Origin of the sequence: Sphingomonas turrisvirgatae, from assembly GCF_001721295.1 — a bacterium.
Taxonomy (GTDB): Bacteria; Pseudomonadota; Alphaproteobacteria; order Sphingomonadales; family Sphingomonadaceae; genus Sphingomonas; species Sphingomonas turrisvirgatae.
In genome coordinates, this window is record NZ_MDDS01000046.1 from 1 (window position 1) to 57,380 (window position 57,380).

52 protein-coding genes are annotated in these 57,380 nt (G+C 62.4%); 36 read left to right on the top strand and 16 right to left on the bottom strand.

Translation table 11 applies throughout. The features are described from left to right. The first annotated feature begins 211 nt into the window (after positions 1-211). The 3 genes from BFL28_RS14600 (at position 212) to BFL28_RS14610 (ending at position 4,246) form a co-directional block, all read left to right on the top strand. Positions 212-1,933, top strand: a complete 1,722-nt coding sequence (locus BFL28_RS14600) for a strawberry notch C-terminal domain-containing protein (RefSeq protein ID WP_479630671.1) — start codon at positions 212-214, stop codon at positions 1,931-1,933. A gap of 235 nt (positions 1,934-2,168) precedes the next feature. Further along, positions 2,169-2,984, top strand: a complete 816-nt coding sequence (locus tag BFL28_RS14605) for a DUF7146 domain-containing protein (RefSeq protein ID WP_479630670.1) — start codon at positions 2,169-2,171, stop codon at positions 2,982-2,984. 329 nt (positions 2,985-3,313) lie between these two features. After that, positions 3,314-4,246, top strand: coding sequence for a DUF2493 domain-containing protein (locus tag BFL28_RS14610; RefSeq protein WP_069321278.1), 933 nt, complete (start codon positions 3,314-3,316; stop codon positions 4,244-4,246). A gap of 20 nt (positions 4,247-4,266) precedes the next feature. Here the strand turns inward: BFL28_RS14610 and BFL28_RS14615 are convergent, their stop codons facing one another. Further along, on the bottom strand, positions 4,267-4,656 hold the full coding sequence (locus tag BFL28_RS14615; RefSeq protein ID WP_069321279.1) for a hypothetical protein: 390 nt from the start codon (positions 4,654-4,656) through the stop codon (positions 4,267-4,269). Between the two features lie 210 nt (positions 4,657-4,866). On the opposite strand from BFL28_RS14615, the gene BFL28_RS21180 reads away from it, so the two are divergent. The 3 genes from BFL28_RS21180 (at position 4,867) to BFL28_RS14625 (ending at position 6,557) form a co-directional block, all read left to right on the top strand. Then, complete coding sequence (locus tag BFL28_RS21180; protein ID WP_173655763.1) at positions 4,867-5,028, top strand: hypothetical protein; 162 nt, start codon at positions 4,867-4,869, stop codon at positions 5,026-5,028. Positions 5,029-5,154: 126 nt separating this feature from the next. After that, positions 5,155-5,607 carry a hypothetical protein gene (locus tag BFL28_RS14620; protein ID WP_206599124.1) on the top strand — a complete coding sequence of 151 codons (453 nt, stop codon included), beginning with the start codon at positions 5,155-5,157 and terminating at the stop codon, positions 5,605-5,607. Positions 5,608-6,233: 626 nt separating this feature from the next. Then, the gene (locus BFL28_RS14625) at positions 6,234-6,557 is read left to right on the top strand and encodes a DUF736 domain-containing protein (RefSeq protein ID WP_069321281.1); all 324 of its coding nucleotides are present in this window, start codon (positions 6,234-6,236) and stop codon (positions 6,555-6,557) included. Between the two features lie 68 nt (positions 6,558-6,625). Here BFL28_RS14625 and BFL28_RS14630 read toward each other — a convergent pair whose 3' ends face one another. Next, a complete protein-coding gene (locus BFL28_RS14630; protein ID WP_069321282.1) occupies positions 6,626-6,871 on the bottom strand; it encodes a helix-turn-helix domain-containing protein in 246 nt (81 codons plus the stop codon). A gap of 193 nt (positions 6,872-7,064) precedes the next feature. On the opposite strand from BFL28_RS14630, the gene BFL28_RS14635 reads away from it, so the two are divergent. The 24 genes from BFL28_RS14635 to BFL28_RS14740 all read left to right on the top strand — a co-directional run bounded on the left by BFL28_RS14635 (position 7,065) and on the right by BFL28_RS14740 (position 26,772). Next, a complete protein-coding gene (locus BFL28_RS14635) occupies positions 7,065-7,325 on the top strand; it encodes a DNA -binding domain-containing protein (RefSeq protein ID WP_069321283.1) in 261 nt (86 codons plus the stop codon). Between the two features lie 158 nt (positions 7,326-7,483). Continuing rightward, positions 7,484-7,726 carry a transcriptional regulator domain-containing protein gene (locus BFL28_RS21880; protein ID WP_420911768.1) on the top strand — a complete coding sequence of 81 codons (243 nt, stop codon included), beginning with the start codon at positions 7,484-7,486 and terminating at the stop codon, positions 7,724-7,726. Beyond that, positions 7,671-8,231: a DUF2285 domain-containing protein gene (locus BFL28_RS14640; protein ID WP_079247181.1), complete on the top strand. Its 561-nt coding sequence runs from the start codon at positions 7,671-7,673 to the stop codon at positions 8,229-8,231. The genes BFL28_RS21880 and BFL28_RS14640 overlap by 56 nt, the downstream gene beginning before the upstream one ends. Positions 8,232-8,385: 154 nt before the next feature. Beyond that, positions 8,386-8,664 carry a helix-turn-helix transcriptional regulator gene (locus tag BFL28_RS20275; protein ID WP_079247182.1) on the top strand — a complete coding sequence of 93 codons (279 nt, stop codon included), beginning with the start codon at positions 8,386-8,388 and terminating at the stop codon, positions 8,662-8,664. Further along, positions 8,661-9,563 (top strand): replication initiator protein A, encoded by a 903-nt coding sequence (locus tag BFL28_RS14645; RefSeq protein ID WP_069321284.1) that lies wholly within the window; start codon positions 8,661-8,663, stop codon positions 9,561-9,563. The genes BFL28_RS20275 and BFL28_RS14645 overlap by 4 nt, the downstream gene beginning before the upstream one ends. Before the next feature lie 202 nt (positions 9,564-9,765). Next, a complete protein-coding gene (gene parA, locus BFL28_RS14650; protein ID WP_069321285.1) occupies positions 9,766-10,404 on the top strand; it encodes a ParA family partition ATPase in 639 nt (212 codons plus the stop codon). Continuing rightward, the gene (locus tag BFL28_RS14655; protein ID WP_042441024.1) at positions 10,401-10,646 is read left to right on the top strand and encodes a hypothetical protein; all 246 of its coding nucleotides are present in this window, start codon (positions 10,401-10,403) and stop codon (positions 10,644-10,646) included. The genes parA and BFL28_RS14655 overlap by 4 nt, the downstream gene beginning before the upstream one ends. Beyond that, positions 10,643-11,116 (top strand): DUF2840 domain-containing protein, encoded by a 474-nt coding sequence (locus BFL28_RS14660; RefSeq protein WP_069321286.1) that lies wholly within the window; start codon positions 10,643-10,645, stop codon positions 11,114-11,116. The genes BFL28_RS14655 and BFL28_RS14660 overlap by 4 nt, the downstream gene beginning before the upstream one ends. Further along, on the top strand, positions 11,113-11,634 hold the full coding sequence (locus BFL28_RS14665; RefSeq protein WP_069321287.1) for a S26 family signal peptidase: 522 nt from the start codon (positions 11,113-11,115) through the stop codon (positions 11,632-11,634). The genes BFL28_RS14660 and BFL28_RS14665 overlap by 4 nt, the downstream gene beginning before the upstream one ends. Continuing rightward, positions 11,631-12,473: a lytic transglycosylase domain-containing protein gene (locus tag BFL28_RS14670; RefSeq protein WP_079247183.1), complete on the top strand. Its 843-nt coding sequence runs from the start codon at positions 11,631-11,633 to the stop codon at positions 12,471-12,473. Before BFL28_RS14665 ends, BFL28_RS14670 begins: the two co-directional genes overlap by 4 nt. 268 nt (positions 12,474-12,741) lie before the next feature. Continuing rightward, positions 12,742-14,496: a relaxase/mobilization nuclease domain-containing protein gene (locus BFL28_RS14675; RefSeq protein WP_069321289.1), complete on the top strand. Its 1,755-nt coding sequence runs from the start codon at positions 12,742-12,744 to the stop codon at positions 14,494-14,496. Positions 14,497-14,606: 110 nt separating this feature from the next. After that, positions 14,607-16,610, top strand: coding sequence for a conjugal transfer protein TraG (locus tag BFL28_RS14680; protein WP_069321290.1), 2,004 nt, complete (start codon positions 14,607-14,609; stop codon positions 16,608-16,610). After that, a complete protein-coding gene (locus tag BFL28_RS14685) occupies positions 16,607-17,050 on the top strand; it encodes a CopG family transcriptional regulator (protein ID WP_069321291.1) in 444 nt (147 codons plus the stop codon). The genes BFL28_RS14680 and BFL28_RS14685 overlap by 4 nt, the downstream gene beginning before the upstream one ends. A 184-nt stretch (positions 17,051-17,234) precedes the next feature. Then, the gene (gene trbB / locus BFL28_RS14690; protein WP_069321292.1) at positions 17,235-18,170 is read left to right on the top strand and encodes a P-type conjugative transfer ATPase TrbB; all 936 of its coding nucleotides are present in this window, start codon (positions 17,235-17,237) and stop codon (positions 18,168-18,170) included. Between the two features lie 2 nt (positions 18,171-18,172). After that, positions 18,173-18,484: a TrbC/VirB2 family type IV secretion system protein gene (locus BFL28_RS14695; RefSeq protein ID WP_234803422.1), complete on the top strand. Its 312-nt coding sequence runs from the start codon at positions 18,173-18,175 to the stop codon at positions 18,482-18,484. Continuing rightward, positions 18,484-18,756, top strand: coding sequence for a VirB3 family type IV secretion system protein (locus BFL28_RS14700; RefSeq protein ID WP_011157784.1), 273 nt, complete (start codon positions 18,484-18,486; stop codon positions 18,754-18,756). Before BFL28_RS14695 ends, BFL28_RS14700 begins: the two co-directional genes overlap by 1 nt. 8 nt (positions 18,757-18,764) lie before the next feature. Continuing rightward, entirely contained in the window at positions 18,765-21,200 is a 2,436-nt protein-coding gene (trbE, locus tag BFL28_RS14705; protein ID WP_069321293.1) for a conjugal transfer protein TrbE, read from the top strand. Beyond that, positions 21,197-21,940: a P-type conjugative transfer protein TrbJ gene (gene trbJ, locus BFL28_RS14710; protein WP_069321294.1), complete on the top strand. Its 744-nt coding sequence runs from the start codon at positions 21,197-21,199 to the stop codon at positions 21,938-21,940. The genes trbE and trbJ overlap by 4 nt, the downstream gene beginning before the upstream one ends. Before the next feature lie 8 nt (positions 21,941-21,948). Next, positions 21,949-22,296 carry a putative entry exclusion protein TrbK-alt gene (gene trbK-alt / locus BFL28_RS14715; protein WP_069321295.1) on the top strand — a complete coding sequence of 116 codons (348 nt, stop codon included), beginning with the start codon at positions 21,949-21,951 and terminating at the stop codon, positions 22,294-22,296. Continuing rightward, on the top strand, positions 22,296-23,594 hold the full coding sequence (trbL, locus tag BFL28_RS14720; protein WP_011157780.1) for a P-type conjugative transfer protein TrbL: 1,299 nt from the start codon (positions 22,296-22,298) through the stop codon (positions 23,592-23,594). Before trbK-alt ends, trbL begins: the two co-directional genes overlap by 1 nt. Then, a complete protein-coding gene (gene trbF / locus BFL28_RS14725; RefSeq protein WP_428842952.1) occupies positions 23,594-24,277 on the top strand; it encodes a conjugal transfer protein TrbF in 684 nt (227 codons plus the stop codon). Before trbL ends, trbF begins: the two co-directional genes overlap by 1 nt. Continuing rightward, complete coding sequence (gene trbG, locus BFL28_RS14730; RefSeq protein ID WP_069321296.1) at positions 24,277-25,278, top strand: P-type conjugative transfer protein TrbG; 1,002 nt, start codon at positions 24,277-24,279, stop codon at positions 25,276-25,278. The genes trbF and trbG overlap by 1 nt, the downstream gene beginning before the upstream one ends. Next, a complete protein-coding gene (locus BFL28_RS14735) occupies positions 25,275-26,519 on the top strand; it encodes a TraB/TrbI/VirB10 family type IV secretion system protein (protein ID WP_069321297.1) in 1,245 nt (414 codons plus the stop codon). Before trbG ends, BFL28_RS14735 begins: the two co-directional genes overlap by 4 nt. A gap of 4 nt (positions 26,520-26,523) precedes the next feature. Then, a complete protein-coding gene (locus BFL28_RS14740; RefSeq protein ID WP_069321298.1) occupies positions 26,524-26,772 on the top strand; it encodes a DUF2274 domain-containing protein in 249 nt (82 codons plus the stop codon). Here BFL28_RS14740 and BFL28_RS14745 read toward each other — a convergent pair. The 6 genes from BFL28_RS14745 to BFL28_RS14770 all read right to left on the bottom strand — a co-directional run bounded on the left by BFL28_RS14745 (position 26,739) and on the right by BFL28_RS14770 (position 42,585). After that, on the bottom strand, positions 26,739-27,686 hold the full coding sequence (locus BFL28_RS14745) for a LysR family transcriptional regulator (protein WP_079247184.1): 948 nt from the start codon (positions 27,684-27,686) through the stop codon (positions 26,739-26,741). The two genes, BFL28_RS14740 and BFL28_RS14745, sit on opposite strands and share 34 nt — an antisense overlap. Positions 27,687-27,773: 87 nt before the next feature. Further along, positions 27,774-31,073 (bottom strand): DUF499 domain-containing protein, encoded by a 3,300-nt coding sequence (locus tag BFL28_RS14750; RefSeq protein WP_069321300.1) that lies wholly within the window; start codon positions 31,071-31,073, stop codon positions 27,774-27,776. A 13-nt stretch (positions 31,074-31,086) separates the two neighbouring features. Next, entirely contained in the window at positions 31,087-33,927 is a 2,841-nt protein-coding gene (locus tag BFL28_RS14755) for a DUF1156 domain-containing protein (RefSeq protein ID WP_069321301.1), read from the bottom strand. Next, positions 33,911-38,152 (bottom strand): sacsin N-terminal ATP-binding-like domain-containing protein, encoded by a 4,242-nt coding sequence (locus BFL28_RS14760; RefSeq protein WP_069321302.1) that lies wholly within the window; start codon positions 38,150-38,152, stop codon positions 33,911-33,913. The genes BFL28_RS14755 and BFL28_RS14760 overlap by 17 nt, the downstream gene beginning before the upstream one ends. After that, positions 38,149-41,667, bottom strand: a complete 3,519-nt coding sequence (locus BFL28_RS14765; RefSeq protein ID WP_069321303.1) for a protein NO VEIN domain-containing protein — start codon at positions 41,665-41,667, stop codon at positions 38,149-38,151. Before BFL28_RS14765 ends, BFL28_RS14760 begins: the two co-directional genes overlap by 4 nt. A 33-nt stretch (positions 41,668-41,700) precedes the next feature. Then, positions 41,701-42,585, bottom strand: a complete 885-nt coding sequence (locus tag BFL28_RS14770; RefSeq protein WP_069321304.1) for a WYL domain-containing protein — start codon at positions 42,583-42,585, stop codon at positions 41,701-41,703. Between the two features lie 125 nt (positions 42,586-42,710). On the opposite strand from BFL28_RS14770, the gene BFL28_RS21185 reads away from it, so the two are divergent. Both BFL28_RS21185 and BFL28_RS14775 read left to right on the top strand, forming a co-directional pair. Beyond that, positions 42,711-42,854: a hypothetical protein gene (locus BFL28_RS21185; protein ID WP_173655764.1), complete on the top strand. Its 144-nt coding sequence runs from the start codon at positions 42,711-42,713 to the stop codon at positions 42,852-42,854. Positions 42,855-42,870: 16 nt separating this feature from the next. Beyond that, positions 42,871-43,161, top strand: a complete 291-nt coding sequence (locus tag BFL28_RS14775) for a hypothetical protein (RefSeq protein ID WP_241527350.1) — start codon at positions 42,871-42,873, stop codon at positions 43,159-43,161. A 109-nt stretch (positions 43,162-43,270) separates the two neighbouring features. Here the strand turns inward: BFL28_RS14775 and BFL28_RS14780 are convergent, their stop codons facing one another. The 3 genes from BFL28_RS14780 to BFL28_RS14785 all read right to left on the bottom strand — a co-directional run bounded on the left by BFL28_RS14780 (position 43,271) and on the right by BFL28_RS14785 (position 47,042). After that, the gene (locus tag BFL28_RS14780; protein ID WP_069321306.1) at positions 43,271-45,124 is read right to left on the bottom strand and encodes a type II toxin-antitoxin system HipA family toxin; all 1,854 of its coding nucleotides are present in this window, start codon (positions 45,122-45,124) and stop codon (positions 43,271-43,273) included. Between the two features lie 294 nt (positions 45,125-45,418). Then, on the bottom strand, positions 45,419-45,619 hold the full coding sequence (locus BFL28_RS20565) for a hypothetical protein (RefSeq protein WP_241527351.1): 201 nt from the start codon (positions 45,617-45,619) through the stop codon (positions 45,419-45,421). 253 nt (positions 45,620-45,872) lie between these two features. Then, positions 45,873-47,042, bottom strand: coding sequence for a cytochrome P450 (locus BFL28_RS14785; protein ID WP_206599125.1), 1,170 nt, complete (start codon positions 47,040-47,042; stop codon positions 45,873-45,875). Between the two features lie 121 nt (positions 47,043-47,163). Between BFL28_RS14785 and BFL28_RS14790 the strand changes: the two genes are divergently transcribed. Next, a complete protein-coding gene (locus BFL28_RS14790; protein ID WP_173655765.1) occupies positions 47,164-47,661 on the top strand; it encodes a TetR/AcrR family transcriptional regulator in 498 nt (165 codons plus the stop codon). Between the two features lie 102 nt (positions 47,662-47,763). Here the strand turns inward: BFL28_RS14790 and BFL28_RS14795 are convergent, their stop codons facing one another. The 5 genes from BFL28_RS14795 to BFL28_RS14810 form a co-directional block, all read right to left on the bottom strand. Continuing rightward, on the bottom strand, positions 47,764-48,726 hold the full coding sequence (locus tag BFL28_RS14795) for an alpha/beta fold hydrolase (protein ID WP_119184618.1): 963 nt from the start codon (positions 48,724-48,726) through the stop codon (positions 47,764-47,766). 90 nt (positions 48,727-48,816) lie between these two features. Then, on the bottom strand, positions 48,817-49,473 hold the full coding sequence (locus BFL28_RS20280) for an RNA polymerase sigma factor (RefSeq protein ID WP_079247185.1): 657 nt from the start codon (positions 49,471-49,473) through the stop codon (positions 48,817-48,819). Beyond that, positions 49,470-50,423, bottom strand: coding sequence for an MlaD family protein (locus BFL28_RS20285; protein WP_173655766.1), 954 nt, complete (start codon positions 50,421-50,423; stop codon positions 49,470-49,472). The genes BFL28_RS20280 and BFL28_RS20285 overlap by 4 nt, the downstream gene beginning before the upstream one ends. 98 nt (positions 50,424-50,521) lie before the next feature. Beyond that, positions 50,522-52,135, bottom strand: coding sequence for an ABC1 kinase family protein (locus BFL28_RS14805; RefSeq protein ID WP_069321311.1), 1,614 nt, complete (start codon positions 52,133-52,135; stop codon positions 50,522-50,524). Next, positions 52,128-52,559, bottom strand: coding sequence for a MarR family winged helix-turn-helix transcriptional regulator (locus BFL28_RS14810; protein WP_158011661.1), 432 nt, complete (start codon positions 52,557-52,559; stop codon positions 52,128-52,130). The genes BFL28_RS14805 and BFL28_RS14810 overlap by 8 nt, the downstream gene beginning before the upstream one ends. Before the next feature lie 140 nt (positions 52,560-52,699). Between BFL28_RS14810 and BFL28_RS14815 the strand changes: the two genes are divergently transcribed. From BFL28_RS14815 to BFL28_RS14825, 3 genes are read left to right on the top strand one after another with little or no spacing between them, the layout of a single operon-like run. After that, on the top strand, positions 52,700-53,848 hold the full coding sequence (locus BFL28_RS14815) for an HlyD family secretion protein (RefSeq protein ID WP_069321313.1): 1,149 nt from the start codon (positions 52,700-52,702) through the stop codon (positions 53,846-53,848). Between the two features lie 2 nt (positions 53,849-53,850). Beyond that, positions 53,851-55,407, top strand: coding sequence for an MDR family MFS transporter (locus BFL28_RS14820; RefSeq protein ID WP_069321314.1), 1,557 nt, complete (start codon positions 53,851-53,853; stop codon positions 55,405-55,407). 7 nt (positions 55,408-55,414) lie between these two features. After that, positions 55,415-56,911, top strand: coding sequence for an efflux transporter outer membrane subunit (locus tag BFL28_RS14825; RefSeq protein ID WP_069321315.1), 1,497 nt, complete (start codon positions 55,415-55,417; stop codon positions 56,909-56,911). The last annotated feature ends 469 nt before the right edge of the window (positions 56,912-57,380 follow it).

Below are 57,380 nucleotides of genomic sequence, written 5' to 3' on the forward strand. Positions count from 1 at the left end.
TAGATCCTCCAGCTTGTTGGGTCTGGGGTCACCTTAATTATCTGGAGTAGAATCGATGTCCTCATCTCGCAAATCTGCGCCTGCACGCGAACCGCTCGACATAAATCTCGACTGCAAAGAATATGTCCTGGACTATCTGGCGCACTCGTTCCCAACCCAGCTCTTCGAACCCTATACCGATGGCGAGGGTAACCTGTGCTCGCGGCCGGTGATGCGGGATGGCCAGCCCGTGCAATGCCGCGATGCGCTCGAACGCCGCGATCGTCTCATCGAGCATCTCGGCGCACTGGCCCCGGTGCAAGGCGCCCTCGATCAGATCGTCCAGCGGTTCGGCACCGAGCAGGTCGCCGAAGTCACCGGACGGTCCCGCCGCGTCGTCGCCCGCATCGGCGCGGACGGCGAACGGCGTCTGTGTGTGGAAAATCGCGCGGGCAGCGCCAACCTGGCGGAGACCGCTGCTTTTCAGGACGATGACAAGCGCGTCCTCGTGTTCTCCGACGCAGGTGGCACGGGCCGGAGCTATCATGCCGACCTTGGCGCCAGGAACAGGCGGCTGCGCATTCACTATTTGCTCGAGGCAGGCTGGAAGGCGGACACGGCCATCCAGGGGCTCGGGCGCACCAATCGCACCCACCAGGTTCAGCCGCCCATCTTCAGGCCGATCTCGACCGACGTGAAAGCAGAAAAGCGGTTTCTATCGACCATTGCGCGGCGGCTCGACACGTTGGGCGCGATTACCAAAGGACAGCGGCAGACCGGCGGACAGGGTCTCTTCCGTGCCGAAGACAACCTCGAAAGCGCCTATGCCAAAGCGGCACTGCGCCAGCTCTACACACTGCTCCTGCTCGGCAAGGTGCCGGGCTGTACGCTGCAACGGTTCGAGGACGCCACGGCCCTCAAACTGACCGATCGCGACGGCACCCTGCGCGAGGAACTGCCGCCAATCACGCAATTCCTCAACCGGATGCTGGCGCTGACCATCGACCTGCAAGGCACGATCTTTGACGTATTCGAAGGTCTGCTTCGCGCCAAGATCGAAGGCGCGGTCGCCGCCGGCGTCTATGATCGCGGCGTAGAGACCATCACGGCGCACTCGCTACGCGTCACCGAGCGCCGCACGCTCTATGCCCACCCTGCGACGGGCGCCGAGACCCAGGTCTTTACGGTCGTCGAGCGAAACCCGACCCGGCCGATTTCACTTGCCGAAGCGGTTGAGCGCGGTGCCGACCGCGACTGCCGCTTATTGATCAATCGCCGTTCGAAGCGGGCAGCGGTACAAATTCCGGCCCCCAGTCTGACGCTCGATGACGGCGAGGTGGAGCGCCGCGTCCGGCTGCTCCGCCCAGTCGAGCGCATGGCGATGGCGCAAAGCGCTCTTGAGGAATCGGCCTGGGAAGAGGTCGACGCGGAGCGCTTTGCCCACGCGTGGAGTGCGGAAATCGCCGAATTGCCGGCCTTTACCGAAGTCACCTCGCACATCGTCACCGGGCTGCTGTTGCCCATCTGGCGACGCCTTCCCGGAGAAGGATGTCGGGTTTACCGGCTTCAGACTGACGATGGCGAGCGCGTGATCGGCCGGCAAGTCGCGGCAGCATGGGTGGCTCAGGCCTTCGGAGAAGCGCCCGTAAGCATGGCTGCAGGTGATGCGTTTGCCGCCGTGCTGACCAAGGGGGATACACTTCACCTTACCGATGCGATGTCCCTGCGGCGTTCGCTCGTCATGGGCGTTCAACGGATCGAATTGGTGGGTTTCACCAGCGCGATGGTCGCGCGGCTGAAAGCCATCGGCTTAACCTCCGAAATCATCGCCTGGAAGCTGCGCCTGTTTATCCCGACGGGCAGCAACGGTCCTTCGATTACAGCGGGTTTGCTCAGTCGGCACCCTATCGAACGGATCGCCCCTCGGGCGGCAACCCGCCATGCCGCAGCGTGACCGGAGACCGGCAATGCACGGCCCTGCTGCTGAGCTGGCCGACCGTCTCGCGCGTAACGCCGAGGCGGTATGCCGACACTATTTGTCCAATGGACGCCGCGAAGGCCGATACTGGCTTGTCGGCGACATCAACAACAACCCAGGCCGCAGTCTCTATGTCCGGCTGCGCGGCGTCGAAACCGGCAGCGGCGCGACCGGCAAATGGACCGACGCCGCGACGGGCGATCATGGCGATTTGCTCGACCTGATCGCCGCCTGCCGAAATCTGCAAAGCCTGCGCGACACCTTGGACGAGGCTCGCCTGTTCCTCAGCCTGCCACGAACCGAGTCTCATGCCGACAGGCGACCGGCCGCGCCGGTGCCAACAGGGTCGCCCGAAGCGGCGCGTCGCCTATTTGCGATGTCGAAGCCGATCACGGGCACAGTCGCACAATCGTATTTGCGCCGACGCGGCATTACGGATGTGCGGCATGGCGACCCCCTGCGCTTTCATCCTCGCTGCTGGTATCGCGGTGATGACGAAGACCCGCGTGATCGCCTGCGCGACGCCTGGCCAGCCATTATTGCAGCGGTCACCGATCTCGACGGCACGATCACCGGAGCCCATCGGACCTGGCTCGATCCTTCAGGCTCGCACAAGGCCGACATCTCCACCCCCAGACGGGCCATGGGGCAGCTCTTGGGCAATGCAGTGCGGTTCGGTCATGCTGTGGATGTGCTCGTTGCCGGTGAGGGCATCGAAACAATGCTTTCGGTTCGTCAGATCCTGCCTACCCTACCGATGGCCGCCGCCCTGTCGGCCAACCACCTCGCGGCGTTGATCCTGCCCCCCACGCTCCGTCGGCTCTATATCGCTCACGATGCCGATCCGGCCGGTGATCGGGCGCAGGAAACGCTGGCCGAACGCGCGATCGCCCTGGGGATCCAAGTCATTCCACTGAAACCCAACCTCGGCGACTTCAACGAAGATCTGCAGCGGCTTGGACGCGATGCGGTCACGCGCGAGCTCCGCGATCAGCTCCTGCCCGACGATATTGTCCGATTTCCTTGATCGATGGTGATCGGCAGGAAGACGCTTGTTGTCCGTAAAGCGGGAGGAACGCTCGGTCTGGCCTTGTCCTTGAGGCGCGGCGCCCACGGCCTTCTGAGAGAGCGATCGGACCGGAGCCGGTTCGGGTCGGCAACGGCTGCGGCGGGCTATTTTCCGCCGGTCCTGCGGACCTTTGCATCGCGAGCCAAAATAGCCCGCCTTCGCCGTCCTACGCTGCGCTGCGGCCGCTCGGTCCTTCGGACCGGCGGTGCAGGCCCGCTCTGCCCCCGCTCTTCGTCGCCTGCGAAGGCCGCGATGGGCGCGGCCGGCAAACGGACAGGCAGGACACCATGAGCACCGATTCCGATTTCGAACCGCTGCACGAGCAATCCCCCACCTCCAGCCTCCTCGATGAGCTGCAACTCTTTGGACACAGGCCCTTCGAGGATGAACCCGATCCCAGGCCGTTGCCCGAAGAACGCCACGTCCGTGGCGCGATCGCCGACATCTTCGACGCACTGGCTTCCACATTCCAAGACACACGTCTTGAACCCGACCTCGACGACCTGCTGTGGTCGACCGTGAACCTCTTCCACCGCGCCGCCGAACGGATCGAACGCGAACTCGACGATAACGAGCAAGCCCAAAAGCGCGGACAGCGCGAGCAGGACGGCTCGGAGGTCAAATCCGTCGAGCTGGAGCGTAAGATCGCCGAAGGCATGACGCTCATTGAACGCCGCAACGCCTTTGAATTTATGCGTGATCAGGCAGCCGACCAGTTCGAGACCCACCTCCGGTCAACCTGGCGCCCGCGCTCAGGCTCGATGGTCAATCGCAAGGCGCTGACCTCGGCAATGATCGACAGCCGCGACTTCATTGCCGCCCGCAAGCGCGCCGAGAACAAGGTGATGCTCCCCGCCGGCGCCAAGGTCGCCTTTACGGGTGGCTCCGACTTCAACGATCATCAGGCGGTCTGGGCAGCACTTGATCGGGTCCGCGCCAAACACCCAGACATGGTGCTGTTGCACGGCGGGTCTCCCAAGGGGGCGGAGCGCATCGCGGCCTGCTGGGCCGACAATCGCAACGTTGCACAGGTCGCTTTCAAACCAGACTGGACCCGCCACGCCAAAGCCGCGCCCTTCAAGCGCAATGACCAACTCCTCGACATCCTGCCGATCGGGGTCGTCGTGTTCCCAGGATCGGGCATTTCCGACAATCTTGCGGACAAAGCTCGCAAACTCGGCATCCCGCTGTTCGATTTCCGGAAAGGCGGCGGTGCGTGAGCGCCGCCGACCAGCCAACGCTAGCGCCCGTTGTGGGGCGCCAGACCGAGAAAGGCCTCGATACTGCGTTCGGCAATCACCCATTTGCCGTCGAGAAATTCGGCGCTGTCGCTGACAATCGCAAATGACCACTTCCCGATCTGGCCCGTTGTCTTGTTCACGCGGTGGCCGCTCGCCGCCCAAAGGGTCGGGGCGCCCACCACCGGACCAAGTAGCTCTGCAGCAGACATGGCATGACCGACATGCTCGACCACACCCTCATAGGTCTTGCCGCCATCAACGATCATAACCGTGTCCCCGATCTGTAGTGGGCACTGAGCCACCGCGATCTTTTGTCGGAGGGTTTCGACGTCTTGCTGAGCGTCGAGGAAGCGCTGCTTTGCTTCGGAGAGAAGAACTTCGTCTGACATTCTTCCCTCTCCCGTCGTTGCCCACCCCGCTCTCATAGCCGCTTTCCTTGGTCCGGGCCCGGCCTTCCACGGTCAACCCGTAAAGGGTCCGCTAAGCGGAGCTTGCGGCCGCTGGGCTAACGCCTGGCGCGGTGACCGCGGCCATGTCCCGGACACTTCGGGCGCCTGTCGAGCGGGGATGGTCCCCGCCTCCAGACAGGAGCCGGAACGATGTCGCTTTCTCTCGCCCAACGTAGCGCCTGGAACCTCGCAAAGACCCTCATGGTCTGCGTCACCCTTTTCAAGGCAGGATCCGAGTTCGGCGTCATGCCCTCGGCCGAGTTTGACGGCGACCCTGACAGCGTCGTTCATGAATATGACCCCTGGTCGTGAGCCACACCAGTTGGGCGGAAGCGCAAAAACGCGCTCCCGCCCAGCCGACTTTTGGGCTATACTCGACGCTGCGCCGTGGTGGTGGTGGAGGCGCGACCGTTCCTGTTTGCAACGGAGTACACCGCCATGATCATTCTGGGCATCATCATGCTGATCATCGTACTGAGTGCGATGTGTTGGTTGCTGTTCAACCTCGCCGTTTTCGCTCTTCCGCTGTTCGCCGCTGTGTCCGTGGGGCTCGCGACGACCGATACCGGTGCCGGTCCAAACGGCGCTATTTTTCTCGGTCTTCTAGCTGGCATCGCCACGCTTACCGCAGGCCAAATGGTCTTTACGCTCGTCCCGTCTACGTTGGTCCGCGTCGCAGTCGCAGGTCTCTTCGCGATCCCCGCCGCGATTGCGGGCTATCATGCCACGCACGGGCTCGCCGCGCTGGCGATCCCGGCTGAGGGATGGCGCCAAGCCTTTGCCCTTTTCGGCGCTGGAGCGATCAGCCTCACTGCCCTGGCTCGGCTTGCTTTGCCCCGAGGGGCAGGCTTTCGAGCCACCCCTTCAGACGCGCGTCTATCAGGGCAATAACATCTCGCCAGAATGATTCCCCGCCCGGACCGACCCGAGCAGGTGCAGCAGCTCAGGTCATCACCATCACGCACCGGGCGCGACGGGGCTGGAGAGTATGGCCCCCTTCTGGTCAGAGATTGGCGATTAAGCGCGGTTGCCGGTTAAACGAGCCTGCCCATTGCCGCTTTCGTTCAGGGAGCATCCCACGGCGACTCGGCGAAGATCGACGATCCCCATGAGCATTTCACTTCTTTACTGCCATCCCGACAATCGGGCCGTGCGCGCCGTTTTGTACGCTGGACTATCCGACAATGCGCCGTCTGCGTTTTTGCCTTGCTTGGAGCCAAGGACATTCGCCAGGTCTCGGGTTGGATCGGCTATCAATGCACACACCCAAGCGGTCTCTTGATGGACTGATCTGGCCGAAGGCCGGCTTCGCCTCGATCGCCTCAGCCGCAACGCCTGTCGTCCGACTTTCTTCCCCGGCCCGGCGGGCCTCCTCGCGGGACAAGAAAGTCTCCCGACCGACATCCTCCGCTGCGCTGCGGCCCTGAAGGGTGCGGCGTCGATCACCTCCGGCCCCTTGATCACCATCGAGGCCGCGATGGGCGCGGTGCTCGAAATAGCATCCAAGGAGACTTAACATGGCGACCATCGGCACCTTCAAGAAGAGCGGCAACGAGTTCAGCGGCGAGATCGTAACGCTCAGCGTCCAGGCCAAGGGCGTCCGCATCGTCCCCGAGGCGAACCGCAGCGGCGACAACGCGCCGAGCCATCGGGTTTACGTCGGCCGTGCCGAGATCGGCGCCGCCTGGAGCAAGACCTCGAACGAGGGCCGCGAATATCTGGGCCTCAAGCTCGATGATCCCAGCTTCACCGCTCCGATCTACGCCAATCTCTTCGACGACGAAGAGGGCGACACCTTCAGCCTGATCTGGTCGCGCGCCGCCAAGCGCAACGGCGACTGAGCCTCTCACCCCGCCCGAGCCAGCCCGGGCGGGGACTCGCCCCGACGCGTATTCTTACCGGTCCTGGCTTAGGTCTCAGAAGCTGGCGCCGGTTCCGCTCCGGGGTCGGGCCGACGCAACAGATCGGCCGCTTCGACACCTAAAACGTGCGCCAACCGATCCAGCACATCGATGCTGGCGGCATAAACACACCGTTCCAATGAACTGATATACGTCCGGTCGATCTCGGCACGGTGCGCGAGCTCTTCCTGCGAAAGCTCTTGAGCCTGCCGGTAATTTCGCAGGTTAAGCGCGAGTACCTCTCGTATCTCCATGAACGAGACAGCACTGGCTTGTAGAGTATTTCACCACGGAGTATTCTCTACAGACCATTGGCTTGAAGGCTGTGAGCGTGCCACCGCGTCCCTTTTCCAGCAGTGCCGTAGTGCAAAAAACTGCTTGTGCGGCAACGCTTGGCGGTTTCATTAACCTCGTGATTCAGCCCCCTCTCAGCCGCGCTCGCCCGTGATGGCCAACTCGCCGATTTCAGATCTCGCCCCAGACGGTCCCGATCTCACCGCCTATGATCGTGACCAGATGCACACCTATTTGCGTCTGATTGATGCCGCCGACGAGGGGGCTGATTGGCGCGAGGCGGTGGAAATCATCTTTGGCGTCGATCCGAACGCCGACCTTGAGCGGGCGCGTGCCACCTACGACAGCCACTTGGCACGGGCGCGGTGGATCAGCGCGCGGGGGTATCAATCGCTTGTTTGGCCCAAAGCCTGACGTCCGTGCTGCCCGCCATCACGCAATAGAATATCCATTTTGGCGTGATCGGTTTTCACGAACACCATGCCTAGCTCACCGGGGTTCAACCTCAAGAATGCCATCCCGAATCCTATAGCGGCGCGCAACCGTGGCGCGTCCTGTGGAAGGAGTTCGCGATGTCGAGTAAGCGTAACTGGCGAGATTCTGGGCCTTATCTTCGGGCGAAGGAGCTTCCGGCAGCCGATCTGGCCTGGGAATTTCTGCGCCGCAATCCAGCGTATCAAAGGGCCTATGCGTCGGTGATGCGCTCCTCGGCAGATGCCGCTGACCTGATGGCGCAGCGCTGGGGCCTGCGATTTCGCGGTGGATCCTCGCCGGGCGGCGGCAGAGACCGAAGTCTATTGGCTTGCCAATTATGATCCCCGCCTGATCCAGCTCGTCGCCGATACTACCGGGCTAGGCGACGTGACGGCTGGGCAGCTCCCGCTGCGCCACGATATTGCCAGCGATGATGGCGCTTACGCAAAGATCGGTGCCTCCAAGGCCTCGGGCACGGCAAAGCTCGCGCCCGGCCTGCCGCTTGACGCGCCGCTGATGGCGATCGTTCCGCTCGATGCCAACATCCCAACGCGGATCGAGGCGATGGCTCGCCTATGGCGTGCGCTGACGGGCCAACAGAGCCTTCCCTATGCACGCGAGATCCCAGCGTCACGCCGAGAACGTCTGGCGATGAGCCTGCGCGCCGTTGACGCCCGCCATGCCGGGGCCACACGTCGTGACATCGCAGAGACCATATTTGGCCCGGAACAGGTGCCAGAGGGCGTCGCATTCGACGACCATCATCTGCGCAGCCGAACCGCCCGCCTGATCCGGGACGGCCTGGCCCTCATAGCCGGCGGATACCGCAAGCTCCTGAAATCCTGACACGGCGCCCGGCTGGGCCGCGAAAATGTCCGGCTGACGGGTCGGAAACAGGGGCGTCGTTTGCGACCCGCCTCGGCCTTTTCCTACTTCGCCACATTCGCCTTCGACCGTCGGCAGCTCGCCAGAGCCGCCGCAAGCTTTCGGAGGTTCGATCATGTCCTCACCCGCGACCGCGACATTACCACCCCGCTGCCTTCGTACACCCGAGGCCGCGCGCTTCCTCGGCCTTTCAGGCCGCACGCTCGAAAAGCACCGGACCTACGGAACTGGCCCGCGATACTCCAAGATCGGCGGCCGCGTGGTCTATCGCGTCGAGGACCTCCAGATCTGGGTTGATCGCGGCGCGAAGTCTTCCACGACAGACGAGACCGGAACCGTCGTCCTTCCCGCCAAACGGCACACGGAAGAAACATCCTTCGAGCGCCGTCGATGAGCGCGCGACCGAGCGCCCAGCCGGGGCGTCGCCACCCGACGCCCGAGCGCGACCAGCTTGAGCTTTTCCGCGCCATCCCTGGCGATCTGGCACCGCGTGATGCCCAGGACTTGATGGCCTACCCATTCTTCAGCCTGGCGAAATCCAAGCGGCTAAAGCCGATCGACTTTCAGGCAGGCTCCGTCGCTATCCGCGTCGAGGCCGTGCCCGAGCATGGTATGGCGACGATCTGGGACGCCGATGTACTGATCTGGGCAGCCAGTCAGTTGGTCGAAGCGCGCGACCACGGCTTTCGGACATCGAGGCTGGTTGCGGCGACGCCCTATGAGATCTTGACCTTCGTAGGCCGTGGCACGTCAGCGCGAGACTATGATCGCCTGAAGGCCGGTCTCGACCGTCTTCAGGCAACGACCGTCGCCACAACCATCCGCCAGCCCAGTGAACGGCGTCGGCACCGCTTCTCCTGGATCAACGAGTGGAAGGAAACGTCCGACAGCAAAGGCCGCCCCTACGGGGTCGAACTTATCCTGCCCGACTGGTTCTACTCGGCCGTCCTCGACGATGCTCTGATCCTGACGATCGACCGCGCCTATTTCGATCTGACCGGCGGGCTGGAGCGCTGGCTCTATCGGATCGTCCGCAAGCATGGCGGGCGCCAGCCAGGTGGCTGGAGTTTCGACCTCACCCATCTGCACGCAAAATCCGGCTCGCTGAGCCCGCTCAAGCACTTCGCTTATGACCTGCGCGACATCGTCCGCCGCCAGCCCCTGCCGGGTTACAAGCTGACGCTTGAACGTCCCTATGGCTTTGATCGCCTGGTCTTCGTCCCCACCACCGACCCGCTTGATTTTGCGATCCCGCGCCGGCTGCGCGGCGCTTTCGCTGGGGATAAGCTGTGAATTGCGTCGTGCTATCAAGGACCGGCGCTATCGTGCCATCGGGGACCGTCGCCTCGTGCTATCGAGGACCGGAATCGCCGATATTTATTGCGATTTCAACGCGATACTCCGCCCTTAACATCTCTAACCTAGAATCCTTCGGATTCTTTCTAACGCAGTTGGCGGCTCCGCGCGGCCTGCAGCGCGCGGATCGGAGCGGGCGATGATCGTCGCCTTCCTCAACCAGAAGGGCGGCGTTGGAAAGACGACGCTCGCCTTGCATCTGGCGGGCGCCTGGAGCACCCGCGGCCGGCGTGTTCTGGTCGTCGATGCGGACCCGCAAGCGTCGGCGCTCGACTGGGCAGATCAGCGGCTGCGCGAGGGTCTGCCACGACTTTTCGGCGTCCTCGGGCTTGCACGCGAAACACTCCACAAGGAGCTTCCCGACCTTGCCCGCGACACCGACCATCTGATCATTGATGGCCCACCGCGAGTCGCCGGCATCGCGCGTTCCGCACTCCTCGCAGCCGATCTGGTGCTCATTCCGGCTCAGCCTTCGCCATTCGATGGCTGGGCTTCCAGCGAGATGCTCAGGCTGCTCGACGAAGCCCGTATCTTCCGACCGGAACTGCGCGCCCGGATGCTCCTCAATCGCTGCGCGGCGCGCACCGTCATTGCCCGCGAAACCGCAGAGGCACTGGCTGACCAGGATCCGCCGATGCTCGCGAGCCGTGTCGGCCAGCGGGTCGCATTCGCCGACGCGGCACGCACCGGCCGCCTCGCGTCGGAGAGCGACACCGGACAAATGGCGACACGCGACATCGAGGCGCTGGCCGATGAACTCGATGGATTGGCGCAATGACCGATCCTCGCAAACCGGCCTTCGTCCGTCGTCCCAGCGACCCAGACGCCTGGGTGCGCGCGCCTGATCGACCGTCATCCGGGCTGCGTGACAGCTATACGGCGCGCCTCACCATCGACGTGACGCCGGCGATGCGCGGCCGACTCAAGATTATCGCCTTTCGGAACGGCCAAACCGTCGCCGATATGTTGCGCGCGCTGCTCGATCGCGAATTTCCGGACGACGAAAGTTCGCCCGGATGACCGATACCGTCCTCAGAACACGCGTTGAACTGCTCCATCTTGAGGGCAAGATCGAACGCTGGATCCGCTTCGGCCATGTCGCGGACGAAGAGATTCTCGATCGTCGGCGTCGGGCCTTTTGGTTCAGGCCCGACAGCGTGTTTGCCTTCATCCGGTGGGCCGCCGGGGACCACGGAACCCTCGTCTCCCGCATCGATATTCTGCGCGCCTGCCATGCGAACGAAGCCTACACGACCATCCCCGGCGTCGCGCCAGGGGGTGAGGTTCTGCTGCGCGCAAACGGTTGGGCCAAAGTCGAGCGCGTCCTGCAACTGATTGATCAGGTCGAGGCGCTTGGCGTGCAGCCCGCCGACGCCTGTCCGGACCACTGGCGACACATCCACAACCGCCTTGCCGCTGCCGAGGAGCCGCGTCCCTACACTGTTCGACGGCACGCGGCCTGGCTTTCACGGCGGAGTCTGAACCGATGAAATTAACATGGAAACCTCTCGCCGCAGCGACGGCGGCGATCGGCATTCTTGCCCTAACCACCGTCATCCACCCGCTCCCGCGCGTGATCTGGAATGCGAGCGCAAGCGTGCCGATCGGCCTGTATGCGGTTGATCCGCGCCGCTCACCCGAGCGCATGGATATCGCCGTTGTCCATCCGCCAGGACCACTCGCGCGATTTCTGTCGGAGGGCGGCTATCTGCCTGAAGGGGTGCCGCTTCTCAAGCATGTCGCGGCCCTTCCAGGGCAACGCGTCTGCCGGCGTGATCGCACCATCACCGTCGACGGCGTCATGATGGGTGAGGCCCTAAGGCGGGATCGGCGGGGTCGCCCGCTGCCCGTCTGGCATGGCTGCCAAACACTCGCCGCCGATCAGGTTTTTCTGCTCAATCCTGACAGCACCGGATCGCTGGACGGTCGGTACTTCGGGCCACTTCCTGCCAGTGCCATCGTCGGAGTCGCTCGACCGCTCTGGACCGCGGAGGATCGGCAATCATGACATTCCCACGCGCCAGCCGACTTAGTTTGACAACGCTCGCGGTTCTCCTGAGCGTAACAGTCGGCGCTAACGCAACGCCCTCCCAAGCGCCGGTGGCAGCACAGACTGCGGGCGACCCGATCGCGACGGCCATCGACGAAGCGTCCCGGCGGTTCGGCATTCCCGAAGCTTGGATCCGCGCCGTCATGCGCGTGGAAAGCAATGGCGATCGCCGCGCCGTATCGCGCGCTGGCGCGATGGGGCTGATGCAAGTCATGCCCGCGACCTACGCCGATTTGCGCCGGCAACTCGGGATTGGCGCGGACCCTTTCGACGTCCGCGACAACATTCTCGCGGGCACGGCATATCTGCGCCAGATGTACGATCGCTACGGAGCGCCCGGCTTTTTGGCGGCCTATAATGCTGGGCCAGGGCGCTGGGAAAGTCACCTCAACGGAAGCCGTCCCCTACCTAACGAGACCGTCAATTATCTGTCGAGGCTGGCCCCGGCGCTCGGATTCGCCGCCGTCGATAGCGCCAGCGAACCTGCTGCCAGGCGCACACCTTCCCCCTTCGAGGCCCCATTATTCGTGCGCGCTAATGGTGTTTCGATCGCGGGATCGACGCCCAACGACGCAAATCGAATTCTGGAAATTCTCGCCGCCAATCCAACGCGCGTGGGGCGTGATCAAATGCTACCCTCGGCCACCTCCGATGCACCGCCGGTGTCTCGCGACGATCCATCTGTCGCCACCCGGGCAGCACAGACTTCGTCATCGCCGGCATCTTCCCGTCGGTCGCTCCTCCCGGCGGAAAGCCCCCTTTTCGTTGCGCGGAACGAAGCCCGGGACGCGCAATGAGGCAACGCCTGCGAAATCGTGTGCTGGGCGGCCATCGGCGGCAATGGCGTATTGTCGGCGGTGACGGGCAAGTTGGTCGGCGTAGGAACTGTCGGAAACAGAGCAGAGGGCAAGATAAAAGCCCTGCCTGCGGCTTGGGTCTATGCGGTTGGTATTTTTGGATATTTTTGTATGGCACCCGCCGATACCCTGCCAGACATTCTCGGATTTTTCGATTTCATTTCATTTGCTTAGACGCCAGCAAGCGCTTGCCGCAGGACATGAGCCGATGAAGCGGGGTGACGACGACCTGCATATCCGGCCCGGTCGAAGCCGTGACGGTGGAACACCTGGGGGCAAAGCCAAAAGCTTCGTCGCCAAAGTCATGCGAGCGGCCAGCCGGGCCGGACATGGCGGACGACGGTTTTCCAGCGTCAGCGTCCGGCAATCTTCGTTCGGCCGTGGCCGCGCTGCGACCGCGCGAGCGGCGCTACGCAGTCCCTCACGCCGGGTGCTGATCAAGACGCGCGTCGCACGTCACCGTGGCAGTCACTTTCGCGCCGCCCCGCTTTCCACTCACCTGACCTACCTTCAACGCGACGGGACGGACCGCGACGGTCGTCCCGGTCAACTGTTCGATCGCGCAAGCGACCATGCTGATGGCCGAGCCTTTGCCGAGCGGTGCGAAGAGGATCGCCACCATTTTCGGTTCATCGTCTCACCCGAGGACGCGGCGCAGATGAGCGACCTCCGAGAATTCACGCGCGACCTCATGGTGCAGGCCGAAGCAGATCTGGCAACCAGGCTCGATTGGGTCGCGGTCACACATCACAACACCGACAACCCTCATGTCCATCTCTTGGTCCGTGGGCGTGATCAGGATGGCGCCGACCTCGTTATCAGCCGGGACTATATCAGTCGCGGTCTGCGGGGTCAGGCTGAGCGGCTCGTGTCACTGGAGCTTGGGCCGCGAAGCGACCAAGAGGTCAGCGTGACCCTGCGGCGTGAGGTCAGTGCGGAGCGGTGGACCCGCCTGGATCGAACCTTGCGCGACTATGCGGACGACACCGGCGGCGTCATCGATCTCCGTCCTGGTGGGCACGCTCACGGCGACAAAGACCTGCACGATCTATTGGTCGGCCGTGCCCAGCATCTGCAGCGCCTCGGCATCACCGATCAGATTGGCCCCGCGCAATGGACCATCGCACCCGACGCCGAGACGACTCTGCGGGCGTTAGGCGAACGCGGAGACATCATCAAAACGATGCATCGGGCGCTCAATCGGCAAGGTCAATCGCGCGGCGTCGCCGACTTCGCAATTCACGGCGAGGGCTCGCCGAACGTCCTCGGCCGCCTCGTTGATCGCGGCCTCCAGGATGAACTGGCAGGAACCGGCTATGTCGTCATCGATGGGATCGATGGCCGAACCCATCATGTCCGGCTACCGAGCATCGAAGCCACAGGCGATGCCAAGATCGGTGCAATCGTGGAGGTGCGTCCCTTCACCGGCGCGGACAATCAGCAGCGTCTCACCCTCTCGGTGCGATCGGATTACGATCTGGCCGAACAGGTGTCCGCCACCGGTGCGACCTGGCTCGATCGTCATCTCGTCGGCCGAGATCCGCCGCCAGTCGCCAGCACAGGGTTCGGCGCCGAAGTTCGCGAGGCGCTCGATCAGCGCACAGACACACTCGCCACAGTGGGTCTGGCCAATCGACGCCTCCAAGGCGCGGTCTTCGCACGCGACCTGATTGATACGCTGAGACAAAGCGAGCTGGCCAATGCCTCAGGTCATCTGGCAAGCGAGACCGGCCTTCCCTATCGGCCCTCGGAGCCGGGCAATCATGTCGCCGGCCTCTACCGCCAGCGCGTCAACCTCGCCTCAGGCCGCTTCGCCATGATCGACAACGGCCTGGGCTTTGAGCTCGTGCCCTGGAAGCCTGCCCTCGATCAGCATCTCGGCCGCCAAGTCACAGGCGTGATGCTTCCTGGCGGGGGCGTCGATTGGTCGATGGGTCGCAAGCGAGGGCTCGGCATCGGCTGACCCCGCCGTTCTGCACGACAGCCTAGCCGATCCTACGACGCGACTGACAATGCCCTTGCAACGCCAGACGCTCACCCCACCGTCAGCGCCTGCGCTGCGGGAGTTTCCTTATGTCCGCGACCAAAATCCTCTGGGGCCAGGTTCTGATTGTCGCCCTCATTGTGCTGGCCTCGGTCTGGGGGGCCACGCAATGGACCGCATGGCAGTTGGGTTACCAGCCCGAACTGGGACGACCATGGTTTGTCCTTATGGGGCATCCGATCTACGCGCCGCCCGCGTTTTTCTGGTGGTGGTATTTTTTCGACGCCTACGCCCCCAAGATCTTTTATCAAGGCGCTGTCATCGCCTCCGCAGGCGGATTTGCGTCGATCGCGGTCGCGGTCGGCATGTCTGTAAGGCGTGCCCGTGAGGCGAAGAATGTCACGACCTACGGGTCGGCGCGCTGGGCGACGCCTGGCGAATTACGAACCGCCAAATTGCTTGGCGACGATGGCGTCATTCTCGGTCGCTTTCACCAGCGGTATCTGCGCCATGATGGTCCCGAGCATGTGCTGTGTTTTGCGCCGACGCGGTCCGGTAAGGGGGTTGGCCTCGTCATACCGACCCTGCTTACCTGGCCGGGTGCGTGTATTGTTCACGACATCAAGGGCGAAAATTTCGGACTGACGGCGGGGTGGCGCAACCGGTTCAGCCACGTCCTGCGCTTCGACCCCACCGATATCAGCTCGGATGCGTATAACCCTCTGCTCGAAGTCCGGCGCGGCCCCTCCGAAGTGCGCGACGTGCAGAACATCGCCGATATTCTGGTTGATCCCGAGGGCGCACTCGAGAAACGCAATCACTGGGAAAAAACCAGTCACGCCCTGCTCGTCGGCGCGATCCTGCACGTCCTCTATGCCGAAGCCGACAAGACGTTGGCGGGCGTTGCCAACTTCCTTTCGGATCCCAGGCGTCCCATCGATACGACGCTGCGCGCCATGATGACGACGCCGCATCTCGGCGATGACGGCGTTCATCCCGTCGTTGCGTCGGCCGCGCGCGAACTGTTGAACAAAAGCGAAAACGAGCGATCGGGCGTGCTGTCGACCGCGATGTCGTTCCTCGGCCTCTACCGCGACCCTGTCGTCGCGCGCGTGACGCGCCGATGCGATTGGCGGATTTCTGATCTTGTTGATCGGCGAGACCCGGTCACGCTCTATCTGATTGTCCCGCCATCCGACATCTCGCGCACCAAGCCCCTGATCCGGCTGATCCTCAATCAGGTCGGGCGACGCCTGACCGAGGACCTTGCCGCCAAGGGACGGCGCCACCGCCTGCTGTTGATGCTCGACGAGTTCCCCGCGCTCGGTCGCCTGGACTTTTTCGAGTCGGCGCTTGCCTTCATGGCTGGCTACGGCATCCGCAGCTTCCTTATCGCTCAAAGTCTCAACCAGATCGAAAAGGCTTACGGGCCGAACAATGCGATCCTCGACAACTGCCATGTGAGAGTGAGTTTCGCGACCAACGACGAGCGCACCGCCAAACGTGTAAGCGATGCCTTGGGAACCGCGACCGAGATCCGCGATGCCCGCAACTATGCCGGCCATCGTCTGTCGCCCTGGCTCGGCCATTTGATGGTTTCGCGTCAGGAAACAGCGCGGCCGCTGCTCACCCCGGGCGAAATCATGCAGCTCCCGCCAAGCGACGCGATCGTGCTCGTTTCAGGACTCTTCCCGGTCCGGGCGACGAAGGCGCGCTATTATGAGGACCGCCAACTCAAGGCGCGACTACTGCCTCCTCCCACCGAACCGACCCAGCGCGAGGAGGTTGGCGCGCAGAGCGATGATTGGAGCGCGCTGGCGCCGCTGCCATTTGCGCCGACAGCGGCAAGGACTTCAGGGGATGATGCCATCGATGGCGACGCCGACGATTCTGCCAATGCCGGAATCCGGCGGGAGCCGGGAATTCCCGCGCATGAGGCAATAGCGCCGGAGACACCGCTGCCCGTGCGCGAGTTCGACGCGCTGGACGACGAGCCTGACGACGACGCCCTTCGCGCTCAGACGCTGCAGGCGCGAATGCGTGGCATGGCGCGCCAGGCCGCACTCGATCCTGATGATGGGATCGTGTTGTGAAGCCGCCTCCCAGGATCAAACAGACCTTTCGCATTCCCGCTGAGCTGAGCCGGGATTTGGCTGACTATGCCCGGCGCCGGCGGGTCGCCCAGGGCGACGTGGTGCAAGCCGCATTGTCATCCCACTTATCACCAGACGGCGCCGACCGCCTGGAGGCGGCGCTGGCGAGACGGCTCGATCGCATGACCCGCCAGATCGACCGGCTTGAGCGCCACATCATGATCAGCAACGAAACATTGGCTCTTTTTGTGCGCTTCTGGCTGACCGCCGTGCCGCCGCTTCCCGATACCGCCCAGGCCGCAGCTCAGGCAAAGGGCCGCGAACGCTTCGAGGGTTTCGTTGAAACCCTGGGGCGACGCCTCGCCAAGGGGCGCAGCTTCGCCGACGAGATCGTTCAGGACGTTCCGGCAACCACGAGCGCAGATCCCGACGAGGAGTGAACCGCCGTTTCCCTGCCATTGTACGCTACAGCCCTACTACGCCCTCAAGCCTATTGAATCAGTACGATATCGCCGCTTCTTGCTCGACCCGTTGACTGTCTCGCCTTCGGCGAGACGCGAAAACGGGACGACGTTCGTGACCACAGTTGCTTTCCGGTCCGAGAGTTTCGCACGCGGCGCACGGATGTTGCGGACCGCGCTAGGCGCCGACATCGCCGGGTTTCTCGATGACCCGGGCGTCGTCGAAGTTATGCTCAACCCTGATGGCCGTCTGTGGATTGACCGGCTCGCGGGCGGCCTGGAGGATACCGGCGCACGCATCAACGCGGCAGACGGCGAGCGCATCGTCAGGCTGGTGGCCCACCACGTCGGAGCCGAGGTCCATGGCGGCAACCCGCGGGTCTCGGCCGAACTCCCCGAAACCGGTGAGCGCTTTGAGGGCTTGCTGCCTCCCGTCGTCGCCGCGCCCAGCTTCGCCATCCGTAAGCCCGCCGTCGCCGTCTTCACCCTGACCGATTATGTCGAGGCGGGGATCATGACCGCCGACCAGGCCGAGAGTCTCCGCGCTGGCGTTTACGCCCGCAAGAACATCTTGGTGGTTGGCGGGACGTCCACCGGCAAAACGACACTCGTCAACGCCTTGCTCGCCGAGGTCGCCAGAACCGGCGACCGGGTGGTGCTTATCGAAGACACCCGCGAATTGCAGTGCGCGGCCCCAAATCTGGTGGCGCTACGGACCAAGGACGGCGCAGCGAGCTTGACCGACCTGGTTCGCTCGGCGCTGCGCCTGCGTCCTGACCGGATCCCGATTGGTGAGGTGCGCGGCGGCGAAGCGCTCGACCTGATCAAAGCATGGGGCACAGGCCACCCCGGCGGTGTCGGCACCTTACACGCCGGCTCCGCGCTTGGCGCTCTGCGGCGTCTCGAACAGCTCATCCAGGAAGCGGTGATCACAGTGCCGCGCGCGCTGATCGCCGAGACCATTGACCTGATCGCTGTTCTCTCCGGCCGCGGCACCACCCGCCGGCTCGCCGAGCTCATGCGCGTCGAAGGGCTGACCCCGGAGGGCGACTACCGGCTCATCCACCACCTCCAACCTTCGCCAGGAGACCTGCCATGACAATGTTCCGTCGCTGCTTGACCGGCGCAGCAACCTTCGCGCTGCTCGCGATCACAACCGCACCTGCCTACGCCGCCGGCTCCAACATGCCGTGGGAGGCGCCGCTCCAGTCGATCCTGGAGTCAATTCAGGGACCCGTCGCCAAGATCATCGCGGTGATGATCATCATCGTCACCGGGCTCACGCTCGCTTTTGGCGACACCTCGGGCGGTGCTCGCAAGATGGTCCAGATCGTCTTCGGGCTTTCGATCGCCTTCGCGGCCAGCTCGTTTTTCCTTTCCTTCTTCTCGTTCGGCGGCGGGGCGCTGGTCTGATGCTTGGCGCAGATGAACCCGCCGTCGGCTTCTATGCCCCGGTTCGGCGCAGCCTAACCGAACCAATCCTTCTCGGTGGCGCTCCGCGCTCGCTGGCCATCATCAATGGCACGCTCGCCGCAGCTCTGGGGCTGGGGTTGCGGCTTTGGCTGGCTGGCCTGCTGATCTGGCTCGTCGGGCACATGGCCGCCGTATGGGCAGCGCGGCGCGACCCCGCCTTCGTCGACGTGGTGCGCCGCCACCTTCGCTACCCGACCCATTTCGGCGCGTGAGACCGGTCGTGCTGAATCTCTCCGAGTATCGCGGGAAATCCCAAGCTCTCTCCGATTTTCTGCCGTGGGCGGCATTGGTCGCCGAAGGCGTCATCCTCAACAAGGACGGCAGCTTTCAGCGCACTGCCCGGTTCCGCGGTCCGGATCTCGATAGCGCAACACCCGCCGAGTTGGTCTCCACGACCTCACGGCTCAACAATGCCTTGCGGCGTCTTGGCTCCGGATGGGCGATCTTCGTCGAGGCGCAGCGCCATCCGGCCAGTGCCTATCCGCCTGGCACGTTTCCGGACGGTGTCTCCAATCTCGTCGATTTCGAGCGCAGAGCACAGTTCGACGAAGCGGGCGCGCACTATGAATCTTCCTATTACCTGTCACTGGTCTGGTTGCCGCCGGCCGAGGACGCGGCACGCGCCGAGGCCTGGCTGTACGAGGGCCGCGAGCAATCCGGGATCAACGGTCACGAGCAACTCGCCACCTTCATCGATCGCACCGACCGCGTCCTCAACCTCGTTGACGGGTTCATGCCCGAAACCGCGTGGCTCAGCGACATTGAGACCCTGACCTATCTGCACGCGACGGTCTCGACCCACCGGCATCAAGTCCGGGTGCCCGAAACCCCCATGCACCTCGACGCCATCCTGGCCGATCAGGTGCTCACTGGCGGGCTAGAACCTCGCCTGGGTCAGGCTCACCTGCGCACGCTGACCATCATGGGCTTTCCGTCGCAAACCTGGCCGGGTCTGCTGGACGACCTCAACCGCCTCGCCTTCGATTATCGGTGGGTCACCCGGGCGATCTGCCTCGACAAGACCGACGCGGCGAGAGTCCTGGGCCGTATTCGCCGCCAATGGTTCGCCAAGCGCAAATCCATCGCCGCGATGCTCAAGGAAATCATGACGAACGAGGCCTCAGCCCTCATGGACAGCGACGCCGCCAATAAGGCCGTGGACGCCGACATGGCGCTTCAGGAACTCGGCTCTGATCTGGTGGGAGCGGCCTATGTCACCGCAACCGTGACCATCTGGAACGATGACCCTCGCATCGCCGATGAGCGCCTGAGGCTCGTCGAAAAGGTAATCCAGGGCCGCGACTTCACCTGCATGGTCGAGCGCGTCAACGCCGTCGAGGCCTGGCTCGGCAGCCTGCCGGGGCACGTTTATGCCAATGTCCGCCAGCCGCCGGTCTCGACCCTGAACCTCGCGCATATGATGCCGTTCTCCGCGGTCTGGGCGGGACCGGAACGCGACGAGCATTTTGATGCTCCGCCACTCTTTCTGGCCAAGACCGAAGGGTCGACGCCATTCCGCTTTTCGCTCCACGTCGGCGACGTCGGACACACACTGGTTGTCGGCCCAACGGGCGCCGGCAAGTCGGTGCTATTGGCGCTGATGGCGCTCCAGTTTCGCCGCTATGCCCGGTCGCAGATCTTTGCCTTCGACTTCGGCGGCTCAATCCGGGCAGCCGCGCTGGCGATGAGTGGTGACTGGCACGACCTTGGCGGCTCACTCGCCGAAGACGCGAGCGAACCGGTCGCCTTGCAGCCGCTGGCCGGGATCGATGCCGAAGAAGAACGCGCATGGGCGGCCGAGTGGGTTGCCGCCATCCTGGCCCGCGAGAAGATCGACATTACGCCCGACGTAAAGGAGCATGTCTGGTCGGCGCTCAACAATCTGGCGTCGGCCCCAAAGTCCGAACGCACCCTCACGGGGCTATCGGTCTTGCTCCAGAGCCAGGCGCTCAAACAAGCGCTCAAGCCCTATTGCGTCGGTGGGCCTTGGGGTCGTCTACTCGATGCCGAGACCGAGCGTGTCGGGTCAGCCGACGTGCTCGCCTTCGAAACCGAAGGCCTGATCGGCACGGGCGCCGCCGCAGCCGTGCTTGCCTACCTCTTTCACCGGATCGAACATCGTCTGGATGGTCGTCCCACGCTGTTGATCGTCGACGAAGGCTGGCTTGCCCTCGATGACGAAGGCTTTGCCAGCCAGCTCCGCGAATGGCTGAAGACGCTGCGAAAAAAGAACGCGAGCGTGATTTTCGCCACCCAATCGCTCGCCGACATCGACGGTTCGGCGATTGCGCCGGCCATTATCGAGAGTTGCCCGACGCGGCTCTTCCTGCCTAACGAGCGCGCGCTCGAGCCCCAGATCGCGACAATCTACGAACGCTTCGGACTCAACGATCGTCAGATCGAGATCCTCAGCCGCGCCACCCCGAAGCGTGACTATTACTGCCAGTCACGCCGCGGAAATCGTCTGTTCGAGCTGGGTCTGGGCGAGGTGGCGCTCGCCTTCACAGCGGCGTCCAGCAAGGGCGATCAAATCCTCATTGCTCGGCTGATGGCCGAACATGGCCCGACCGGCTTTGCCAAGGCCTGGCTTGAGGCCCGCGGCGTCGCTTGGGCGACCGACCTGATCATCACCCCGCAAAAGGAGAAAATGCCATGAAACTTCGATTTCGTCCGGCATGGACTGCCGGTCTCGCCGCCCTGACATTGGCCACGTTGCCGATGCCATCTCAGGCCCAGATCACGGTCTGGGACCCGACCAACTATACCCAAAACGTCCTGCAGGCCGCGCGCTCGCTCCAGCAGGTCACCAACCAGATCACCTCGCTGCAAAACGAGGCGCAAAGCCTCATCAATCAGGCCCGCAATCTGGCGAGCCTGCCCTACTCCTCGTTGCAAGAACTCCAGCAGTCGGTCGCTAGGACCCAGCAACTGCTGGGGCAGGCGCAGAGCATTGCCTATGACGTGCAGCAGATCGATCGCGCCTTCCAGACCAGCTACGCGCCAGCCAGCGCCTCCAGTTCCGATCAGGCGCTCTTCGCATCGGCCCGCCAGCGTTGGCAGACATCGGTCAGCGCACTTCAGGATGCGATGCGTGTGCAGGCCGGCGTCGTCGGCAATATCGAAACCAACCGCACGCAGATGGCGGCATTGGTAGGTTCCAGCCAGTCCGCCACCGGCGCGCTGCAGGCGACCCAAGCCGGCAATCAGCTTCTGGCGCTCCAGGCCCAGCAACTGTCCGATCTGACTGCCGCCGTCGCGGCGCAGGGGCGTGCGCAAAACCTTGAAGCGGCGCAGCGCGCGGCGGCTGCGGACCAAGGTCGCGAGCAGCTTCGCCGTTTTCTGACTCCGGGTCAGGGCTACCAGCCCACCGAGGTCACCATGTTCCACGATCGCTGAGCGGGCCGATGCGCTGGCCTGCATTGCTCGCCGACAGGCTCCAGCGACCAAAGCCTGGTCGGATCCTCGTCGTCGGCACTGTCGCGGCGGTGATGGTCGCGATCGCGGGGTGTTTCATGGCGGCCGCCCGCCCCGACAGGCCGGCCGAAAGAAACCCCGCCACGACGATCGCGCGCGATCCGCTCGAAGCCGAACTGATCCGCTGCAACGACCTGGGTTCGCCCGCGATCGATGATCCAGGCTGCAAACGGGCGTGGTCTGAAAATCGCCGCCGGTTTCTCGGCGCCCCGAACACGCAGGCGCCAGCCGTCAACGAAAATGCCGGCGCTCCGATTAGCCGACAGGAGCAACGCTGATGCAGGGCACCGGGGTCATCGACCGCTTTCTGGAAGTCTTTACCCGCTATATCGATAGCGGCTTTGGCTTGCTTCAGGGCGAAGTCGCGTGGTTGGCCTCAACCCTGATCGTCATCGACGTAACGCTCGCTGCGCTGTTTTGGGCCTGGGGTGCAGACGAGGATATCCTCGCCCGCCTGGTCAAGAAGACCCTTTTCGTGGGTGCGTTCGCCTTCATTATCGGCAACTGGAACACGCTGGCCCGCATCGTCTTTGAAAGCTTTGCGGGGCTCGGGCTGAAGGCATCGGGCACAGGGCTGACGGCTGCGGAGTTTCTTCGCCCCGGTCGCGTTGCCCAAGTCGGCTTCGATGCCGGCAGGCCCATCCTGGAGTCCATCTCCGGGCTGATGGGCTACATCAGCTTCTTCGAGAATTTCATCCAGATCGTCGTCCTGCTGCTGGCCTGGGCGATCGTGCTGCTGTCTTTCTTCATCCTCGCCATCCAGCTCTTCATCAGCTTGATCGAGTTCAAGCTCGCGACCTTATGCGGCTTCGTGCTCGTGCCCTTTGGCCTGTTCAACAAGACCGCGTTCATGGCTGAACGAGTGCTTGGTCTCGTGATCAGTTCAGGCGTGAAGGTGCTGGTGCTCGCCGTTGTGGTCGGCATCGGATCGACGTTGTTCGGCGAGTTCACGCAAGGTTTTCAGGCCCAGCCCACAATCGAAGACGCGATGGCGCTGGTGCTTGCTGCGCTGTCGCTGCTCGGCCTTGGCATTTTTGGCCCCTCGATCGCCAATGGCATCGTCTCGGGCGGCCCGCAGCTTGGCGCCGGGGCAGCCGTTGGCACTGGACTGGCTGCCGGCGGCGCGCTCCTTGCTGGCGCAGCCGGCGCGCGCATGGCGGGCGGTGCGGCGATGGCGGCCGTGCGGGGCGGAGCCAGTGTCGCTGGCGGCGCTTCGACGGCCTATCAACTTGGAAGCGCCGCCAAAGGTGGCAGCGTTGCGGGCGGACTATCCGGCGTCGCGCAAGCCGGGGCTTCCGCAGCGGCCTCGCCGCTCCGCAGAGCAGCCGCTGAGATGGGGCAGCGCTACCAAGCCGGTGGTCGGGCGGCGTTCGAAGCCATGGGCGGCAAAGTAACCGGAGGGACCGACGCCAGCCCGGCCAACGATGCGGGCTCCGCCTCCGGGGAGCCCGCCTGGGCCAAATCGATGCGTCGACGCCAATCAGCCGCGCACGGCATCCAGACCGCCATCCATGCCGTCCGTGCCGGCGATGGAGGCGGCGCAGGCTCTTCTGTCAGCATTCGAGAGGGTGAATGATGTTCTTCAAACGACCGTCCAGCCGTTACGGCCGGACGCCCGAACCCGAGACCCCTTATCAACGTGCCGCTCAGGCTTGGGATGACCGCATCGGGTCTGCGCGCATCCAGGCTCGCAACTGGCGACTGATGGCGTTCGGCTCGCTGTTCCTGTCTGCCGGCCTGTCCGCTGCCGTCGTTTGGCAAGCCATGTCTGGAACGGTCGTGCCGTGGGTCGTGCAAGTTGACCGGCTCGGGCAAGCCCAGGCGATCTCGCCAGCAGAGACCGGCTATCGGCCGACCGATCCTCAGATCGCTTGGCATCTCGCCCGCTTTATCGAGGAAACCCGCTCAATCCCGGCGGACCCGATCGTGCTGCGCCAGAACTGGCTACGCGCCTACGACTATACGACCGATCAAGGCGCGCTGGCGCTTAACGACTATGCCCGGGTCAACGACCCGTTTGCCAAGGTCGGCAGGGAACAGGTCGCGGTCGATGTCTCCAGTGTCATCCGAGCGTCACCGGGGAGCTTTCGCGTTGCTTGGGTCGAGCGGCGATACGTCGATGGGGCGCTCGCGGCCACCGAGCGCTGGACGGCCATCCTGACCATCACAATCCAAACCCCTCGTGACGTCGAGCGCCTGCGCAAGAATCCGCTCGGTGTGTACGTCCATGCCCTCAATTGGTCGAAGGAGCTCGGCTGATGCGACTGATCCCCGTTACAACCATCATGCTTGCGTCGGTATCGCTCGCGGCCTGTTCGCATACCTGGAAGCCGCCGGAGATCACCTATGATCCTGTCGCGGCCCCGCAGCCGGCGACGCCCGAGGTCGAGCCGCCCAAGCCGGTCGAAATCGTGCAGATTCCGACGCCCTTGCCTCTGCCAGGCCAACTCCAACGCATTCCACCGCCCCCCTCGCAGACACCGGAGCCGGCCGACCCGCGCGCACGGGTGGAAGCCGCCAATGGCGCGGCCCGCATTCAGCCAAGCCGGTCCGGCTATTTCAACGCGGTTCAGGTCTATCCCTATTCGGATGGCGCGCTGTACCAAGTGTACACAGCGCCGGGCCAGGTGACCGACATCGCCCTCGAAGCGGGTGAGCAACTGGTCGGCACAGGACCTGTGGCCGCCGGCGACACGGTGCGCTGGATCATCGGTGATACGGAAAGCGGCAGCGGGCCGACCCGAAGGATCCATATCCTCGTCAAGCCGACGCGCGCCGATCTTCAGACCAACTTGGTGATCAATACCGATCGCCGGACGTATCATCTCGAACTGCGGGCGGCCGAGCGCACCTACATGGCCAGTGTTTCCTGGTCTTATCCGCAGGACCAGCTCATCGCCCTACGCCGCCAGAACTCACAAGCACAGGCCGCGGAGACGGCAGCGACCTCGCCGTTGCCGGCGCTGGAGTCGCTGAACTTTCGCTACCGGATCGAAGGCGACAATCCGGCTTGGCGACCGGTTAGGGCCTTCGACGACGGGCGGCAGGTCTTCATCGAGTTTCCAACTGGCATTGCGCAGGGCGAGATGCCCCCGCTCTGGATCATCGGCGCACAGGGCAATGCCGAACTGGTGAACTACCGTGTGCGCGGCCGCTACATGGTCGTTGACCGTCTCTTTGGCGGCGCTGAGCTTCGCCTGGGCGGAGACCGCCAACGGCGCGTCCGTATCGTTCGCATTGACGCGAGGCCGGCATCGTGACCGGCCCCGTTCCTGAGCAAACGCCGGACGATCCTCCTCGGCCAGAGCGCGAAATCGCCGCTGAGCTGCGTCTTCGGCCCGACCGGCCCAAGGTCGTCCGCCTTTCGCGAAAAGTGCTCGGCCTCATCGCGGGCGTTTCGGCCGTCGCCATCGGCGGATCGTTGATATGGGCGCTGCAATCCAGCCGACCGACAACGACCGCCGAGCTTTATAACACCGACAACAGGACCACGGCCGACGGCCTGTCGCGGCTGCCTACATCCTATGCCGGGGTGCCTCGTGAAGTGCCGCCGCTCGGGCCGCCGCTCCCCGGCGATCTCGGACGCCCCATGCTCAACAACGGCATCCAGCCCGGTCCTATCCCGGGCGCTCCGGCACCCGCGACCGCGCCGGATCCGGAAGCCCAGCGCGTTGCGCAGGAGCGTCAGCGGATCGCTCAGGAACGCGAGGCCGCTCGCGCCAGTCGACTGTTCGCGGGGGAATCCCGCACGCCCGGCAGCGGTCCTTCAGCCGCTGGGCTCGAGATGCCGGGAGCGGCGTCGCCGCAATTCGGCGCCCTCGCGGCCGGAAGCGGTCAACCGACACCGCCGCCAAGCGAAGGCGATCGGAGGTCGGCATTCTTGGGCGGTCCCGCTGACCGGCGCACGATCAGTACCGAAACGCTTCAGGCCCCGGCGAGTCCCTATACCGTGCAAGCGGGCGCTGTGATTGCCGCAGCGATGGTGACGGGCCTGCGCTCGGACCTGCCCGGCCAGATCACCGCACAAGTCACCGAGAATGTCTATGATGGCCCCACCGGGCGCATCTTGCTCATCCCCCAGGGTGCCCGACTGATTGGACAGTACGACGCACAGGTCAGTTTCGGCCAATCCCGGGCGCTTCTGGTCTGGAGCCGCCTGATCCTCCCCAACGGCCGCTCGATCATCCTGGAGCGTCAGCCCGGTGCCGACGCCTCCGGCTATGCCGGACTTGAAGACAAGGTAGACAACCATTGGGGGCAACTATTCCGGGCCGCGATGCTGTCCACCCTGCTGAGCGTCGGGTCGGAAGCAGGCACATCCTCGGATGAGAGCGACCTGCTTCAGGCGATACGGCGTGGCGGATCCGACAGCATCAGCCAGACAGGACGGCAGATTGTCGGCCGCTCGCTGAGTATCCAGCCCACCATCACCATCCGCCCTGGCTTCCCGGTCCGCGTGATCGTCACCCGCGATCTCGTCCTCGAACCTTATAGAGGCTGAACCGATGACAATGCTCAAACTCGGCGCGCTGGTTGATGACCGCCCGGTTCGTCTGACGATCGAACTGCCCGCTGCAATTCACCGTGACCTGACCGCCTATGCCGACGTCTTGGCGCGGGAGACCGGCACGAAGACCGAGCCGACCAAGTTGATCGCGCCAATGCTAGCGCGGTTCATGGCTTCGGATCGCGCTTTCGCCAAAGCCCGTCGGGCTAAGGCTCAGCCCTCGGGCGACGGCGACGGCTCGACATAGCCGCTCTTGAGCAACGACCAGAACCGCCGCAGTGGCGGGTTATCGTTTCCCGGATCACGATACGCCGTCAGCGGCACCAGGGCGTCGTCCGCCTCGCTGGCGAGCGGCACCGCCACCACACCTTCAGGCAGCCGCCCCAGATCGGATTCGATCATCAAGGTGATGCCGAGGCCCATGCCCACCATGGATAGCGCCGTCTCCCTGCTGATAAAATGAGACCGGGTAGCGAGACTCCGACCTGGGCCAGCAAGCCTCGCCGCCAATAGCTGAAGGGCCTCGGGTCCGGCCCCCCGCCCAGACACAAGAAAATCCTCGTCTTCGACATCAGCCCACGCAATGTCAGCGTTCGTGGCCAAGGGGTGATCCGCGATCAGGACGACGTGGAGACGCTCGCGCCATAGCGGCATTGGTTCGCCGAGTTTGACGTCGGGAGCGCCCAGCAGCACGGCCATGTCGATCGCCCGCGAACTTATGCCCTCAACCATCTGCGATCGATCCCCCTCCACGATCTGGAGATCGACCTCGGGATGTTCCGCTGTGTAGGCGGCAAGCGCGTCGCGCAGGCGGCCCGTCGAGAGCGAAGTATAGAGGCCGAGCGTCAACCGGCCGGCGACACCGCGGCTGATTGCTCCGGCATTGGCGACCGCGAGATCCAGCACGCGCAGCGCCTCACGGGCCTGGTCGAAAAAGATCAGGCCCGCTTGGGTCGGCTCCACACCCTCCGAAGAGCGGTGGAACAACGACACGGTGAGAACGTCTTCGAGTGTGCGCAGCCGGTGGCTCAGTGCCGACTCGCTGATGCCGATCACGGAGGCGGCGCGGCGAAGACTTCGATGTTCGGCAATGGAAAGCGCCAAGCGAATGGACGCCAGATCGAGGCCAAGGCGGCGACTGGGTTTTACGCCAGCCGTCATTTGACACCCAAGATCGACATCGCCAGCTTACTCATACACGCCAATTATCAGCACGATAATTTTGCGATGCTTAAGGGTTGATGACCTTTACTCGATACTTTTGTCGATGAACCCCAAAGTGTTAGCGTTCTCGATGAGCGTGCGGACTTTTGCCCGATCGAGGCCTCCCGGCACCTCCGCATCAATCTCCAGCTTCAGCGTCACTTCGCTGCCCGGGATCGTCGTGAGTTGCTCCACGATCGCTTCAACGATCTGATGGATTTCGCGCGCCGGTCGCTCGGCCGAGATCATGACGGTCCCGAAAAACCGGGTCGGCTTACGCTCCGGTGCCGGCGCATCCGGCGTTCCGTCCGAAGGACCAGCGGCCGGGGGCACACCTTCTGGACTGGCGGGAGCGCCTGCAACGGGGGGCGGGCCGGGCTGCACCGGCGCCGGACGATGCGCTTCAGCGATGTCAGGTTTGATGATGACACTGTCGCTGTCGATCACAACGGCGGCGTTGGTGGCGCGCTCGATCGCCAGGCCCAGATAGGTGTCGGTCTTGTCGTCCCACCGCTCCGCATAGCCAAACGGCCCTGGCAGCATTCCCGTAACGGCGGCCTGCACCGTCTTCACCAGCACAGCCTGGTTCTTAAGGCGGGGCAGGGAGGGGTAGCGGGTCAGATATTCCCACAGATCTTTGAGCGAGAGATGCGGCTTGCCGTTCCAGATGTATTTCTGGAGGTCCCGGTCAAGGCGAGTGGGGCCAAGCTCGGGGAGCAGCCCCTCCTCCGCCACCAACTTCTTGCTTGCTCGCGCCAACAGGCCGTCCTGGGCCGGCACCTTGCCCGAAACCCACTCGACCTCGGCCTGGGCGCTCTCCTGAACGGGATAATGAAGGTAGCACCACGCCTCCTTCAGCCGGGTCCTGACGGTTTCATTGGCCTCGGTTAGCTTCGCTTTGGCCAGCGCGCTGTCGCTCTGGGTCAGGTTGAGCCGATCCGTATCGCGAACGATCTCGCCCCATGCCAAGGCCGAGCGGACGGCGTCCTTGAGGTTGTCGAGCTGCCGTGCCTCGGCCGCGATGAAGACCAGCATATTGCGATAAACGCGCGGCGTGCTGCCGCGCTGGATCAAGATCTCTTTAGCCTCGGTCAGCGCCTCGGATCCGTCGCGTCCGGTGTGGGGATGGGCGACACCCAGCACGACAGCGCGAACACCGCCCGCCTCATCGGGCACCTCCGCCGATGTCGAAGGCGCCACCTGCACGGCGTCGAAATGGCCACGGTCAGCGATGCCGTTGATGTATTTCGTCAACTCATTGTCGATGGTCATCAAGACCAGCGCGCTCTCAAGCTGCGCGGCACGATCCGCCGCGATGCGGTTGAGGCTGGCTGACATCGAGTACCAGTACCGACCGAGGTCGGCGTGCATAAACTTGGCTTGGTTGGTCAACCGTCGCAGCGCATCACCGAAAATGGCCGGGCGCTCGCCGGGCTGGACGACGCCCAGATTGATCTGCTTGTCGTCGAGGCCCGTATTCTGCTGCTGATGGGTCGGCGCCGTACCCATGAAGATCGCCCGGGCCACGCGCCGCGTCGCTGAGTAGCGATTGAGGTTCGGCGCGGACTGATCGACTTTGTATGGCGTAGCAGCCGTGCCATCGACGTCAGCCGCGATGATCGACTGCCAACTCACATCGAGGTAGTGCAGCAGTTCAGGTTCGACCCGCGGCGAGCTGACCGAGACGCTGCCCGGCATGATCATCACGGACGGGTCACCGTTCATCCACAATTCGTGGATGACCTGCGCCATAAGCCGCAGAACGCCGCGCGTGCGCTGAAATTTTTCCAGCGAGCCCCAGCTCGTGTAGAGCTGATCGAACAGCTCCGGATGGATGGGATAGGCCTTCTCCAGCTTTCGACGATAATCTTCGTCGGCGCAGCCTTGCGGGAAGTCGTTCGAGTTCTCGCGGTAAAGCTTGGCGAACTGCTTGAGCGTATTGTCGCGATGATGGAATTTATCGCCGGGGATCTGCTTGAACAGCCGACGTCGAACGATCTCGTAGCTCTCCTCCTGCGAAGCCGGACGCCATGACGATTCCACGCGACTGAAGGTCTGCTTCAGCCGAGCCAGAGCTTCCTGGCCGCCTTCGCCGCCGACCTCGATCTGCGATGCGGGCAGCGACGCTACCAGCAATGTGCCCGGGCTCGCCTTCACGGCTTCGGTCAGCGATTGGACGAACGAGAGGTTCGCATCAAACGAGCCGGACGGGAGACCCTCGACCCGGTAGATTTGGCGCAGATAGGCGACCCATTCGTCGATCAGGATCAGGCACGGCGAGTATTTCTTGAAGATTTCCTCGAGGAGGTTCGACCCAGGCGCGATGCCCTTCGCGTCATTCTCCGCGATCATGTCGAAGGCTTCTTCACCCCCGAGCTGCCATGCCAGCTCGCCCCAGGTCGTGCGGATTTTCCGATCGCCAGTGGCGCTGAGAACGTCTTGCGGCCCGCGCGACGTTCCGACTAGAACGGCGCGATTGATCTTGGCCGGGACCGCCAGACCATGCTCATCGAGCAGTTGATCGAGACCCGACAGATCCTGCGCCGGCGTACCGCCAGCCATATGATAGAGCGCCAGCATCGAGTGGGTCTTGCCGCCGCCAAAGTTGGTTTGCAGCTCGACCACCGGATCACCGCCGCCGCCCGACAGGCGTTTGGCGGCGCCGACAAGCAGCGTACTTAGGCCTTCGGTCAGATAGGTCCGGCTGAAGAATTGCTGTGGATCACGGTATTCTGCCGGAGCGCTGCCTGTATGAACCTTGCCGAGGTCGGCCGCGAATTCGGCCTGCTGGAATTCACCTGTCGCAACGTCCTGGTGAGGCTCGACCACTTCACGCCATGGAAAAAGGCCGGCGACAGTTTCGACAGAGATGTCCAGCCGCTGCGTCTTGCGACGCTCTTCATTCCGCTGAAGCTCGGTGAATTTCGTGCGCAGGATCGTATCGCGCATCTTGGAAAGCTGCTCGGCCGTCTCGCCGGCGCTGATCGCCTCCATTAGACGGCGCATGGAGTCCAGCGCGCGCTCGGCGTCATCGTAGGTGAAGGTCTCGTTATGCGAGAGCTTGTTGCGGACGTCGACCAACTCATTGACCAAAGATCGCTCGGCGCGACCAAGCACGGCCTTGAACGCGTCCATCCAGAAGCGATCCATGGCGTTGAAGAGGGCGGCCTGATCCCAGCCCACTTCGCCCTTACCGTTGGGTCGCAGGCCGGGCAGCTTCTCCAGCACCTGGACCTGCCAATGACCCTTAAGCGAGCTCTCCAGGCGCTTTTCGACAAAGGGGATCAGCGCCTCGGGCAGCAACTCCATACCCTCGAACACTTGCTGGCGCGTACTTTTGGCCATCTACTCGAACCCCTCAGAGATCCAACCGGGTCTGGCGATCGCCACCCGTGTCGTGGATCGCCGCAGCCTGCCGAGTAAGCTCGGTCCAGACGGCGATCAACGCGTTGTAAGATGTTGCGTCCTTGGCATCCGACCGCTTCTCGCAGATGCCGTAAAGGCAGTAGGCGAGATCCTTCACCGCATCGGCTTTCTCGGAGCCAATCTTTTTGAGCATCATCGCGGCGCTGTGCTCGCCATCAGTTTCCAGCGCCCGGATCAGATGCTGGCAGCACTCCCAGACGGTCAAATGGCCATCGCCAGCTGGATCCCAGTCGGCATCCAGTTCGTCGCGCCCAAGGATCCGGACCTTACCCGCAGAGCTCTCGACGATCCCCGCGTGCTTGACACTCTCGACGGAGATACCGCGCGCTTGGGCGATGCTGTTGGCAGAGCCGTACTCACCCGTCTTCGTCCCGTGCTGCTCGAACCAGGTAATTGCAAACCGCGTATCGGCGTCGAATTCGCCCTGAATGCCACCGAGATACTCATCAAGCTCTCGGTTGATAAGCTGGAGTGCCGCCTTCACGCTCATGGGGCTATCGTCTGATTCAAGCACAGCTCGATAACGCGAGAACACACCCATCCCTGGGCCGATGGCGGACTGCGGCATATCCGCCGGCGCGATGTTTGCTGCCTGAAGCTCACCGATGGCGGAAGGCAGCTCCCTCTTCAAAGCGCGAATGAATTCCGCGCGGCTTATCGTCTCGGCCACTTCATCTTTCTTGCGGCAAACCAAAACAACGGAGTTGGCCAAGGCATTAGTCCCGGATGCAATCATCCTATTGGCCATTTCAGTTCGCAAAGGCCACGTCCCAACTACAGCGTAACCAGCTTCTACGACAGCCTGCAGAAATGTCGCCCACCCAGTCGAACTGATCCCTTCCTGAGCGACTTCACTTTGCTTAAAAGCGTAATAGATCGTTGCAGGAAAATCCGACGAAGATTGCCTCGCCATATTTGCGATCGCCTCGCGCATTCCTTCCAAAAAGAATCGATCGGCCGCCTCCCGGCTGCCATGCCTGTACTGTGTTGCAACCAGCTCTTCGGCCTTGGGCGTAGCCATTACGCTGAAGCTGTCCGGAAAGACGCTTCGTATAGACCGTTTCATCCATGCAAAGAAAAAGTCTGACAAATCTGCGTATCCGATATTGTCGTAATATGGCGGATCAGTAGATATGACCACATTGTCCGGATACTCGACCGTCTGCGCATCCATTTGCCGCTCGACGCCTGCAGCGGCGGGTACGAATTTTTCAATGACCTTCGTAACCCATTCAACATTGCTGATAAAATTTCCGCTTGCAGTCGAGAAGGGATTTCCCTCTGCAAAATCCCACGTCATCGGAATAGCTTGACGACCAAAGGTGTTCCTAAGAGCTTCCATCTTGGGAGATGAATCCCATGTACAAAGCGTGGAACCGCGATCGGCTGAGCGATTGATTGCGAACGCCAAATAGACGCTGATCGCTTCCGCGTAAGCAAAGGCACCACTACCACCATCTCGCAATGGCGTAACATCGTCGCTATAACCTGCTCGGATCGCGTCATGGCGTATTTCGTCGCGCAACGCCTCCAGCAGGTGGCCAAATGTGCCCAATGTCAAAATCTGGCGATCTGAAAAGAGGTGCCCCCAAGTAGAAAGTCCGTAAGCCGAGCAAACACCACCAGTGATCATCGCCCTTGTGGGCGTACTGCCTGAAAGGAATGTTTCTCTGGCGAGGGCTACCTCTTCCTGCTGCCCGGCGCTCTCAGCCAATGCCTGCATTTCGTCGGTGGGATTGCAGTAGATTCTGCCATTTTTTCCTTCGCAAACAACCGCCATAAGCCGAGCGCCCAAGCGTCCGGCCTTCCCCTCATCTCGGACATATTCGCGCGTAACTGGCGTCTTTGATAATAGACAGATGAAATCCTGTGCCTTCCCAGCTTTAGTGCCAATAGACGAGGCAGTTAACTCTTCCTTCGAAATATCGGCATTCTTTACTTTGAAGGTATAGGTTCCGGAGGATCGGTCAACAACAGGCGAGACAATAGTCTCGCGCCCCTTCTTTGATCCCAAAATGAAAGAACTGACGAGTGGCACATGCGCGCCGCGAAAGGCCGGGTCCGGACTCGCGACCGTCCTGGCCCATATCCACGCGACCACCGATGCGCTCCCGCCGCCTTGCGCAGGCGAGAGTTGAGCCTTCGGATATAGATGGCCGACCTTCTTCCAAGCCTCATCACGCAACCGCATACCGTAATATCTGACGTCCTCCGCCAGGGCCTCGGCGTTTCGATGGTGGTTGCGGTCGCGCGCAGACGGGTGCGCAGGCTCTTTTCCAGCGAAGCGTGCCGGAATCTCAATCATCGCCTTGCCGATCGTTACAGCGACGGGGTTGAGGTCAGACCCGTACGCAGCCAGCCCCAGTCGCTGGGCTTCAAGAGGTATCGATCCACCGCCAGAAAACGGATCGTACACCGGGGGTAGCTTTCCACCACAACTCTTCCTGATTTCAGCTCGGGCTCGCTCAAGAACCTCTTCGTTCGTTGAGTTTTCCCACAGGACTAAATCCTCCATGATTTTGAAGAGACGTTGACGCTCGTTATCTACCGCAACTTCTGTCGTAAACTGATCCGGCAGGCTTGAAGGGTCATCCACAAGCTGAGCGAAGAGCACTGCGCGACAAGCCGCGAGCGGTCGCCTCGCCCACCAAAGGTGCAGCGTTGAGGGATGACCATGTCGGATCGATTTTTCTCGCGCCGATGCGGCGTTGATTGCCTCGAGCGGGATCGCGACCTCGATGAGCTTCTTTTTGTAGTTATTGGTCGAGGTCATAAACCAGCCTGTAGGTTGCGGGGTGGATGGTCATTTCGCCCCCGTCGCGCAGCGCGCGCAGACGGCTTCCCGTCATCTCGACAGGCGCACCCTCCGGGTTAAGCAGAATGAACGAATAGATTTCGGGTTTCTGGTCAACCAGGCCCCAGATGTCGGCTTCAATCTGAAGCGGTTCGCGCTCCAAGCAGTGTTCCTTCGGATAGTAATGGCATTGGAGCTCGCCGCTCGATGACCGGCGTTCCCAAGGAAATTTGGTGGCGTTGGCGCGGCTGATCCAGCTCCCATCAGCATGGAAGAATCGGTCGTCACCATCTGCTCTATAGCCTTGGGCCAGAGCAAAGCGCGCCATGATATTCGGTCGGGGCGGCTTTGGCGCTGGGCGTGGACGACTGACGACATCCGGCTCATCTTCAGGATCCCGCATATCGTCATTGTCCGCTTCGTCGTCGTCCGTGGGCGGAGGTGCCGGCATGTCCTCTCCATCTACGACCCCGACGGTATCGATCTCGCTGACGACGCTCTCGCCAAATGCGTCATCGGACTTGGGCATCGAAGGCGAGATAGGGTCAGCATTGTCCTGGACCGCTGGACTGTCCTGGTCAGTGACGACCATCGCTTCCGGGGCCAACGTAAAGTTCTCCTCGAGGTACGCCTTGATGTCGTCCGGCGACCGCTCGAACGCATAGGCCAGAGCCGCTCGGATATCCGGGTTGAGGGACTTGCCGATTTCCTCGGGGACGCGCTTGGCGAGCTTGGCCTTAGACAGCGGGCTGACGAACAGTTTGCGATCAAGCCACAGCAGATCCGTCAGGCGCGCCGTCCCCGCAGGCACTCCCTCCAGGTAAGGAACGACCTCAAGCTTTGGCGCTGCCACCCAGATGGTGTCTGCAATCACCTCAGCCAGAGCCCGCACGCGTTCGGTCTCTTCGGGTGTAGCCAGCTCGACCCTGCCGAGTTGCGTCCCGAAGGCTGTCATCCAAGGCCGTCGATCCTCGAGTCCTGGAAAAAGCGGAGATTGGTTGAAGCGCTCGTCGCAAACGGCCGAAAGCGCGGGCAATCCTGAAAACGGCGGAGCCTGAACGAGTTCGGCCGGCAGCCGCTGGAGGTCCGCGGTCTTTCGTTTGACCCAGTCGTGGAGATGGCTCCACCGTATCAGCGTCTGCATACTGAGCGCGTAGGTCAGCGTTTCAACCGGCGCCCACTCCCCCATCAAGTTCACCCAGTGCCCGCACTCCTCCCAGATGCGGATCGGGTATCGAACCAGCAGCGTCCTCACCCGACGGCCGTCCTCTGCTGACAGCACGACGCCCGATGGCAGAGTCGCGAGCCACTGCATCGCGAGATCCACGGACGGACGATCTGCTACGCCGATCCGATGCCAGAGCGTGAGATCGGCGACCGACCCACGGATCAATGCTGCGCCAGGGACATCCTCTTCATCACCGGTGAGGAACACCGAAGGTGTAGTCACCCAAGCGCCATCTTGCGACAGGATCAGCTTCTCGGCCTTGAAAACCTCCCTGATATTCTGGGCGTCAGCGGTCGAGCAGGTGTCCAGCATCTGGTCCAATCGCCGATACCATTTCTCGACCTCCTGAACCGGCGGCTTGGTGGATTTGGCAAGCGCGCGCAGCCGGTCGAGTAGCCTGGCAGGCCCGGTCGGCGATCGCCGAACACCAAGCAAATCCAAGAGGGGGCGTGTTGATTCCCGATCGAGCAGACCATGAACGAACGGCTCGACGTCGATGAGCGACTCTGTCTCGGACGTGCGGCGCAGCAGCTCGGACGGAACCTGGACCACATTGCGGGTATCTGGGAGGCACGGCTTGTCACGAAGTTTGAGCAGCCATTCGGACAGCAGTGGGTCGGATGTCAGCGATCGCGTGCTGCCAGTGGTGGCCACCTGCAGAATACGGGCGCTGGAGCACCGCGACCAATATCCTTCGCGTTGGCCAAGGATGCGGGCGGCCACCTTGGCCCAGACGCCCGGATCCGTGGTGGCCGACGCCTCCCAATGCTTCCAGTACGACGCCTCGAAATCCCAATCTTCGATGACGAAATTGTCCGTGACGTAGGGATAATACAGCGCACTCTTCAGGCCCCTAGCCTGGGCGTCCGCCAGAAGCCGCGAGCGCGAGTAAATCGATCCCCGCCTGGCCACAAAAGGCGCGAATGTCTGGAGGCCAGAGCGACCTGAACCGACCCAACGCTGCCAGTCTTCCCGCGTGCAGGAGGTGAAGCTCGACATGTAGTCCGGGTGCAGAAGCTGGGTTTCCTGGACAGCTTCCGGAAGCAAATCTTCGAGCGTCCCATCATCATCGATGAGGACCGTCTTGGCTATAGGACGAAGCTTCCGATCTGCGCAGGCGTATCGAAAGGATGCCCCCGCCGTCGCACCCAGCTTGGCCGCAATCTGGGCGATCTGTACGCACTCGGCCATCTTGGGCTGACCGGTACTGAAGTAGTCGGCGGCCACTCTTTCGACGACAGCGTTAACATCGCTGGTGTCGGAAAGGCCGATCTTCGCGAGAACGGCAAACGCCGTTTCCACGACGTCGGAGCTTGTGCCTGCGCCATCGCCCTTGTCACGGCGCTGATCGGCGAGAAAACGCGTCCAATTCTGGTTCAGGACAATCAAATGCGCGGCGAGGAACTCCCAGTCGTCGTCAGACTGAAGAAGCTTCTTCTCACCAAGCCGGACAACCTCGGATGCCGAATAGAGGACCTCCTTACCCTGGACGGGAACGATCCTGAGGCGATCGGCATCCCGGCACTGATAACCGGTGACGTCAGGAGCGATGTAGGACCACAGGTTCAGCAAATTACGCCAGGTCGCCGGGCGGGGTAGATGGTTCGTCCGGAGGCGGTCGAGCAGGTCAGCTTTCGCGAAAGCCTCGACCAAGCCCCAGTTTACAAGCTTTGTGCGATCCTTGGCTGAGACGTGACGGCAAAGCGCCGGCCTCGACTTCTTGTCGAGTAATGCCATCGCTTGGTCGGCAGGCCATATCTCAAAGATCGGCAAGGGCATGACGATCGCGCTCTTGGCAGGCAAGAGTTGGCCGTCTTCCGTCAACAGGATCGGTTGCTCCGCCACGACTTCGTCAAAAGCCAGTTCGACAATCGCTCCACACGAGCCTTCGAGGGTGGCCGCATCGCGATCCACGTCCGGCATCAGCCCATAGGCTGTCGCGCGATCCAGCGGGCTGGTGGTGGTCTGCTCAAGCCACTGCATCATCGCCCGGCCGGCCAGTTCACCGGCGCGCTTGAGCAGCCAACGGTTGGTCGGCGAAGTTTCTGGATCCTTGATCTTCAGGCGCGCCGGATCCTGGATAAACGGCGCGTTGCAGGCGAATGGGAGCGTCGTCTCCACGCCGGTTGGCAACACGACATACAGCCTGCCCCTGGCGCCGAGGACGATTTCGATCCGGCACGGGGGAAAATCCCCGCCATCCTCGGCCCCCAGCATTCGCTCCTGGCGGATTTCCTCGAGCGCCTCGGCCGGGAAGGCCTCTTCATCCGAGCGAACGAGCAAAAATGGCTCGTCAGCCTTCGCATCGAGCGCCATCCATTCGCTTCTGGGGATAGGGCCTGGCCCAAAGCTATCCCACTGCACGGCCTTGTCGCCAATCTGAAGCCGGCGAATATTCTTGAAGAACAGCAGCGACACCGGGCTTTTCAGCCATTCCTCCAGGTTTTTCTCGACATCACGCCGCAAAAAGGCGTTGGCGATCGCGACCTCGACACGCGTTCCACCCGAGGACAGTTCTTGCGCATCGACCCAATGCGGCTCGGTGAACCGGCCGCGCTCGAACGCGACGGCCAGGGTCGGGGTGTAAAGCTCGACCCTGTCGCCGAGACTGAAGGTGCTTTTGAACCCTATTCCGCGAAAACCGATCGTGTGTAGCGCTCGCTTGTTGGAATAGCCAAAGCGGCAAATCGAGGCGAAGTGGGCCTCGATGAAATCCTCGCCATTGTGCTGAAAAATGAAGCGATCATTCTCGATCGAGACCCGCGCCTCACTGGCGCCGGCATCGTCCGCGTTCTGCAGCAACTCAGAGAGGATATGACGCGGGCTCTGCACCTGTTTGAAAAGCTGATGCCATGGGCCAGCCAGTTCGGGATCCGCTTCAAGCTGGTCCCATCGTTTGGCCGCGCGGTCCTTGATCGGCTGAAAATAGCCCGGTGGCGCCGCGGACCTGGCCGCGCGCTCGCGTTCCGAGATCATCGGGGCGCCTCCGCCCGCTCCAGCAAACGCGCCAGATGGAACTGGATCGCGGTATGCTCGAAGGACGGCTCGTGATCTGAAAGCGCCCCATGGACGTAACGAGGGTCGCGCGCGGTCCCATCTTCGACCTGCACGATGGCGAGGATGTACTTGTCCGGTTCATGGAGCGAAGTGATCACCTCCTGGCGGGTGATCATCACGGTGTCCGCGCCGTGAACCCGCCCCTTTACCTCGATAAACCGCAAGTGCTTGGTGCGTGGGTCATAGGACGCGATATCGTACCCGATTTTCTGCGCCGACACATCGCTGGGCACATTGCCGAGTGCCCGCTCCGTCGCAATGACCGCGTCCATTGCAGCCAGCTCGATAACGCGGCGCGCGTCAGCGTCGGCCGAGAACGGGGGTGGCGCTCCCTCGGCAGGAGCGCCACCCGGAATGCCGCGCGCGTCGAGAAGGCCGCGCGGGACGACAACCATCCCGCCCCGAACCCTCGGAGGCTGCGATGAAATGAACCGCTCTTGTTCGAGCTGATCCATGCGCCGCTTCTGGCGCTCGGCTAGGTCTTCAGCGCGCCGCTGGGCGTTTTGCCAGCTCAAGCGCGTCTTCTTACCCGCCTTCTCTTCTTCCTTCAGTTCAAACGCGCGCGAGTCCCAGTAGTTGATCTCCTTCTTGAGGCGGGCGCGCACCTCGCGCTCGACCTTCTCGATCTCGGGCAAGCGGCGCGCCTTGATCTCGGCCACATGCGCCTGCGCCAGCTCGACAGTGGCGAACCGCACGGCCGTCTTCTCCAGCTCAGTCGTCAGCCAGTCCTCATGGAGGACGTCTTGCACGCTGGCGATCTCCTCAGGGGTGGCAGGGCGCAGGTTGAGGTGCGGCGCGATACCGGCGTTGACGGCCTCCCCCGCCTTGTTGATCGAGGCGAATTGAAGCTTCTGCGACACCACATGCGGCTTGCCCGCGCTGGTCGCCAAGCCATCCTGAATGCTGTGCTCAAGAAGGAAGACCGCAGACAGGTCAGTCCCAGCATCAAGGTCGTCGACCAAGATCGCGCCCTGACGCATGATCTGCTCATATTGCTCGCGCACGATGCTGATCACCGCTTCGAGCAACGGATGACCCGGGCACACAAATGTCGCGACCGGTTGCTGGTTGATCCGGCCCTTTTCGAAACAGATGCGCTCATACTTCTTCTGGATCGGCGCGCCGGTGCCGATCTGGCGATCCCGCTCGCGGATCCGGACCGGGACATGAGTGATCTCCCAACGCCCCTCTTCCCGGCGCTTCATCTTGCCGCCCAAATGCTGGAAAGCTTCAACGAAGAAGCTTTGGACATGGTGCGGTTGCAGCCGCTGAGCCTCGGCGCGCTCCATCTCCAGCCGCAGCTCCTCGACCTTAGCCTCGGGCATGGTGTCGTTCGTCAGCGCACGCCGCTGGAGCAACTCAAGCAGGTGCCCTTGATCGACCGCGCCATCGACCTGGCGGAATAGCCTGGCTTTGACGTCCTCCTGCTCGCCATACTGGATGGCCTGAAACAGGAGATCCTTGAGCGCGACACCCTCGAAAAGTTCGCCCAGGACATCATAGACCCGGCCGCCCAAGGCTTCCCGCGCCGCCTCGAGCTTCTCGAGAAGCCGAGCGTATACCTCGCCTTCGCGGGTATCGGCCGCGACGAGGTTCCACAGATGGCAGACTTCGGTCTGGCCGATCCGGTGGATACGGCCGAAACGCTGTTCGATCTTGTTGGGATTCCAGGGCAGGTCGTAGTTGACCATGAGGTGGCCGCGCTGAAGGTTCACACCTTCGCCGGCTGCGTCGTTTGCAATCAGCACCAGCATGTCGCGGTCCTGCATGAACCGCTCGATGACCTTGCGCCGCTCTTCCCGCGACACGCCGCCATGGATCACATCGACCGCATCAGGATTGCCGAGCCGAGCGCGGACCTTGTCGACCAAGTAATGGAGCGTGTCCTTCGGCTCGGTGAAGATGATCAGCTTGCGACGATTGCCGTCGGCATCGACCATGAGGTCATCGTCGAGAATACGATTGAGCTGCGTCCACTTGGCGTCGAGGCCAGAACGCAGGACCCCTAGCGCCATGGTCTCCAGGCCTTTGAGCGTCTCAACTTCGAGCGCGAGCTGCTCGACCGTCTCCGCGGTCGTCGCGCCAGTCGCGATCAGGTCTTCGAGGTCGTCGATCTCGTCCTGGCCATATTCCTCGATATTCTTGAGGATGTCGGCATTGACGTCCGGCGCGGCAAAGCCCGCACGGCGGCCCTTGGCGGCAAGCCGAGCCTCCCCGAGTTCGTTTTCAAGCCGCTCGCGCCGGCGCTTGAGCGACTGGTAGATCGCCGCTGGTGATGAGGCGAGGCGCCGCTGGAGAATCTGCAGGGCGAAGCCGACATTGTTGCGCTTCTTTCCGTCTCCTTCGGCGAAGCGCTGCACCCGATTCATCTCGGTACGCACATACTCGGTGACGGCGGTGTAGAGCGCCGCCTCCAGCTCGGAGAGCTGATATTTGACGGTGTACGCCCGGCGTTCCGGAAACAGCGGTCGACCGTCGAAGCGGAGCAATTCCTCCTTGGTGAGGCGGCGCATCATGTCGGCGGTGTCGGCGTAGTGAACGCCGTCGCGGAAGCGTCCCTCAAAACGGTCCCCGTCGAGGAGCGCCATGAAAAGCTGAAAATCCTCCTCCTTGCCGTTGTGCGGCGTGGCCGACATCAGCAGCAGGTGGCGACACGCTTCGCCGAGCTTCTGACCGACCTGGTAGCGTTTGGTGTATTTAACGTCGCCGCCGAAATAGGTCGCCGACATGCGATGCGCTTCGTCGCAGATGATAAGGTCCCACTCGCGGGCGCTCGCCAGCTTTTCCTGCAACTCCTCGTTCCGCGCCAGAACATCGAGGCGAACGATCAGCCGGTTGCGGTCCTCGAACGGATTACCTGACCGTGACGTCTCGATCATGTCCCGGGTCAGGATGTCGAATTCTAGATTGAACTTCTGACCCAGCTCGTCCTGCCATTGCTCCACCAAGCTGCCCGGCGCCACCACAAGACAGCGCTCGAGATCACTGCGCGCGATCAACTCCTTGATCAGCAGGCCAGCCATGATCGTCTTGCCCGCCCCGGGATCGTCGGCCAGCAGGAAGCGTAGTGGCTGGCGCGGCAGCATCTCGCCATAGACGGCCGAGATCTGGTGCGGCAGCGGATCGACCAGACTCGTGTGGATGGCCAGATAGGGGTCAAAAAAATGGGCGAGCTTGATCCGGTTGGCCTCGGTCACCAGTCGAAGCAGCGCACCATCGCCGTCGAAAGACCAAGGCCGCCCGTTGACCTCGACTTCGAGCCGGTACTCGTCGTCGCGATAGAGCACGGCTTCGGCAACGGCACCGTTCAGATCGCGGTAGACGACGTTGATCGCCTGATCGCCGATCCAGTCGACAGACAGGATCTGGGCCGCCTGGGGTGAGGCGATGCCGCGCACCGACGCGCCATTCCGAATCTCTTCAAGCCTTGCCATATCTACCCTTACTGACCCCGACCGCCCTGATGCTCACACCGCAAAATCGGCTTTCTCCAAAGCCGCCTCGGTCTCGGCCTGATTGACTACAACGATGTGCTGACTCCGGGCCGGCAGCTTGGCGGCGTCGCCCAAGAGGCCGAGCCGCTTCAGAACATAGAACAGCATGGCGTAGCGCACGGTCAGGACCGCTGAGCCTTTCTCCATGCCATAGTCTTTGGCGACGACGGCCTTCTGACTTGTGGTCAGATCAGGGTGAGGGCCAATCTCGACCCCGAACCGCTCTTGCCAAAGCGCATCATGCTCTGCGGGTGCCCCAGGTTCGCCGAGGCTCCCAATCCCGAGAACGCGCGGCAGCAGGAAATCCTTGAACTTGTCGGTGACGTGACAATAGCCGCGAACGTGCCAGCGGAAGCCGTCATAGCCGAAGGCGTGGGGCGTGATCCGGCGCCAGATCGGATCGGGCCGATCCTTGCTCATCGACTGATAGTGAATGTCCACAGACCGGTGATCGCGCACGGCGCTGAGGACCGTGCGCAACACTGACGCGTCGATATCCCTCCGGGGTGTCAAGGCGATATCAGTGTCAGGAACCTGGGTGATCCAGGATTCCGATAGATCGATCAGTCCTTCAGCAACCGACCGCAGGCGCGACAGATAGCCGTCGGGATCGGGCTTGAGGAAATGGGGTTCGAAATGTTCGCTCGCGACATACCGTTTGGCGCTCTTGTCATAGAGGGCGTTGTGGGGCGCTCGCTCCTGGTAGAGCGTCAGATCCTTCGACGCTTGCGGCACCGAGACATCGAACATCTCGATGATGTCCGAGCGATTGACCCCGCCCTCCCAGAACAAGCGGAACTCGATGAACTCGAGCCGACGCTCAACGCCCCACTTCAATGTCGTCAGGCTTTCCGCCATCCGAATCTTCCTCCAAAACGGATGCAGATAAAAACTATATGGACACATCTGCACGACGTGTGTAGTTTCTATTCCCATCACGGAGTCGCGTCAAGCGAAACCGTGCCGGGCAACAGGAGGACCACATGGCCAAGACCCCCTCGAAGAATGAAGTAACGAGCAAGAAAGCCGCGACTGCGGCATCGCAGGTGCTGCGCGACCCCAAGTCGAGCGCAGCGGCAAAATCGGCGGCGGCTTCGGCGCTGACGCAGCGCCCGAACAAGAAGTAAGTCAGGGAGAACGACGATGACCACCCTTTCCAACCGGCGGACCATCGTCGCCCATGGCCGTTTGGCGATGCGCGAGTTGCGCCTCGACGCGGCGCGGCAGCGCCGACACAGCGTGCAGATCATGTCATTTGAACAACTCGCGGTCCGTCTGGCCGGGGGCTTCGCCCGTCCGATCGATGACGAGTGTTTGCGAACCGCGATCCAGGCCGTGCTGCCGGACACGAGCCTCGGAGAGCTGGAAAGCATCAAGCTGCTTCCTGGCATGGTCGATGCGGCGGCCGACAGCCGAGCAACAGCGCGACGGTGAAGCCGACGCGATCGCCCAAATGTGCGCCCGGCTGATTGGCAGTGAGATGATCCTCGATCGTCGCTCCGGCGCCAGTCGACCTTGCCGGCCAACCGTGACGTCGCGCCGCTCAGTCGCCTTCAACGGCAAGTGCCTTGCAGCGCTCCCCGACCAAGGCGATCACCTTGTCCTGCGCTGTTTTGGCGGTCTCAGCCTCGGCCGCGAAGGCAGGTAGCTGAAGCCCCTGCGCCCGGTCGGCCACACGCGCCGTCAGGTCCGCAATCGCAGTCTCGGCATCTCCGGCGGATACGCCGATTGTCCGCGCCAGCGCGAGGAAGTCCTGGCGCGTCAGACGGTCATCCTTGCCGTTGAGCTTGAGCGCCATGCGATCGCCCCCCAAACCCGGGAAGACGCGCGTGGTGACGGCGTCGTAGAGCGGCGCGAAGCGCACGCTCGTGAAGGCCTTGGCATCCACCTCGGCGACTTTGAGCACAGCGAGGTTCTTGAGATGCATATCGCCATCGGCGATGAGCCAGGCGAACACGGCCCGGCGGAACAGGATATCGAGATCGCTGGCCGGATCGGTCGACAGCGGTCGTAGGCCGCGCGCCATCCGCTCGATCGTTCCGTCGTATTTGGCGGATGCGGGAAGGTCCAGAATGGAGCAAAAATCCTCCATCGCCAGACGCCGCTGATCCGCTGGCCCGCGACGAATATCGAACCGCTCGACGACCAGTGCGGGCGACATGCTGTCGGGCATCTCCAGCAGCGCGGCGTCGGGCACATCGAACCCGGCCGAGCGGCCAAGCTCCAGGCAAAGCCACTCGACGACCGGTAACGTCTCGAAGCCCGCCGTGCCGGCGGGCTTGAGGATATGTGTGAACGGCTGATCGATGGCCGGAACGAGGGCGCCATCAGGCATCAGGCTCATCGGCGCCTTGATCTGGACGCCCGACAGGCGCGGCGTTTCCGCGCGCGCGAAGATGCGCGCCAGGTTCTGCTCGAAGGTCTCCTCGATCTCCCCCCGCGCCGGACCGGCGTAGCGGCCCGTGAAGCCACCGGTGTCGATGTATCCAGCCAGTGTTGTCGTGAGAATGTCAGCAGGCAGCGCCGCCAGTTCTTCTCGACCCTCGACGATGACGATGTTCGACATATATCGCCGTCCGCGCCGGAGCGCCTCGCGTTCATCGCGTTCGTGGAGAACCTGCGCCAGCCAGCCCTCGGGAAGCAGCGATTCAATGAAGGCCGGCAGCTTGCCCGGCGTGGTTTCGCGCACGAGGGCCGGTCCCGCTCGACGCCCCGGCTTCCAGCGCCATTCAAATCCATCGTGGGTCAGCCGGCCGAGCGGCTCACCGTGCCAGGCGACGAGGAGATCGAGCGCTGCCTTGTTGACCGGCGCCTTGGCAACGCCCGGCTGAGCTAGCAGAAAGCGTTCGGCGCCTTCGCCTTCGCGATACCATTCGTTCTCACGCGCCAGCACCCAGACGGCGTCGGCTGCGGCTTGGGGCGTCCCATGTTCCTCCACCAGACGCGCCGCCATCTGCGCGCGCATGTCGGCGGTAACCGCGCTCGCATGTTCGCTGCGCAGGCGGAACGCTTCGAGAAAGCGCTGGCGCGGCGATGAGGCGTCGACGCGCAATTCGCCCAGGTCGTCGCCGATGACCGCGATCGCCGTCGATGGATGCTTCGGCGCTTCGTTCTGGATGATCTCAAGCGTCCGCAACCGCGTGCGCTGGTTGCGGCGGCCGCTGATAAACAGCCGCCCGTCGGGCGTCGGCGCGAGCAGCGCTGCACTCGCCGACGACAGATAGGCGTTGGGATAGAGATAGTGTGCAATTCGGACCGCATGACCGAGGATCGTCACCTCGATGTCACCTTGGTCATCGACGTAAACCCCGCGCACGAGCTGGATCAACTCACCGGTCTGCGCGCGCTGATGCGCGCGTTTGGCGTCAATTGTCTCACCGACTAGATGAAGAGCCATAGGATTATCCCGCATCTCAGATGCGCGTTAATCCCACCATCCGGCGCCGCGTGCAAGAATTATCGCGCATCTGAGATGCGCGATAATTCCGGCGCGTAGAGAGATTGGAGCGCGCCGACCCGGAATGATCGGCGCGCTCCAGAACAATCATGCCGCGAACGGCACGCAGCCAGCCCTATGGCGACTGGCCTAACGGGCTCGCCGCCATCCCTGTCACCGCCCTTGATCCGCCCCTCGCGGCGGCTTCTCCGACGGTCCCGGCGCTTCTGGGTCCCGGTCCCCAAGCTTGAACTGTCAGGGCGTCGTCGATTGATCGAGCGAGGTGGCCTGCACAATGGCGCGAAAATTCTCCAGAAACTCGGGGTGCCGCCCTGCCAGAAATCCCTCGATCTCGGACTTCGCCAGCAGGCGCTCGCTACGGCCGGAATCAAAAAGAATACCAGAATGGCTTTTCAATAGAATGCCGGAGACTGGTTGTACAATATTTCTTTTCAACAGTATTTTCCGGGATACATCTCGCGACGCATTTCTTTCGGATGGCCGAAGATAGTGCCATTCACGAGTCGACAGCCATTGCCAAGGAAATAGCAATAGCCTTTGGCAAGAAATGCCTTTGCCGATGCTTCAATTTATACGAAATTACTAACGTCCCGTGATTCCGGCCGATCCCGTTTTGCAAGAAGGCCGCTCACCAAGGCGAATTGACGACCGAGGAAGGCAATTCCGAAGATGTAATAAGCCAAGGAACTCAAAATGATCGAGGAGCAATGCGAAGGCGACAATCGCGAAGTTCATACCCTGTGATCAACGCGTTCCAGTTGATCTCCGGCGGTGCTTCCAGCGTTAAGTCCGCAATGCGCAGCAGGCGATCGAGAAAGATTGCGGTTTCGAGAATTGCGATGCTCGCGCCAGGGCATCGATGCGAACCATCACCGAACGCAAGCCCTGCGCTACCGACCCGCGCTGCCAAGGCGCGATCAGGATCGACTGCATGCGGACACGCGCCCACCGCCGCAACATCAGCATTCGCCTGGCGGATATCGATTTTGAAAATCTGGCCGGTATTTGGATTCCGTCGCGAAAGCTCCCCGACGACGGGTTCTAGCCTAAGGATCTCTTCCAAGATCGCGATCCGCCCGGTCTCATCTGTGGCAAGGAAGCGTGTCCGAAGCTCGTCGCGCTCGAGCAAATGCCATCCCGCCATCGTGATGAATTCGCGTGTCGTCACCATGCCGGCGGCAGCGTAGGTCACGCACTCGGTAAGTATCGCGCGGTCCGAATAGCCTTCGGCGATCAAATGCGAGATCACGTCTTCGCGCGGGGCACGGCGACGCGCGAGAACCGCTGGGAACACGTCTCGAACGTAAAAGTTAAGCATGTGGATCTGCGCCCGCGCGAAGCGTGGCAGATCGAGGATCGACTTGCCGAGCGCGACATTGCCAGCTTGAAAAAAGCGTTCGAGCCGACGCGCCATCCGGGTGCGATTACTATCGGTAACACCGACAACCTCGGCCGCAACGGACACCGCCAGCCGCATGCTCATTTCGTCCAGCTTTGCGTGGCCGCGACGCTGCATGTCGCCGATTAATGCATCGGATTCACGCTCGATGATCGCACGGTAGCTGGTGTCGACGGTTTTGGGGGTGAAGAACCGAGCGGTCGCAGCACGCTGACGGCGATGGCGCTCACCGTGCTGGAAAATGATCGGCGCAAAGCGCTCGTCGCTGAACCTTGCCATCAGATCAGCGCGGAAACTGGCCTGATGCAACTCATCATCCCGGAGCAGCGCGCGTGCTTCCGAAAAAGACTGGACTGGGCAACCGCGACCCATGGGCTGCGATGGAATGCTTTTTCGATCATCACGGAGATCGTCGACCCCGCTGGACGGTTCGCGCGATAGCGTGGAATACGAACTCATCGCTTTGCTCCTTTACTCCAAGGTCCGCTATATATGATCTACTGTGGCTCATAAAAGGGGTAATCGCGAAAAGGGCGTGGACGCTCGTGTCACGCGAACCCGGTCGCTGCTGCGCGACGCGATGCTGGCGCTGTTGCAAAACGGCGACGCGCATTCGATCACAGCGCAACGTATCGTCGCTCATGCCGGAGTCGGCTACGCGACCTTCTTTCGCCATTATCCCGGCGTCGACACGCTGTTGCTCGACGTGGCGGATGAGTTGATGGGACGGTTGGTTAAGCAGGTGGCCCCGGCTCTCGTTCGGGGAGACGTAGGTAACGCCGTGCGATCCGTCGTGGAGTTCGTCGATCTACACCGGCACGCGTCTGCAGCTCTGCTGGTTGGCGGTGGCGATGCAGTGCGACAGGAAGTGACGGCTCGCGCCATTCGATACGCAGAGGGGCTCGATCTTCCGTTTGATTCATCCGTGCCTCGCGGACTCGCTGTTCGCGTCGTAGTGGGCGGAATAATCACCATTTTAAGCTGGTGGTTGACGGAAGGACTGACCAGTTCAGCCGATGACGTGAGCAGCTTGATCGAACGATTAACGATACGCGCCCTTGTGACGCCGGAGACGTAACACCGGAGTACGGCTCGGTGCTCCCGAGGTTGGTAGAACGCGTGCCAAACGCTACCCTACAACCCTGGCGGACGCAGACGTAATGCCCGGTATCAAACCGGTCTAATTGCGCCCGATGCTCCAACCCGCCAGCAACGCGCGCAAGGCAGCGACGAACGCCAGCGGCTGATCCAGCATCAGATGGTGCCGAGCTTCGGGTACAGCGATGATCGGAATATCGATACCGCCGAGCTCGCGCACGTAATCACTGGAATCATTTGTAAAAAGGAGGCTTTGCTCGCCGTGTACTATCGCCTTGCGGCCTGGCGCCTCGACCAGCGTTCTGCCCATTTCAAGCCATTCGCTCGGCACATTATCCCGCTTGAACACTGATGGCGAAAACTTCCAGGTCCACGCGTCGCCTTCGCGTCGAAGTGAGTGGTAGGCCATGTAATCCATCAGGAACGCCTCACCAACGGGCTGTGGCGGAGATAGAACATACCGCTCGCGGGCACTGGCGTAATCGGGGTAGCGCTTATGCGGGCGATCGGGGTCGCCTGATCCCGGGCCGGTGCGGCCGCCGCCCCAAACGGCGTCAAAGCTGGACGGACGCAGCACCATCAGATCGCAAATCACCGTACCGGCAAAGGCCTCCGGCGCCAGCTTGATCGCCTGGAGCGCGACTGCCGCGCCGAAGCTGTGTGCGACGATGATCGGCTTGTGCTCGTGGCCAAAAAGTCCAAGGGCCTCCGCGACCCCAATCATCTCCCGTCCTCGCGCGCCCATGTCACAATTCTCGCGAACGTCGCTGTCCCCCATTCCTGAATGGTCGTAGGCGATCACATGGTAATTTTCAGCCAGGTAAGGCGCGACGAACGCCAGGCACCGTGCATGAGAGAGAAAGCCGTGGGTCATCAGTAAAGGAGGCGCGGAACGATCTCCCCAGCGGAAGTAATGCATTCTCACACCAGAGACCTCGACGAAGCCCTCCTCCCGCGGCACGGATAGCGCGTCGACAAACCAACCGGGCAGGTATGCAGGATCTGGCGCCCAGGTCTGTACGATATCGGACGGGATTTCACGCATGGTGCTCAGTGCCTTTCTTTGACTGAATCAATTATGTGGCATGATCCGGCGTGACGCGATTCAAACCGAAGTGTCCAGGCTGCGGCGTATTCATCCGATTGTTCTCGAACCGGATCTTTTCCAGTTTTGGTATACGTTCGCATCGCTTGTTTCTGGAGCTTCGCACGCGGGCGCGGAGAGCATTGGTAGCTGGACCGGGAGAGACGGATCGGTTTCAAAGCCGTCAACGAGCACCCGACGGGCTCGCGATACGCGACTTTTAACGGTGCCAAGCGGTACGCCGAGACGATCCGCGGCTTCTTCGAATGTCAGCCCGTCTCGTGTCACCAGCTCGAAGGCTACGCGTTGTCCATCAGAAAGCGACGACACGGCTTGGTTGAGTTCACTGGAAAAAATCCCTTCGTCCTGGGCGGCCGGGGCAATTAAAAGACGTTCTGCGATTGCCGGATCCCACGATACCGAGCGCCGATCCTTTCGCTTCCCGGACAGAAAGCTGTTCCGTGCGATCCGCATAAGCCAAGCCTTGAGGTTCGTCCCGATCTCGAAACGCTCTCGCGCAGCCCAGGCGCGCGCCAATGTATCCTGAACGAGGTCTTCGGTATCTGCCTCGTTACGCGTCAGTCGACGCGCATAAATCCGCAGGTTCGGCATCACCCTGCGCACAGCATGGCTAAAACCGCGCTGGCTTATAAACGGATCAGTGTGCTCAATGGCGACGGGAAGTGTCGATCGGCACACGCTGTTCATGGCTTCGATCCGATTTTCGCCGCAGGAGTCTCGATCGCGCTTGGTTGACCAGCAGGCGAGGGTTTGAAATCGGGCAATTTGGTCGATCCCAAGCCCCCCTGTTCGATCCTCTTGGCGACATCGCCGGCACGACCGACTGGTCCCCGGAGCGATCGAACGGTTTCCGTGACTTGGCGAGCATCCGCTTCCAACTGCCTCATCCGAGGTCGTGCGCGCGAAACCGACTGCCCAAAAGACACGGCTGATTTGTCAGCCGAATCCAGTGACTTAGAAATACGCTCACGAAATCCTCCACGTGACGCTTCAATGCGCCTGCGAAGTCTCGTTGCACCATCTCCTGTATTGGCGATCTGCTTTGCAAAAGCATCGAGCCTGTCCGTCTGTGGCAACCGTCCCGCCACTTGGCCGACTTTGTCAGTCCAGCTTTGCGAGTTGCGCGCGAGTTCGTCGAGACGCTTCTCTATCGAACGCAAACCAGCGGGATCGAGCTTTTTAGACACGCTTTCAGCGTTCGACGAAACCTTCGCAATGAGGTCTGCTGGACCACCGCCGCCCAAGAGTCCTCCGCCCTTTGCTGGTATGATCGGGAACGGCTGTCCCTCTCGGGCCGCGAGCACCGGGTTGCGATTGTTGTCGCCGCTCAGGCTCAGCTTTGCCGATCCATCAAATAACGATCGTTCGATCGATGCTTTCACACCGCGATGAAGAATCGCGTCATTGGTCAATACGAACCGCACGGTCACGAAATCTGGATTTTTGGGCTGGACCTGGATTTCAGTTACGCGGCCAATGGGAACACCGAGAAGGTTCACGGCCGACCCCGGTTGCAGGCCATCTACAGATTGTTCAAATCGTATCTCGTACGTCGGCCCCTCGGCATCGCTCGCCTGGAGAAGCCACAAAGCGAATCCGATCGCAGTGATCATGAGCAGGCCCACGATCAGGCTCACCTTCAACCAGTTTGAATGCGTTTCCATCGGGAGCTAGGAATCCCGAGACCCGTCGCGCCAGGCGCGATGCTTCGCGGGCTGCTCTGCGTGCGCCGCGCTCAACGCCGCCTCACACCTTCGAAAACGGCCAGTGCAACAGCGCCGAAAGCCAACAGTCCCGCCAGGAGAGGCTGCGAGGAAAACACTATCGCGGCGCAGATCGCGAGGGTGGCAGGATAGAGCTGCGGAGTACCCCTGCCGGCACGCTCCCTTCCGCGTAAACGCTCAAGGTCCTTGGGCGCGATACTGACGGTGATTGAGCCGGTTCGCGCAACCTTCTCGATCTGTCCGACGAGGTTCGGCGTTGACAGAACCGCTCGTCCGAGCGCTGCGAGCAGCTTGCCCGCCTCACCGCGCAGCCGGGCAGGGCTCGCCCGCTCCCGCATCAATTCCTTTGCTATGGGAGCAAGCTCGCGAGCAATGTCGAATGCCGGATCGATGCGCCGGACGAACCCCTCGGCGGTCAGCAAGGTCCGGAGCACCAAAGCGAGGTCAGGCGGAAGCGCGAGATGAAAGTCGCGCAGAATCGCGAATACCATCTGAAAAATGTCGGCGAGGTCAATCTGATCGAGCAGGACGTTGCTGAAGCGGTCGATCAGTTCGGCCATTGCCTCTTCGAGCCGGACCCGCTCCACGTCCGGATCACCGGCCCAGAGCATAAGGATATCGACGACACCGCCGGTGTCCTCCGAAGCGATCGCGAGGCCAAGCCGAACGAGTTCCTCCCGGCGCCTAGGCAGGAGGGTGCCCACGGCCCCGAAATCGATCAGGCCAAGCGTCCCGTCTTCAAGGAAGAAGACGTTGCCGGGATGCGGATCGGCGTGGAAGTGACCGTTGATGATGATCATGCGCAGGATCGCCTGCGCATAGGTGCTGGCAAGCGTAGCCAGATCCAGATCACTTCGGCGTGCCGCGTCCAGGTCGCTTGCGGGAAATCCGCGGAGCCGCTCCTGGATGTTCACTCGCCTACCCGAAAGCTCCCAATCGAAGCGCGCGGTCCGAACCCCGTAGGTTTTAAGATATTCACCGATCGCGTCGCTGGCGCGCGCTTCTGCGCTGAGGTCCATCTCCCGGGCGAGGCTCTCGGCGAAATGGCGCAGCAACTCGTCCGGCTTCAGTCTTGCGATCTCGGGGATACGGCGCTCCGCAACCCGGGCCAGTCTTCGCAAGAGCCGAAGATCGGCATCGACGATCCGCTCGATGCCTGGGCGGCGAATCTTGACGATGACGTCCCGCCCGTCGAGCAGCGTCGCAGCATGCGCCTGAGCGATCGAGCCTGCCGCAAGCGCTTCGGTTTCAAAGTGGCTGAAACTTGTTTCGATTGGGCCGCCGATCGCCTCCTCGATCAGCGGTTGCACGGCCGCGAAAGGAAGCGGAGGAACGCGGTCCTGCAGTTTTGAAAGGGCATCGACCCATGCCGGCTCCAGAAGGTCGCTTCGCATCGCGAGGATCTGTCCGAATTTGACCGCGACAGGGCCGATATCCCGCAAAAGCGCGACGATCGCTTCCGGCCGGGTATCTTCAAGCGGCTCGCCCCCCCCCGCCCCCAGACCCAACCGAGCGGCCAGCCCCTTGAGACCGTGCCGGCCGAACAGGACGAGAATCTGCGCGAACCGCTCCCTTTCTTTTAGAGCGGTCGTATCGGTTTCATCGTGAGGAGCTAGATCAATCATGCGCCCGGCTTTTCGGGGCGGGAACTTGGGTCTCGGGAACGCTGGCCTTCGTCTCCAGTTGGTCGACGAGCCGGTTCAAATGTTTGATCGCTGCGTCGAGACCCTCGAGTTCATCCGCTGTCAGGCTTCCGAAGGTCTGCCCTACGATGTCGTCGTAGAGCGGCATGGCCAGTCCCAACGTGGCCCGGCCGGCGTCTGTGATCTGCACCAGTTTGGACCGGCGATCGTCCGGAGCAGGCGATCGTGACACGAGACCATTTTGCTCGAGCGCGTCGATCGCCTGAGTAACAGTGCGGGGCGCCTGATCGAAAAAGCTCGCAATATCGGTGGAGCGGCGGGGTTGTTCCGCGAGATACGCGAGCAGTTTTAGTTGGGCCATCGATGCACCCTGACAGGCAAGATAGGCATCGATCAGCCGCCGCATCCTGTACCAGGTCCAGCCGAAGGTGGTTGCGATCCCACGTATACCCGATTGGTGAGGTTCCATATAATGTGGTATTGCCGAAGCTTGGCCGCCGTGGCAAGTCCCTCGGCTCTTTGAATCGAGAGTTGATCGGGAATAGAATGGTGGAAGATCCCACAGTCGGTTCAGGCGACTATGACGATGTCGGCGAGCGGCCCGCTGGTCCGCTCAAGTCGGTACGGGTTCGGCTGGCGCTGTTGGTTGTCGCGGTCGCTATCGTGGGAGCGGGGTTGGTATGGTATTTTGACCATCAGAACCGCGGCAAGTTCATGCAGAAAACCGACAACGCTTATGTGGCGGCGGACTCTGTCGTGGTGGCCCCGAAAGTTGCCGGATATGTCGAGCGCGTGTTTGTCAGCGCGAACCAAGCGGTCCGCAAAGGGCAGCAGTTGGCAGAACTAGACCCTCGCGAATATCGAGCCCAAAGCGAGCAGATCACCAGCCAGATCGACACAGCGAAAGCTGCGGTCGAGACGAGCCGTTCGCAGATCGCTGAACAGCAGGCGACAATCGTCCAGGCGCGTGCTCAGGCGGCCTCGGCGCGCGCCGAGGCCGCCTTCGCGCGGCAGCAGGTTGCGCGCTATCAGCCGCTGGCGGCGTCTGGCGCAGAGCCAGGCGAGCGATTTGCCCAGCTTCAGACGCAAGCACGACAGGCAGATGAGCGCGCCAATGCTGCTCAGGCCGGCCTTACCGCAGCAGAAAGGCGCGTTGGCACGCTTGGTGCCCAGGTACGACAGGCGCAATCGCAGGCCGAAGCTGCTCGTGCTCAGCTCTCAGCCGCGCGTGTGAACACCGAAGCGACGTTGCTCAAGGCAGCGATCGATGGTCGCGTCGGCGATCTCGCTGTCCGGGTAGGGCAGTTCGTACAGCCCGGAACGCGCCTGATGACGCTGGTGCCGGTGGAGCGCCTCTTCATCGAGGCCAATTTTAAAGAGACGCAGCTAGGTCTCATGCGAGTCGGCCAGCCCGTCAGCATTGACGTCGACGCGCTCCCCGGGGTCGAGCTGAAAGGGCGGGTTGCCAGCTTCGCACCGGGCACAGGTGCCCAGTTCTCCGTGCTCCCGCCGCAAAACGCGACCGGCAACTTCACGAAGATCGTTCAGCGCGTGCCCGTCCGTATCGCGATCGATGCGCCGCCCGAAGTCAGGCCCCTTCTGGTTCCCGGAATGTCGGTCGGCATTACTGTCGATACCCGTTCGGCCAAAGGCGACCTGGAGAGAATTCGGCAGGCCGTAAGTCGGAAGCGCTGAGCGTGGCGACGGTTGCTGCATCTCCGGGGACGTTACGCGCCGAGCGAGCCGACTCGACGGCCTGGATCGCGGTCGCGGCCGGCGCGCTGGGCGCGCTGCTCGCGACACTCGACATCTCGATCGTCAACTCGGCGCTGCCGACTATCCAAGGGGAGATCGGAGCGACCGGCACGGAAGGAACGTGGATCGCCACGGCTTTTCTCGTTGCCGAGATCATCATCATACCGCTGAGCGCGTGGCTGGAACGGCTTTTGGGGTTGAGGACACTTCTCCTCATCTCGGTGACCTCTTTTACAGGATTCTCGGTCCTGTGCGGCACCGCTACGGATCTGATGACAATGATCGTCGGAAGGGCGGGTCAGGGGTTCACGGGCGGCGTGCTCATCCCGACAGCGATGACGATCGTCGCAAAGCGCCTCCCGCCATCGCAACAGCCGATCGGCATGGCCCTTTTTGGAATGACCGTCATCCTGGGTCCGGTTCTTGGCCCCCTGCTCGGAGGCTGGCTCACGGAAAATCTGAGCTGGCATTATGCCTTCTTCGTGAACGTGCCGGTCTGCGGTCTGCTCTTGCTGCTGCTGCTTCTCGGCCTGCCGCACGAGAAAACGAACTGGGTCTATTTCCGCGAGGCGGACTGGTTCGGGATCGTCGGCATGATCCTCGGCCTGGGAGGACTGACGGTCGTGCTTGAGGAAGGGCACCGTGAAGAATGGTTTGAATCGACGTACATCGTCCGGCTGACGATCATGACCCTGATTGGTTTTGTCATGTTGGGTATCGGACAACTCAGGGCCGCCAAGCCTGTGCTTAAGCTGCGGATCGTGATGAATCGACAATTCGGCAGCGTCGTCGTCATGGCGCTGGCGCTGGGCATGGTGATGTACGGCTCGACCTTCGTCATCCCGCAATTCCTCGCGCTGATCGCTGACTATAACGCCCTTGAGACGGGTCAGGTGATTTTCCTCATGGGTGTGCCTGCCTTCTTGCTGATGCCCGTCATCCCGCTGCTTATCCGCGTCGTCGATATCAGGCTCGCCGTCGGCACAGGCCTTGCGCTCATGGCCGCCAGCTGCCTCGTCAACACCAGCCTCACCGCGGAATCTGCCGGAGAAGCCTTTACCGCCGGACAGTTACTGCGTGGTGTCGGCATGATCCTCACCATGCTGTTCCTGAACCAGGCCACTATCGCTTCGGTCAGCAAGGAGGATGCCGGTGATGCATCAGGCATCTTCAATGCCGCACGAAATCTCGGCGGGTCGTTCGCTTTGGCCGCCCTGGCCTCCTTTCAGGACCAGCGAATGTCGCTCCATAGCCGGCGGATGGAAGAGACCCTTTGGGCAAACGACCCAAGGTTGCAGGATTATCTCGCCGGCATGGCCAGGACGTTCGGCCAGATGGACGCCGCCCTTCAGTCGCTTGCCGGGACCATTCAGCAGCAGGCCTTCATCATGACGTACAATGACATTTTCCTGGCGATGGCGCTTGCGACACTGGCCACGCTTCCACTCGTTTTGTTCCTGCGCCCGCTGCCCAAAGGGCAGTCCATGGCGATGCATTGAGGCTGCGATGACAAACTTCAGAGGTCTCGTTCTCGCCCCCTTGCTGCTCGGCGGATGTGTCGTTGGCCCGGACTACGCCGGACCGCCGGGGTTGGGTCGCGCCGCCCCCCAATCCAAGTTCGTGCGCCAGACCGCGAGTACGAGCACCAATGACCCCGCAGTTGCTGAGTGGTGGACGGCTCTTCAAGATCCGGTCCTGAACGAGCTTGAGCGACGCGCACTTGCAGCGAATCCGTCGATCGATGTCGCCCAGGCGCGGCTCCGTCAGGCGCGTGCATCCGTGCGCCAGGAGCGCGCTAACCGCTTTCCGAAAGCTGGGGCACAAGCGACCGGAATCTTCGCCGACCTTCCCGGGATCGATCTGCAGTCGGCTCAGGGGAACGGCGCAGCGCCCCCTTCCCAGGACGCGGATTCCTCTCTCCAGTTTTTCAATCTCGGCCTGAACGCAAATTGGGAAATCGATCTTGCAGGAGGCCAGATCCGAAAAATAGAATCCGCTAACGCACTAGCCGCAGCGGCTTCCTACAACGCGGCAGATGCACACGTTCAACTCGCAGCCGACGTTGCGCAAAGTTATACGAATCTGCGGGACCGGCAGCAGCGCGCCGCTGCACTTCGTGGGGGGCTGGACCTGCAGAAGCAGCAGCTAGACCTCGCTCGGCAACGCTTTCAGCAGGGCACGGTGCCGGCCTTTGCCATTGGTCAGGCGAACCGCGCCATTCAGGCTACCAACGGCGATCTCGCTACGGCTGAGGCGGAGATTGGAATTTATCTTAATGCGCTCGCCGTACTTGCAGGGGAGGCGCCAGGGAGGCTCGATTCCTTGCTGGCTGTCCCGCGTGACGTCCCCTTGCCGCCACAGGTCGTCGCCATCGGCGATCCCGCCTCTCTCCTTCGCCGTCGACCCGACATACGCGCCGCCGAGCGCAATCTGGCGGCCACGACCGCCCGGATTGGCGTCGCTGAAGCAGCGCGTTTTCCAAAGATCAGCTTTATGGGGATCCTAGGCATCGGCGGAACGTCTGTCGGAGACCTGGTCGATCTGGGAAATATCTCCAACATTGCCGTGCCCCAGCTACAATGGGGGTTGCTCGATTTTGGACGAACTTCGGCCCAGATAACGCAAGCGCGCGCTGGACGAGACGAAGCTGAGGCACAGTATCGACAGGTCGTTCTAGGTGCGTTCCAGGACGCCGAGAATTCGCTCGCGCGCTTTGCACAGCAACGTCGCAATGTGGCAGCGCTCGCCGAGATCAAGCGATCGGCTGACGAGTCAGACATTTTGACACAACAACGCTTCCAGCGACAGGTGATTTCCCGCAGTGACGCACTCGAGTCCGGTCGTCAGAAAGTGCTTGCTGCATCAAACCTTCAAAGTGCGGTTGCGGCTCTTACGGCAAGTTATATCGCCATACAAAAATCACTCGGACTCGGGTGGCAGGAATCGACCTATCAAGGATTGGCAACGGATTCCTCGACCACGTCTATCGGAACAAATCAGTGATCCCTCGACCTGTCATGCCCTAATGTCGCCTTTGGGGTAGCTACCGAATTACCATAACGGCGTCTTGACTTGAGGAGACGCTGCTGTGGCCGACACCGAAATACGGTCTGTATGGAACGGGAGGTGACGATGCAACTTCGGTCGGGAGTTCAAGATTGAGCAGTTAAGCTGGCGCAGGATTACGGGCGACTGCTTCTTCACTTCAATTTATTGATCTACGCACGATACGCGGCCTTTCGGATTGGCAAGACCTGGCTCCGGCAATCGGACTGGCAAGCCTGCGCCGGCAGTTTGTTGACGTCGTCGCTCCGCTCGACGGACTGCGTCCTGCGCATGACTAAGGGCCAAGGGACAACCAGAACGAGCCCGCCGATTTGTACGCCATTGCCGCCGCGAGCCCTACGCCGGTGCGTTCGCTCTTTTCATGTCGGGTCTATCGGCTCCAATCGGCATCAGACGCCAATCTCGT

Bases quoted from the DNA above. Each gene is read 5' to 3' on its own strand.
- BFL28_RS14600 (WP_479630671.1), top strand. From the start codon at position 212: ATGCGGGATGGCCAGCCCGTGCAATGCCGCGATGCGCTCGAACGCCGC.
- BFL28_RS14610 (WP_069321278.1), top strand. From the start codon at position 3,314: ATGAGCACCGATTCCGATTTCGAACCGCTGCACGAGCAATCCCCCACC.
- BFL28_RS14615 (WP_069321279.1), bottom strand. From the start codon at position 4,656: ATGTCAGACGAAGTTCTTCTCTCCGAAGCAAAGCAGCGCTTCCTCGAC.
- BFL28_RS21180 (WP_173655763.1), top strand. From the start codon at position 4,867: ATGTCGCTTTCTCTCGCCCAACGTAGCGCCTGGAACCTCGCAAAGACC.
- BFL28_RS14620 (WP_206599124.1), top strand. From the start codon at position 5,155: ATGATCATTCTGGGCATCATCATGCTGATCATCGTACTGAGTGCGATG.
- BFL28_RS14625 (WP_069321281.1), top strand. From the start codon at position 6,234: ATGGCGACCATCGGCACCTTCAAGAAGAGCGGCAACGAGTTCAGCGGC.
- BFL28_RS14630 (WP_069321282.1), bottom strand. From the start codon at position 6,871: ATGGAGATACGAGAGGTACTCGCGCTTAACCTGCGAAATTACCGGCAG.
- BFL28_RS14635 (WP_069321283.1), top strand. From the start codon at position 7,065: ATGGCCAACTCGCCGATTTCAGATCTCGCCCCAGACGGTCCCGATCTC.
- BFL28_RS21880 (WP_420911768.1), top strand. From the start codon at position 7,484: ATGTCGAGTAAGCGTAACTGGCGAGATTCTGGGCCTTATCTTCGGGCG.
- BFL28_RS20275 (WP_079247182.1), top strand. From the start codon at position 8,386: ATGTCCTCACCCGCGACCGCGACATTACCACCCCGCTGCCTTCGTACA.
- BFL28_RS14645 (WP_069321284.1), top strand. From the start codon at position 8,661: ATGAGCGCGCGACCGAGCGCCCAGCCGGGGCGTCGCCACCCGACGCCC.
- parA (WP_069321285.1), top strand. From the start codon at position 9,766: ATGATCGTCGCCTTCCTCAACCAGAAGGGCGGCGTTGGAAAGACGACG.
- BFL28_RS14655 (WP_042441024.1), top strand. From the start codon at position 10,401: ATGACCGATCCTCGCAAACCGGCCTTCGTCCGTCGTCCCAGCGACCCA.
- BFL28_RS14660 (WP_069321286.1), top strand. From the start codon at position 10,643: ATGACCGATACCGTCCTCAGAACACGCGTTGAACTGCTCCATCTTGAG.
- BFL28_RS14665 (WP_069321287.1), top strand. From the start codon at position 11,113: ATGAAATTAACATGGAAACCTCTCGCCGCAGCGACGGCGGCGATCGGC.
- BFL28_RS14670 (WP_079247183.1), top strand. From the start codon at position 11,631: ATGACATTCCCACGCGCCAGCCGACTTAGTTTGACAACGCTCGCGGTT.
- BFL28_RS14675 (WP_069321289.1), top strand. From the start codon at position 12,742: ATGAAGCGGGGTGACGACGACCTGCATATCCGGCCCGGTCGAAGCCGT.
- BFL28_RS14680 (WP_069321290.1), top strand. From the start codon at position 14,607: ATGTCCGCGACCAAAATCCTCTGGGGCCAGGTTCTGATTGTCGCCCTC.
- trbB (WP_069321292.1), top strand. From the start codon at position 17,235: ATGTTGCGGACCGCGCTAGGCGCCGACATCGCCGGGTTTCTCGATGAC.
- BFL28_RS14695 (WP_234803422.1), top strand. From the start codon at position 18,173: ATGTTCCGTCGCTGCTTGACCGGCGCAGCAACCTTCGCGCTGCTCGCG.
- BFL28_RS14700 (WP_011157784.1), top strand. From the start codon at position 18,484: ATGCTTGGCGCAGATGAACCCGCCGTCGGCTTCTATGCCCCGGTTCGG.
- trbJ (WP_069321294.1), top strand. From the start codon at position 21,197: ATGAAACTTCGATTTCGTCCGGCATGGACTGCCGGTCTCGCCGCCCTG.
- trbK-alt (WP_069321295.1), top strand. From the start codon at position 21,949: ATGCGCTGGCCTGCATTGCTCGCCGACAGGCTCCAGCGACCAAAGCCT.
- trbL (WP_011157780.1), top strand. From the start codon at position 22,296: ATGCAGGGCACCGGGGTCATCGACCGCTTTCTGGAAGTCTTTACCCGC.
- trbF (WP_428842952.1), top strand. From the start codon at position 23,594: ATGTTCTTCAAACGACCGTCCAGCCGTTACGGCCGGACGCCCGAACCC.
- trbG (WP_069321296.1), top strand. From the start codon at position 24,277: ATGCGACTGATCCCCGTTACAACCATCATGCTTGCGTCGGTATCGCTC.
- BFL28_RS14740 (WP_069321298.1), top strand. From the start codon at position 26,524: ATGACAATGCTCAAACTCGGCGCGCTGGTTGATGACCGCCCGGTTCGT.
- BFL28_RS14745 (WP_079247184.1), bottom strand. From the start codon at position 27,686: ATGACGGCTGGCGTAAAACCCAGTCGCCGCCTTGGCCTCGATCTGGCG.
- BFL28_RS14750 (WP_069321300.1), bottom strand. From the start codon at position 31,073: ATGGCCAAAAGTACGCGCCAGCAAGTGTTCGAGGGTATGGAGTTGCTG.
- BFL28_RS14755 (WP_069321301.1), bottom strand. From the start codon at position 33,927: ATGACCTCGACCAATAACTACAAAAAGAAGCTCATCGAGGTCGCGATC.
- BFL28_RS14760 (WP_069321302.1), bottom strand. From the start codon at position 38,152: ATGATCTCGGAACGCGAGCGCGCGGCCAGGTCCGCGGCGCCACCGGGC.
- BFL28_RS14765 (WP_069321303.1), bottom strand. From the start codon at position 41,667: ATGGCAAGGCTTGAAGAGATTCGGAATGGCGCGTCGGTGCGCGGCATC.
- BFL28_RS14770 (WP_069321304.1), bottom strand. From the start codon at position 42,585: ATGGCGGAAAGCCTGACGACATTGAAGTGGGGCGTTGAGCGTCGGCTC.
- BFL28_RS21185 (WP_173655764.1), top strand. From the start codon at position 42,711: ATGGCCAAGACCCCCTCGAAGAATGAAGTAACGAGCAAGAAAGCCGCG.
- BFL28_RS14775 (WP_241527350.1), top strand. From the start codon at position 42,871: ATGACCACCCTTTCCAACCGGCGGACCATCGTCGCCCATGGCCGTTTG.
- BFL28_RS14780 (WP_069321306.1), bottom strand. From the start codon at position 45,124: ATGGCTCTTCATCTAGTCGGTGAGACAATTGACGCCAAACGCGCGCAT.
- BFL28_RS14785 (WP_206599125.1), bottom strand. From the start codon at position 47,042: ATGAGTTCGTATTCCACGCTATCGCGCGAACCGTCCAGCGGGGTCGAC.
- BFL28_RS14790 (WP_173655765.1), top strand. From the start codon at position 47,164: ATGCTGGCGCTGTTGCAAAACGGCGACGCGCATTCGATCACAGCGCAA.
- BFL28_RS14795 (WP_119184618.1), bottom strand. From the start codon at position 48,726: ATGCGTGAAATCCCGTCCGATATCGTACAGACCTGGGCGCCAGATCCT.
- BFL28_RS20280 (WP_079247185.1), bottom strand. From the start codon at position 49,473: ATGAACAGCGTGTGCCGATCGACACTTCCCGTCGCCATTGAGCACACT.
- BFL28_RS14805 (WP_069321311.1), bottom strand. From the start codon at position 52,135: ATGATTGATCTAGCTCCTCACGATGAAACCGATACGACCGCTCTAAAA.
- BFL28_RS14810 (WP_158011661.1), bottom strand. From the start codon at position 52,559: ATGCGGCGGCTGATCGATGCCTATCTTGCCTGTCAGGGTGCATCGATG.
- BFL28_RS14815 (WP_069321313.1), top strand. From the start codon at position 52,700: ATGGTGGAAGATCCCACAGTCGGTTCAGGCGACTATGACGATGTCGGC.
- BFL28_RS14825 (WP_069321315.1), top strand. From the start codon at position 55,415: ATGACAAACTTCAGAGGTCTCGTTCTCGCCCCCTTGCTGCTCGGCGGA.